The sequence below is a fragment of the Asanoa ishikariensis genome, assembly GCF_900107455.1.
Classification (GTDB): domain Bacteria; phylum Actinomycetota; class Actinomycetes; order Mycobacteriales; family Micromonosporaceae; genus Asanoa; species Asanoa ishikariensis.
On sequence record NZ_FNQB01000003.1, the window covers coordinates 1,363,607 to 1,418,519 of the forward strand.

The 54,913-nt window shown below is 70.3% G+C and carries 60 protein-coding genes and 1 pseudogene (2 of these 61 cut by a window edge); 28 read left to right on the plus strand and 33 right to left on the minus strand.

Annotated features, from left to right (window positions below; translation table 11 throughout):
• The 9 genes from BLV39_RS30145 to BLV39_RS30180 all read right to left on the minus strand — a co-directional run.
• On the minus strand, positions 1-357 hold the start of the coding sequence (locus tag BLV39_RS30145; RefSeq protein WP_090800029.1) for an HEXXH motif domain-containing protein. It extends 1,362 nt beyond the left edge of the window; only the first 357 of its 1,719 coding nucleotides appear in the window; it begins with the start codon at positions 355-357; its stop codon lies beyond the left edge, outside the window.
• 8 nt (positions 358-365) lie between these two features.
• Positions 366-1,577 (minus strand): FxsB family cyclophane-forming radical SAM/SPASM peptide maturase, encoded by a 1,212-nt coding sequence (locus BLV39_RS30150; protein ID WP_090800030.1) that lies wholly within the window; start codon positions 1,575-1,577, stop codon positions 366-368.
• A gap of 33 nt (positions 1,578-1,610) precedes the next feature.
• Positions 1,611-1,787 carry a hypothetical protein gene (locus BLV39_RS43235; protein WP_176985146.1) on the minus strand — a complete coding sequence of 59 codons (177 nt, stop codon included), beginning with the start codon at positions 1,785-1,787 and terminating at the stop codon, positions 1,611-1,613.
• A gap of 131 nt (positions 1,788-1,918) precedes the next feature.
• Positions 1,919-2,779 carry an NAD(P)-dependent oxidoreductase gene (locus BLV39_RS30155; protein WP_204082567.1) on the minus strand — a complete coding sequence of 287 codons (861 nt, stop codon included), beginning with the start codon at positions 2,777-2,779 and terminating at the stop codon, positions 1,919-1,921.
• Positions 2,776-3,459, minus strand: coding sequence for an SDR family oxidoreductase (locus BLV39_RS30160; protein WP_090800031.1), 684 nt, complete (start codon positions 3,457-3,459; stop codon positions 2,776-2,778). Before BLV39_RS30160 ends, BLV39_RS30155 begins: the two co-directional genes overlap by 4 nt.
• 1 nt (position 3,460) lies before the next feature.
• A complete protein-coding gene (locus BLV39_RS30165; protein ID WP_090800032.1) occupies positions 3,461-4,351 on the minus strand; it encodes a cupin domain-containing protein in 891 nt (296 codons plus the stop codon).
• A 12-nt stretch (positions 4,352-4,363) separates the two neighbouring features.
• Positions 4,364-5,362: an alpha-ketoacid dehydrogenase subunit beta gene (locus tag BLV39_RS30170; protein ID WP_090800033.1), complete on the minus strand. Its 999-nt coding sequence runs from the start codon at positions 5,360-5,362 to the stop codon at positions 4,364-4,366.
• Complete coding sequence (locus tag BLV39_RS30175; RefSeq protein ID WP_204082566.1) at positions 5,350-6,330, minus strand: thiamine pyrophosphate-dependent dehydrogenase E1 component subunit alpha; 981 nt, start codon at positions 6,328-6,330, stop codon at positions 5,350-5,352. Before BLV39_RS30175 ends, BLV39_RS30170 begins: the two co-directional genes overlap by 13 nt.
• Positions 6,323-7,636, minus strand: coding sequence for a M24 family metallopeptidase (locus tag BLV39_RS30180; protein ID WP_090800034.1), 1,314 nt, complete (start codon positions 7,634-7,636; stop codon positions 6,323-6,325). Before BLV39_RS30180 ends, BLV39_RS30175 begins: the two co-directional genes overlap by 8 nt.
• A gap of 157 nt (positions 7,637-7,793) precedes the next feature.
• On the opposite strand from BLV39_RS30180, the gene BLV39_RS30185 reads away from it, so the two are divergent.
• From BLV39_RS30185 to hpt, 11 genes and pseudogenes are all read left to right on the plus strand, one after another.
• The gene (locus tag BLV39_RS30185) at positions 7,794-8,504 is read left to right on the plus strand and encodes a helix-turn-helix domain-containing protein (protein ID WP_204082565.1); all 711 of its coding nucleotides are present in this window, start codon (positions 7,794-7,796) and stop codon (positions 8,502-8,504) included.
• A gap of 138 nt (positions 8,505-8,642) precedes the next feature.
• Positions 8,643-10,355 (plus strand): amidohydrolase, encoded by a 1,713-nt coding sequence (locus BLV39_RS30190; protein ID WP_090800036.1) that lies wholly within the window; start codon positions 8,643-8,645, stop codon positions 10,353-10,355.
• Between the two features lie 43 nt (positions 10,356-10,398).
• The gene (locus tag BLV39_RS30195) at positions 10,399-12,117 is read left to right on the plus strand and encodes an amidohydrolase family protein (protein ID WP_090800037.1); all 1,719 of its coding nucleotides are present in this window, start codon (positions 10,399-10,401) and stop codon (positions 12,115-12,117) included.
• Positions 12,118-12,128: 11 nt separating this feature from the next.
• Positions 12,129-13,370, plus strand: coding sequence for an amino acid ABC transporter substrate-binding protein (locus tag BLV39_RS30200; protein ID WP_143049947.1), 1,242 nt, complete (start codon positions 12,129-12,131; stop codon positions 13,368-13,370).
• A 64-nt stretch (positions 13,371-13,434) separates the two neighbouring features.
• A complete protein-coding gene (locus BLV39_RS30205) occupies positions 13,435-14,304 on the plus strand; it encodes a branched-chain amino acid ABC transporter permease (RefSeq protein WP_176985147.1) in 870 nt (289 codons plus the stop codon).
• Positions 14,301-16,202: a branched-chain amino acid ABC transporter ATP-binding protein/permease gene (locus BLV39_RS30210; protein WP_090800039.1), complete on the plus strand. Its 1,902-nt coding sequence runs from the start codon at positions 14,301-14,303 to the stop codon at positions 16,200-16,202. Before BLV39_RS30205 ends, BLV39_RS30210 begins: the two co-directional genes overlap by 4 nt.
• The gene (locus tag BLV39_RS30215) at positions 16,195-16,899 is read left to right on the plus strand and encodes an ABC transporter ATP-binding protein (protein ID WP_090800040.1); all 705 of its coding nucleotides are present in this window, start codon (positions 16,195-16,197) and stop codon (positions 16,897-16,899) included. Before BLV39_RS30210 ends, BLV39_RS30215 begins: the two co-directional genes overlap by 8 nt.
• A gap of 44 nt (positions 16,900-16,943) precedes the next feature.
• Complete coding sequence (locus tag BLV39_RS30220; protein ID WP_176985148.1) at positions 16,944-17,648, plus strand: Stf0 family sulfotransferase; 705 nt, start codon at positions 16,944-16,946, stop codon at positions 17,646-17,648.
• Between the two features lie 43 nt (positions 17,649-17,691).
• Positions 17,692-18,033, plus strand: coding sequence for an effector-associated constant component EACC1 (locus BLV39_RS30225; protein ID WP_090800042.1), 342 nt, complete (start codon positions 17,692-17,694; stop codon positions 18,031-18,033).
• A pseudogene (locus BLV39_RS44990) lies at positions 18,033-18,689 on the plus strand (caspase family protein); the annotation flags it as partial. The gene BLV39_RS30225 and the pseudogene BLV39_RS44990, both read left to right, overlap by 1 nt.
• A gap of 168 nt (positions 18,690-18,857) precedes the next feature.
• Positions 18,858-19,430, plus strand: a complete 573-nt coding sequence (gene hpt / locus BLV39_RS44995; RefSeq protein WP_308442641.1) for a hypoxanthine phosphoribosyltransferase — start codon at positions 18,858-18,860, stop codon at positions 19,428-19,430.
• Here hpt and BLV39_RS30235 read toward each other — a convergent pair.
• Together BLV39_RS30235 and BLV39_RS30240 are read right to left on the minus strand one after the other, a co-directional pair.
• On the minus strand, positions 19,340-20,557 hold the full coding sequence (locus BLV39_RS30235; RefSeq protein ID WP_090800044.1) for a hypothetical protein: 1,218 nt from the start codon (positions 20,555-20,557) through the stop codon (positions 19,340-19,342). The two genes, hpt and BLV39_RS30235, sit on opposite strands and share 91 nt — an antisense overlap.
• Before the next feature lie 60 nt (positions 20,558-20,617).
• Positions 20,618-20,944 carry an Imm51 family immunity protein gene (locus BLV39_RS30240; RefSeq protein ID WP_090800045.1) on the minus strand — a complete coding sequence of 109 codons (327 nt, stop codon included), beginning with the start codon at positions 20,942-20,944 and terminating at the stop codon, positions 20,618-20,620.
• A 113-nt stretch (positions 20,945-21,057) separates the two neighbouring features.
• Between BLV39_RS30240 and BLV39_RS30245 the strand changes: the two genes are divergently transcribed.
• A complete protein-coding gene (locus BLV39_RS30245) occupies positions 21,058-21,534 on the plus strand; it encodes an IPT/TIG domain-containing protein (protein ID WP_176985149.1) in 477 nt (158 codons plus the stop codon).
• On the opposite strand, the gene BLV39_RS30250 is transcribed toward BLV39_RS30245, so the two are convergent.
• A complete protein-coding gene (locus tag BLV39_RS30250) occupies positions 21,531-22,157 on the minus strand; it encodes a class I SAM-dependent methyltransferase (protein ID WP_090800047.1) in 627 nt (208 codons plus the stop codon). The genes BLV39_RS30245 and BLV39_RS30250 overlap by 4 nt on opposite strands.
• A gap of 94 nt (positions 22,158-22,251) precedes the next feature.
• Here BLV39_RS30250 and BLV39_RS30255 point away from each other — a divergent pair, with 94 nt between their 5' ends.
• The 3 genes from BLV39_RS30255 (at position 22,252) to BLV39_RS30265 (ending at position 25,498) form a co-directional block, all read left to right on the plus strand.
• Positions 22,252-22,875, plus strand: a complete 624-nt coding sequence (locus tag BLV39_RS30255) for a dihydrofolate reductase family protein (protein WP_090800048.1) — start codon at positions 22,252-22,254, stop codon at positions 22,873-22,875.
• Between the two features lie 96 nt (positions 22,876-22,971).
• Positions 22,972-23,646 (plus strand): hypothetical protein, encoded by a 675-nt coding sequence (locus BLV39_RS30260; RefSeq protein WP_090800049.1) that lies wholly within the window; start codon positions 22,972-22,974, stop codon positions 23,644-23,646.
• A gap of 46 nt (positions 23,647-23,692) precedes the next feature.
• Entirely contained in the window at positions 23,693-25,498 is a 1,806-nt protein-coding gene (locus tag BLV39_RS30265; RefSeq protein ID WP_090800050.1) for an alpha-amylase family glycosyl hydrolase, read from the plus strand.
• Here BLV39_RS30265 and BLV39_RS30270 read toward each other — a convergent pair.
• Positions 25,491-25,931, minus strand: coding sequence for an iron chaperone (locus tag BLV39_RS30270; RefSeq protein ID WP_090800051.1), 441 nt, complete (start codon positions 25,929-25,931; stop codon positions 25,491-25,493). The genes BLV39_RS30265 and BLV39_RS30270 overlap by 8 nt on opposite strands.
• Before the next feature lie 112 nt (positions 25,932-26,043).
• Here BLV39_RS30270 and BLV39_RS30275 point away from each other — a divergent pair, with 112 nt between their 5' ends.
• On the plus strand, positions 26,044-26,646 hold the full coding sequence (locus BLV39_RS30275) for a TetR/AcrR family transcriptional regulator (protein ID WP_239083404.1): 603 nt from the start codon (positions 26,044-26,046) through the stop codon (positions 26,644-26,646).
• 26 nt (positions 26,647-26,672) lie between these two features.
• On the plus strand, positions 26,673-27,428 hold the full coding sequence (locus tag BLV39_RS30280) for a helix-turn-helix domain-containing protein (RefSeq protein WP_090800052.1): 756 nt from the start codon (positions 26,673-26,675) through the stop codon (positions 27,426-27,428).
• Here the strand turns inward: BLV39_RS30280 and BLV39_RS30285 are convergent.
• From BLV39_RS30285 to BLV39_RS30295, 3 genes are all read right to left on the minus strand, one after another.
• Positions 27,407-27,829 carry a hypothetical protein gene (locus BLV39_RS30285; RefSeq protein WP_090800053.1) on the minus strand — a complete coding sequence of 141 codons (423 nt, stop codon included), beginning with the start codon at positions 27,827-27,829 and terminating at the stop codon, positions 27,407-27,409. The genes BLV39_RS30280 and BLV39_RS30285 overlap by 22 nt on opposite strands.
• Positions 27,830-27,937: 108 nt before the next feature.
• Positions 27,938-28,954 carry a glycoside hydrolase family 11 protein gene (locus BLV39_RS30290; RefSeq protein ID WP_090800054.1) on the minus strand — a complete coding sequence of 339 codons (1,017 nt, stop codon included), beginning with the start codon at positions 28,952-28,954 and terminating at the stop codon, positions 27,938-27,940.
• Between the two features lie 329 nt (positions 28,955-29,283).
• Positions 29,284-29,661 carry a hypothetical protein gene (locus tag BLV39_RS30295; RefSeq protein ID WP_090800055.1) on the minus strand — a complete coding sequence of 126 codons (378 nt, stop codon included), beginning with the start codon at positions 29,659-29,661 and terminating at the stop codon, positions 29,284-29,286.
• Between the two features lie 100 nt (positions 29,662-29,761).
• Here BLV39_RS30295 and BLV39_RS30300 point away from each other — a divergent pair, with 100 nt between their 5' ends.
• The 3 genes from BLV39_RS30300 to BLV39_RS30310 all read left to right on the plus strand — a co-directional run bounded on the left by BLV39_RS30300 (position 29,762) and on the right by BLV39_RS30310 (position 32,354).
• Positions 29,762-30,223, plus strand: a complete 462-nt coding sequence (locus BLV39_RS30300) for a VOC family protein (RefSeq protein WP_090800056.1) — start codon at positions 29,762-29,764, stop codon at positions 30,221-30,223.
• Between the two features lie 61 nt (positions 30,224-30,284).
• Positions 30,285-31,538 (plus strand): EAL domain-containing protein, encoded by a 1,254-nt coding sequence (locus tag BLV39_RS30305; protein WP_275414228.1) that lies wholly within the window; start codon positions 30,285-30,287, stop codon positions 31,536-31,538.
• 186 nt (positions 31,539-31,724) lie between these two features.
• The gene (locus tag BLV39_RS30310) at positions 31,725-32,354 is read left to right on the plus strand and encodes a phosphatase PAP2 family protein (protein ID WP_090800819.1); all 630 of its coding nucleotides are present in this window, start codon (positions 31,725-31,727) and stop codon (positions 32,352-32,354) included.
• 7 nt (positions 32,355-32,361) lie between these two features.
• Here the strand turns inward: BLV39_RS30310 and BLV39_RS30315 are convergent, their stop codons facing one another.
• The 3 genes from BLV39_RS30315 to BLV39_RS30325 all read right to left on the minus strand — a co-directional run bounded on the left by BLV39_RS30315 (position 32,362) and on the right by BLV39_RS30325 (position 36,132).
• Positions 32,362-33,435: a lysylphosphatidylglycerol synthase transmembrane domain-containing protein gene (locus tag BLV39_RS30315; protein ID WP_239083403.1), complete on the minus strand. Its 1,074-nt coding sequence runs from the start codon at positions 33,433-33,435 to the stop codon at positions 32,362-32,364.
• A 197-nt stretch (positions 33,436-33,632) separates the two neighbouring features.
• Complete coding sequence (locus tag BLV39_RS30320) at positions 33,633-34,619, minus strand: aldo/keto reductase (protein WP_090800058.1); 987 nt, start codon at positions 34,617-34,619, stop codon at positions 33,633-33,635.
• Between the two features lie 67 nt (positions 34,620-34,686).
• On the minus strand, positions 34,687-36,132 hold the full coding sequence (locus BLV39_RS30325) for a hypothetical protein (protein WP_090800059.1): 1,446 nt from the start codon (positions 36,130-36,132) through the stop codon (positions 34,687-34,689).
• A 218-nt stretch (positions 36,133-36,350) separates the two neighbouring features.
• Between BLV39_RS30325 and BLV39_RS30330 the strand changes: the two genes are divergently transcribed.
• Positions 36,351-36,659 (plus strand): hypothetical protein, encoded by a 309-nt coding sequence (locus BLV39_RS30330; RefSeq protein ID WP_090800060.1) that lies wholly within the window; start codon positions 36,351-36,353, stop codon positions 36,657-36,659.
• Between the two features lie 251 nt (positions 36,660-36,910).
• Positions 36,911-37,234, plus strand: a complete 324-nt coding sequence (locus BLV39_RS30335; RefSeq protein ID WP_143049948.1) for an STAS domain-containing protein — start codon at positions 36,911-36,913, stop codon at positions 37,232-37,234.
• 256 nt (positions 37,235-37,490) lie between these two features.
• Here BLV39_RS30335 and BLV39_RS30340 read toward each other — a convergent pair whose 3' ends face one another.
• The 6 genes from BLV39_RS30340 to BLV39_RS30370 form a co-directional block, all read right to left on the minus strand.
• A complete protein-coding gene (locus tag BLV39_RS30340; RefSeq protein ID WP_090800062.1) occupies positions 37,491-37,883 on the minus strand; it encodes a (R)-mandelonitrile lyase in 393 nt (130 codons plus the stop codon).
• Positions 37,884-37,977: 94 nt separating this feature from the next.
• A complete protein-coding gene (locus BLV39_RS30345) occupies positions 37,978-38,262 on the minus strand; it encodes a GlsB/YeaQ/YmgE family stress response membrane protein (protein WP_090800063.1) in 285 nt (94 codons plus the stop codon).
• 339 nt (positions 38,263-38,601) lie between these two features.
• Positions 38,602-39,900 (minus strand): ArgE/DapE family deacylase, encoded by a 1,299-nt coding sequence (locus BLV39_RS30355; RefSeq protein WP_176985151.1) that lies wholly within the window; start codon positions 39,898-39,900, stop codon positions 38,602-38,604.
• 139 nt (positions 39,901-40,039) lie between these two features.
• A complete protein-coding gene (locus BLV39_RS30360) occupies positions 40,040-40,690 on the minus strand; it encodes a DUF3618 domain-containing protein (RefSeq protein ID WP_090800064.1) in 651 nt (216 codons plus the stop codon).
• Positions 40,690-41,097: a phage holin family protein gene (locus tag BLV39_RS30365; RefSeq protein ID WP_090800065.1), complete on the minus strand. Its 408-nt coding sequence runs from the start codon at positions 41,095-41,097 to the stop codon at positions 40,690-40,692. Before BLV39_RS30365 ends, BLV39_RS30360 begins: the two co-directional genes overlap by 1 nt.
• Entirely contained in the window at positions 41,094-41,762 is a 669-nt protein-coding gene (locus tag BLV39_RS30370) for a hypothetical protein (protein ID WP_090800066.1), read from the minus strand. The genes BLV39_RS30365 and BLV39_RS30370 overlap by 4 nt, the downstream gene beginning before the upstream one ends.
• A gap of 247 nt (positions 41,763-42,009) precedes the next feature.
• On the opposite strand from BLV39_RS30370, the gene BLV39_RS30375 reads away from it, so the two are divergent.
• Complete coding sequence (locus BLV39_RS30375; RefSeq protein ID WP_143049949.1) at positions 42,010-42,213, plus strand: hypothetical protein; 204 nt, start codon at positions 42,010-42,012, stop codon at positions 42,211-42,213.
• 6 nt (positions 42,214-42,219) lie between these two features.
• On the opposite strand, the gene BLV39_RS30380 is transcribed toward BLV39_RS30375, so the two are convergent.
• Positions 42,220-42,654, minus strand: a complete 435-nt coding sequence (locus BLV39_RS30380; RefSeq protein ID WP_090800068.1) for an SRPBCC family protein — start codon at positions 42,652-42,654, stop codon at positions 42,220-42,222.
• Between the two features lie 12 nt (positions 42,655-42,666).
• Complete coding sequence (locus tag BLV39_RS30385; protein ID WP_090800069.1) at positions 42,667-43,623, minus strand: SDR family NAD(P)-dependent oxidoreductase; 957 nt, start codon at positions 43,621-43,623, stop codon at positions 42,667-42,669.
• 130 nt (positions 43,624-43,753) lie between these two features.
• On the opposite strand from BLV39_RS30385, the gene BLV39_RS30390 reads away from it, so the two are divergent.
• The gene (locus BLV39_RS30390) at positions 43,754-44,938 is read left to right on the plus strand and encodes a zinc-dependent alcohol dehydrogenase (protein WP_090800070.1); all 1,185 of its coding nucleotides are present in this window, start codon (positions 43,754-43,756) and stop codon (positions 44,936-44,938) included.
• A gap of 15 nt (positions 44,939-44,953) precedes the next feature.
• Here the strand turns inward: BLV39_RS30390 and BLV39_RS30395 are convergent, their stop codons facing one another.
• Together BLV39_RS30395 and BLV39_RS30400 are read right to left on the minus strand one after the other, a co-directional pair.
• Positions 44,954-45,448: a hemerythrin domain-containing protein gene (locus tag BLV39_RS30395; RefSeq protein ID WP_090800071.1), complete on the minus strand. Its 495-nt coding sequence runs from the start codon at positions 45,446-45,448 to the stop codon at positions 44,954-44,956.
• Between the two features lie 105 nt (positions 45,449-45,553).
• Positions 45,554-46,729, minus strand: a complete 1,176-nt coding sequence (locus tag BLV39_RS30400) for a serine hydrolase domain-containing protein (protein ID WP_090800072.1) — start codon at positions 46,727-46,729, stop codon at positions 45,554-45,556.
• Positions 46,730-46,889: 160 nt separating this feature from the next.
• Here BLV39_RS30400 and BLV39_RS30405 point away from each other — a divergent pair, with 160 nt between their 5' ends.
• Both BLV39_RS30405 and BLV39_RS30410 read left to right on the plus strand, forming a co-directional pair.
• Positions 46,890-47,681 carry a metallophosphoesterase gene (locus BLV39_RS30405; protein ID WP_090800073.1) on the plus strand — a complete coding sequence of 264 codons (792 nt, stop codon included), beginning with the start codon at positions 46,890-46,892 and terminating at the stop codon, positions 47,679-47,681.
• Positions 47,682-47,761: 80 nt separating this feature from the next.
• Complete coding sequence (locus BLV39_RS30410; protein WP_090800074.1) at positions 47,762-48,682, plus strand: UbiA family prenyltransferase; 921 nt, start codon at positions 47,762-47,764, stop codon at positions 48,680-48,682.
• Here BLV39_RS30410 and BLV39_RS30415 read toward each other — a convergent pair.
• A complete protein-coding gene (locus BLV39_RS30415; protein ID WP_090800075.1) occupies positions 48,679-48,957 on the minus strand; it encodes a hypothetical protein in 279 nt (92 codons plus the stop codon). The genes BLV39_RS30410 and BLV39_RS30415 overlap by 4 nt on opposite strands.
• Before the next feature lie 80 nt (positions 48,958-49,037).
• Complete coding sequence (locus tag BLV39_RS30420; protein WP_143049950.1) at positions 49,038-49,805, minus strand: GNAT family N-acetyltransferase; 768 nt, start codon at positions 49,803-49,805, stop codon at positions 49,038-49,040.
• A 146-nt stretch (positions 49,806-49,951) separates the two neighbouring features.
• Here BLV39_RS30420 and BLV39_RS30425 point away from each other — a divergent pair, with 146 nt between their 5' ends.
• On the plus strand, positions 49,952-51,175 hold the full coding sequence (locus BLV39_RS30425) for an EAL domain-containing protein (protein WP_090800077.1): 1,224 nt from the start codon (positions 49,952-49,954) through the stop codon (positions 51,173-51,175).
• Here the strand turns inward: BLV39_RS30425 and BLV39_RS30430 are convergent.
• A complete protein-coding gene (locus tag BLV39_RS30430) occupies positions 51,172-51,993 on the minus strand; it encodes a carbon-nitrogen hydrolase family protein (RefSeq protein WP_090800078.1) in 822 nt (273 codons plus the stop codon). The two genes, BLV39_RS30425 and BLV39_RS30430, sit on opposite strands and share 4 nt — an antisense overlap.
• A 114-nt stretch (positions 51,994-52,107) precedes the next feature.
• On the opposite strand from BLV39_RS30430, the gene BLV39_RS44855 reads away from it, so the two are divergent.
• The gene (locus BLV39_RS44855) at positions 52,108-54,057 is read left to right on the plus strand and encodes an N-acetylmuramoyl-L-alanine amidase (RefSeq protein ID WP_090800079.1); all 1,950 of its coding nucleotides are present in this window, start codon (positions 52,108-52,110) and stop codon (positions 54,055-54,057) included.
• Positions 54,058-54,116: 59 nt separating this feature from the next.
• Here BLV39_RS44855 and BLV39_RS30440 read toward each other — a convergent pair whose 3' ends face one another.
• A protein-coding gene (locus BLV39_RS30440; RefSeq protein WP_090800080.1) for a phosphotransferase enzyme family protein crosses the window boundary here: on the minus strand, positions 54,117-54,913 show its 3' portion. It continues 121 nt past the right edge of the window; the window shows 797 of its 918 coding nt (coding positions 122-918); the start codon falls outside the window, past its right edge; its stop codon occupies positions 54,117-54,119.

Below are 54,913 nucleotides of genomic sequence, written 5' to 3' on the forward strand. Positions count from 1 at the left end.
CCGGCGGCACTCGACGAGCTGGGTGGCCGCGAGCCAGCCGAGATAGGCGAGGTCGGCCCAGAGGGGCGTGGCGTCGGCGGCCGGCCGCGCCAGGCGGCGCAGACAGTGCACCAGCCATACACCGACGTTGGGATAGAGCAGCAGTTCGTCCGCAGGACCGCGCCGCAGCAGGTCGAGAGCCTCGGGCAAGGCCGACGCCGCCTTGTCGGCCGGCGCCTTCGCGTCCAACTCCGTGAGCAGGATTCGCAGCAGGATGGTGCGCTTGGCCAGCTCGCACTGCCTGAGCAGGGCGATGTTCTCGGCCGAGCCAAAGCCTGTGCCCAGGTCGGAGACGACATCAGCACCGAGGTCCGGCATGGCTCCTCCTAGGCAGGATGCGACAGGTCGCAGTTCAGTTGTGCGGTGATGTGCGCGATGAGGTGGAACAGGTCCGGGCAGTAGACGGACGGGTTGAGGAAGCCCGTGGTGTGCGCGTACCGATGTGTGTAGTTCCCGGCGCCACAGATGCGATGGGCCGGACAGTCCAGGCAGGTGTCGCACAGTGCCTTCGCGCCGATCTGCCGCACCACGATCTCGGGCGTGCGCAGCGCGCTGTCCAACGGATTCCGGCCGCTGGTCACGACCTTCGTCGCACCGGCGAACGCGGTTTTCAGGGTGTCGACCTGTTCGATCGAGCCGTCGGTCTCGATGACGGCGACCCGGACCGGCCCGAGCCCGATGGACTCCGAGGACCGGTCTCGTCCCAGCAGCATCCCCATGATGTCCTCGAACAGCCGGACCCGGGTCTCCAACTCCGGTGCGCGGTACCACCGGTCGAAGATCCGGATCAGCCAGTCCGCGTAGACCGGTGGACCGCCGGCCACCCGCCCGGGCGGGGGTTGCGTCCAGTTCCCGTGCGGGAGCAGGAAGTCGACGATCGGCGGGCGGAGTCCGACCAGCGACTCGTACGTTTCGACGGGGTCGTTGGCCAGGTCGATGGTGCACAGGAGCCCGGCGTAGAGGTGTCGGAACGGCTCGCTGGACAGTCGTTCGATGCCGGCGACGACGCTGCGGTAGCTGCCGGCACCGTCGCGGAAACGGCGATGCCGGTCGTGCGCGCCCCCGGCGCCGTCGACGCTGACCGCCACGCGGATGCCGTGTGCGGCGCAGGTGCGGGCGATGTCCTCGTCGAACAGCACCCCGTTCGTCTGCATGCCCATCCGCAGGCTGGCGACGGGACCAATGGTCTCGGTGGCGATCGTCGCGAAGCGGTCGAGTCGACGTGCGCCCACCAGCAACGGCTCGCCGCCGTGGAAGACGAAGCCGACCTCGGGTACGCGGTGGCGCCGCGCATGCTCCGCTATCTGTCGGCACGCGGTGGCGAAGGTCTGTTCCGACATGACCTTGGGTTGACTGCGCCAGCTCTGGTCGGCGGACTCGTACATATAGCAGTAGTCGCAGGCGAGGTTGCACCGGCTGTGCACCTTGACGACGAACTGGTGGAACGGCTCGGGTGACCATCCGTCCTTGGCGAGCTGGTCGACGTCGAGGTGCCCGACCGGCCACGTCGCGGGCCGGGGGGACGCTGCGAGGTCCACTTCAGTCCCTCCGGCCCGGTGGTGTGTCGACCGTCAGAGGTCGGCGTCGACGAAGGACGAGAACCCGCCGGGGCGCGCGGTCGCCTGGGGTGAGTAGCAGCGGTCGAGCGTCGCGCGCAGCGCCGGGCTCGCGCCCGCCATCAGGTCCTCGAGGTTTCCGGCGGTGGCGTCGAAGTCGAGGCCGATAGCGTCGGTGGTCGTGTTCTCCATGTGACCCTCCTTGGTTTACGGTGCCCCGAAAAGGCCCAGGTCCGGATTGGAGAACCATGGGTCGGGACATCGATCGTGGCATTCGCGCGTTGTGAAGGCGCTGTGGCCGCGTTGCCGAGGGGGTTGTGGTCTCAGTCGGTGACGCCGCTGCGCAGCAGGGCGGCCAGCGCGCTCATGTCCTGCGCCCCGTAGCCGCCGTCCACCGCGTCGGCGACCACCGCGGCGTTGGCGGCGAGCTGCGGCATGCGGGCGCCGACGCTGGTGGCCAAGGCGTCGATCAGGCGCAGGTCCTTGGCCACCAGGTCGAGCGCGAACGCCACTCCCGCGGCGTCGGGGTTGACGTAGGCGTCGCGCTTGTACGCCACGAACGGCGCCGCGACGGCGCTGGCCGCCAGGACGTCGTACGCGGCGGTCCGGTCGATGCCGGCCCGTTCGGCCAGCACCAGAGCCTCGGCCACCGCCTGGTTCAGGCCGTGGATGACCGAGTTGACGACGAGCTTCATCGTGGCGCCGGAGCCCTGCGGCCCGAGGTGCAGGACACGGCTCGCGAAGGTGGACAGGACCGGCCGGGCCTGCTCCAACGCCTCAGCGGAGCCGCCGACCAGCGCTGTCAGCGCGCCCTGCGAGACCAACGCCACGCTGCCGGAGACAGGGCTGTCCAACAGCCGACCGTCCCCCACCGCCGCCGCGAGCTCGCGGACCGTGTCCGGGTGGATCGTGCTCGTCTCCAGCACGATCGCGTCAGGTGTCAGCCCGCCCACCAGGTCCGCGTAGACGGCCCGGACGGCGTCGTCGTCGGCCAGCGAGACGACCACGAAAGCCGCGCCGGCGACCGCCTCGGCGGGCGTGGGCGCGACGACCGCGGGCAGGCCGGCGGCGCGTGACGGCGTGCGGTTGTAGACCGTGACCGGGTGGCCGGCGCCGGCCAGGCGGCCGACCATCGCGGCACCCATCCGGCCGGTGCCGATGACCGCGACCGGCGCCGCCGTCACCGCCACCCTCCGTCGACGACCAGGTCCACGCCGTTGACGCCGCCGTTCTCCAGCAGGAAGACGGAGGCGTTGACGACCTCGGTCATCGTGGCCAGCCGCCCGGTCAGGGTGTTGGCGACGACCGCGTCGAGCGACTTGCCTGTCCAGAAGGGACTGTCGCCGACGATGCCGGGGTGGATCGAGTTGACCCGGGTCGGTGCCAGCTCGCACGACAGGGTGCGGACCATGCCGAGCACGCCCGCGTTGATCGCGCTGACGGTGGTCGAGCCCGGGTAGGGCCGCACCCGTGCCATGCCGCCGTAGAGCAGGATCGAGCCGGCACCGGTGAGGCGGGTGCGCACGGCCTGCACGACCGCCGTGTAGCCGACCAGCTTCAGGGTGACCAGCCGCTGGGCGGCCTCGATGTCGTAGTCGTCGACCGTGTTGGAGTCGCGGTCGATCGCGGCGAGCACGACGTGGCTGACCGGGCCGACCGCGTCGAGGTTCGCGGCGACCGCGCGGGGGTCGGTCAGGTCCAGCGCGATGCCCGCCACCGAGGGGCCGAGCTCCGCGGCCACCTTCGCCGAGCGGGTGGCGTCGCGGCCGGTGAGCACGACGTCGCGGCCCCGGGTGGCGTAGTGCGCGGCGATCTCCTTGCCGATGCCGGCGGTGCCGCCGACGATGAGCACCGAGCCGGCCATGTCAGGATCCCTTCAGAGAGTTGAGGTAGTCCCAGTCGCGCACGAACCGGTACGAGTGCCGCCCCGGCGGCTGCGGCGCCTGGGTCTCCAGCCACCGCACCGGGCCGGCGCCGACGTTGCGGAAGCCGTGCACGCAGCCGACGCCGGCGAACGCCGCGTCACCGGCCCGCAGCAGGTACGTCCGCCCGTCGAAGACCGCCTCGGCCTCCCCTTCGAGGAACAGGTAGGTCTCCTCGAACGGGTGGTCGTGCGGCCCGGCGACGCCGGCGGGCTCGTACTGCACCATGAACATAGTGGTCAGGTCGGCGCCGAGGTCACTGTCGACCATCATCTTGACCGTGATGCCGCTGTAGACCAGCAGTGCGGTGCGCATGCTCGCCGACAGCGCCAGCAGTTCCTGGCGCTGCTTGTCGACCTCCATGTTGATCGGCTCGATGTGGCCGAACGAGCGGGTCCGGGGGTCGCGCACGTCGACCGGCACTGCCTCGCTGCGGGGCAACTCGGCAACGTCGAAGACATCATGGCCGTACGCGGCGCGGGGTTGGGTGGCCCGCATCTGCGCGAACCGCGCCGGCGGCCCGTCGTTGCGCCACGCGTGGGCGACACCGACCGGCAGCAAGCCGTAGTCGCCAGGGACGAGCCGGGTCGCGCCGTCGGCGGTCTGCAGGACGGGACTGCCTTCGAGGACATAGAAGCATTCCTCGTACGACTGCACGGCGGTGGCGACGCTGCCGCCCGGCTCCAGCGCGCAGACGCTGAACTCGGTGTGCAGCGCGCCGGGCGAGCCCTCGGCGGCGATGGTCCACCGGGTCAGCCCGGTGCTCCCCCGGGCGTCCGCGGGCGCCGCGAAGACGGCCTCGGAGGCACGCATGACCACATGCCGGTCGCTCATCCTGGGAACCTCCTAGTAGTTGACGACCGAGCGAACGGCCGCCACGACCTTGTCGGTGGTCGGGATGACCTGGTCCTCGAGTGCGTCCGCGAACGGCAGGGGCACGTTGGCCGAGGCGACCCGGCGGACCGGCGCGTCGAGCAGTTCGAAGCCCTCGTCGACGACGACGGAGACGACCGTGGCGCCCCAGCCGGCCTGGTGCGGGTTCTCCTCGACGGTGACCAGGCGTGAGGTCTTGCCGACCGAGGCGAGCACGGTGGTCAGGTCCATCGGGATCAGGCAGCGCAGGTCGATCACCTCGGCGGATATCCCGGAAGCCGCGAGCTCGTCGGCGGCGGCCAGCGCGGTGTGCACCGTGGAGGCCAGCGCGACCAGGGTCACGTCGTCGCCCTCGCGCACCACGGACGCCCGGCCTAGCTCGACGACGTGGTCGGCGGGCGGCAGCGGGCCCTTGCTCGCGAACAGTCCCTTGTGCTCGAAGAAGACCACGGGGTCGTCGCTGCGGATCGCCGAGGCCATCAGGCCGATCACGTCGGCGGGCGAGGACGGCGCGACGATCTTGAGGCCGGGGATGGTCAGCGCCCAGTTCTCGACGGCCTGGGAGTGCTGCGCGCCGAAGCCGAGCCCGCCGCCGTTGGCGGTGCGGATCACCAGCGGCACGGTGACCTGGCCGCCGGTCATGTAGCGCACCTTGGGAATCTCGTTGGCCAGGTAGTCCCAGCAGCAGGCCAGGAAGTCCGAGAACATGATCTCGGCGACCGGGCGGATGCCGGTCATCGCCGCGCCCATGGCGGCGCCGACGATCGCCTGCTCGGAGATCGGGGTGTCCCAGATCCGGGTCGGCCCGAACTCCTCGAACAGCCCGGCGGTCGTCTTGAACACGCCGCCGGCCGCCCCGATGTCCTCACCGAGGCAGACCACGCTGGCGTCGCGCCGCATCTCCCGGGCGATGCCCTCGGCGACCGCGGCCCGATACGTGATCACGTCGGTCGGCACAGTCACACCCGCCATTGCGCGCCTCCATCGGCCCATACGTCGGTGAACGCCTCGGCGACGTCGGCGTCCGGTGCCGCCTTCGCGGCCGCGATCGCCGCGGCCACCGTCGACGTGGCGCGGTCGTCGACGACGGTGATCGAGTCGGGTGCGACCCCGAGCGCCTCGAGCCGGGCCCGGGCGACGTCGATGGGGTCGTGTTTCATCCAGCGCTCGACCTCCTCGGCCGGGCGGTACGTGGCCGGGTCGGTGCGGCTGTGCCCGTAGTGCCGGTAGGTCTCCGCCTCGATCACGGTCGGGCCGTCTCCGGCCCGGGCCCGGTCGACCGCGGTGGCGACGGCCTCGCGCACGAGCACGACGTCGTTGCCGTCGACGACCTGGGCCGGCATCCGGTACGCTGGCGCGCGGTCGGCGGCCGGGTGGTCGGCCGCGGTCACCGCCCCGATCGGCGTGTACTCCATGTAGAGGTTGTTCTCGCAGACGAAGATGACCGGCAGCTTCCACACCGCGGCCAGGTTGAGCGCCTCGTGGAACGCGCCGATGTTGGTCGCGCCGTCGCCGAAGAACGCGAGCGCCACCTGCTCGGTGCCGCGCAGCCGGGCCGACCAGGCGGCGCCGACGGCCATCGGGAGATGCGCACCGACGATGGCGTACGAGCCGAGCATGTTGCCCGCCGCGTAGGTCAGGTGCATCGAGCCGCCCTTGGCCTTGCACAGCCCGGTCGCCTTCTGCATCAGCTCGGCCAGGCACGCCTCCGGTGTCGCGCCGCGGGCCAGGGCGTGGTGGTGGCCGCGGTAGGTGGCGAAGACGTAGTCGTCGGGCCGCAGCGCCGCGCTGGCACCGACGGCCACGGCCTCGTGGCCCGACGCCAGGTGCGTGGTGCCCTTGACCAGGCCGGCGAGGAACAGGTCGTACGCGGCCTTCTCCGTGCGCCGGATGACCGCCATCCGCTCGTACAGGTCTAGCAGCTCGGTTGTCTCACTCACCGCGGCCTGCCTTGGTGTTGAGGTGCGACTGGGCCTCCCGCTGCGTGTTCAGCGGCCCGCCGACCGTCCAGTAACGGCGGCCGGCCACGAGCAGCTCCTCGGCCGGGAACTTGGTGATGACCTCGCATCCGTCGGCGGTCACGACGACCTCCTCCTCGATCCGGGCGGCGCCCCAGCCGTCCTTGGCCGGCCAGTACGTCTCCAGCGCGAACACCATCCCCTCCTCGAGCACCTCGGGGTGATCGAGCGAGACGAGCCGGCTGAAGATGGGCTTCTCCCAGATGGACAGGCCGACGCCGTGCCCGTACTGCAGGGCGAAGGCGGCCTCCTCGTTGGGGAAGCCGAACTCCTCGGCCCGCGGCCACAGCGACACGATGTCGGCGGTCGTCGCACCGGGCCGCACGGCGGCGATCGCGCGGTCCATGTACTCCCGGCACCGCACGTACGCGTCGCGCATGCCGGCCGAGGCGCTGCCGACCGCGAAGCACCGGTAGTAACAGGTGCGGTAGCCGACGTGGCTGTGCAGGATGTCGAAGAACGCCGGGTCGCCGGGACGGATCAGCCGGTCGCTGTAGACGTGCGGGTGCGGCGCGCAGCGTTCACCGGAGATGGCGTTGACGCCCTCGACGAACTCGCTGCCCAGGTCGTAGAGCTTCTTGCTGACCAGCCCGACGCACTCATTCTCGCGGACGCCGGGGCGCAGGAACTCGTAGAGCTCCTCGTAGGCGGCGTCCACCATGGACGCGGCCTGCGTGAGCAGGGAGATCTCGTCGACGGTCTTGACCCGGCGGGCCTCGAGGAAGAGCTGCTGCCCGTCGACGACCTCGATGCCGGCGCGCTGGAGTGCCAGCAGCACCGGCATCTCGGCGATGTCGATGCCGACCGGCGCGTCGGACAGGCCGTGCTCGGCGAGCTCGACGGCGATCTTGCGGGCCAGCTCCTCGGCGATGCCGGCGTCGGGGTGGAAGGCGCCGCGCAGCACGGAGATTCCGGCCCGCGCGCGCTTCTCCCCGTCCAGCCAGGGGTTGTAGAGCTGGTGGTGGCGGGCCGCGGAGCCGAAGTCCCAGATGATCGGCTCGGCGCCCCGGACCAGCAGCGCGAACCGGATGAACTTGTCGATCGCCCACGTGCCGATGTGGGTGGCCGTCATGTAGCGGATGTTCGCGAAGTCGAACGCGAGGACCGCTCCGAGGCTGGACCGTTCGAGCTCGGCGTTGAGCCGGGCGAGCCGTTCGCGGCGCAGTCGGTCGAGGTCGATGCGCTGTTCCCAGTCGACGGCATTCGTGCCGTACGTGCCGATCGCCACCGCAGCACCCCTCTGCTATATTCCGGGCGTGTTAAGTAACGCTTGACGACGCTAGCGACGTGTCAGCTCAGCCGTCAAGCATCACACCACAGTGCTCGGCACGCGCGATAGTGTGGAGCGGAAAAGATCAAGGTTCGTCGAAGGGTGGGCAACAGGCGTGAGTGGACAGACGGGGATGCCTCCGATCGGCGAGCGACTGCGGCAGGCCCGGCTGGACCGCGGCATGACCGTGCGCGGCCTGGCCCGGGTCGTGGACACGTCGGCCAGCCTGATCTCGCAGATCGAGACCGGCAAGAGCAACCCCTCGGTCAGCACGCTGTACGCCATCACCGCCGCCCTGGGCATCTCGGTGGAGGACATCTTCAACGAGCCGGGCACCGTGCGCCCCGCCGCCGTGCTGGACCCGGTCGCGCCCGCGCCGGCCGCGTTCGGTGCCGCCATCGCCGCGGCCACCCTGCCCAGCGTCGACCAGACGGCCAGTTCCGCGACCACCCAGGGGCTGCGGATGCTCGCCCAGCGACGCCGGGTCGGCCCGGTCGTGAAGGCCGGCGAGCGCGAGGTGCTGCACCTGGACTCCGGGGTGACCTGGGAGCTGCTCGGCCAGCTTCCCGACACGCACGTCGACTTCCTGCGCATCACCTACGCACCCGGCGGCAGCTCGTCCGGCGCCGGCGTCCTGATGCGCCACTCGGGCACCGAGTGGGGGCACGTCCTGGCCGGTCAGCTCACCCTGACCCTGGGCTTCGACACGCACGTGCTCGACCCCGGCGACTCGGTCTCGTTCGACTGCACCACACCGCACTCGTACGCCAATCACGGCGTCGAGCCCGCCGTCGGCATCTGGTTCGTGGCCGAGCGCTTCAGCTAACCCCCGCCTGTTTCACCTTCATGAACAGGTGTGCACAGTGGTATTGCACACTGTCCACCTGAGCCGTACGCTCCTGCCTCAGTAGTGGTTCATATCGCCTCCGGGCGCATAAACCGCGAAGGGCGGTGTAGCCCCGCAATGAACAACTCTGAACCCCCTTCCTTGTCCCGGCGCGGCGTGCTCGGCGCCGGCGCCGCCGTGGCTGCCGGAAGCGCGCTCGGCCTGCCCAGCCCGGCCAGCGCGGCCTCATCCGGCTCCGCTCCGGTGTCCGTCGTCGAACGCACCACACCCCGCGGCGACCTGGTCCTCCACAACGGAAAGATCCGCACCTTCGACGACCACGGCCGCACGGTCTCCGGCGTCGCCGTCTCCGAAGGGCGCATCGTCGGCGTCGGCTCCAGCCTCGGCCAGCTCAAGAAGCTGGTGCCGGGCCGGCCCACCGTCGTCGACCTGCGCGGCCGCACGGTCGTGCCGGGCATGATCGAGCCGCACGTGCACTTCGTCAGCCTCGCCATCCGCCCCGGCTACCACGTCGTCATCGAGAACGCCGGCGACATCGCCGGGATCCAGCGGATGCTGGCCGCCCGCCGGCCCGACGTGCCCCCCGGGCAGTTCATCACCGCCATGGGCGGCTTCCACCCGAACCTGTTCGCCGAGCGTCGCCTGCCCAACCTGGCCGAGCTCGACGCCGCGGTGCCCGACCGCCCGATCCTGCTGTTCCAGGGCTTCACCGGCCCGGCCGTGACCAACTCGCTCGGCAAGGCCTACTTCGAGGCGGCCGCGGTGCCGTCGGTGGTCGGCGCGGACGGTGCGATCACCGGTGTCGCCAACGCCGAGGCCGCGCTCTACAACGTCCGGCTGACCCAGACGTTCGAGGACCGCAAGCGCAGCACGCTCGACGCGATGGCCTACTCGGCCAGCGTCGGCATCACCGCGGTGCTCGACGAGGTCGGCTTCCCGATCGTCGGCCCACCGCAACCCAACCACGCACTGTCCAACTTCGACCATTACCGCATGTACGACTCCTGGCGGGCCCTGCACGCCGAGGGAAAGACGTTCATCCGGCTGCAGACCAACTTCCTGCACAACCAGAACGACATCAACCTGCCCGAGCTGACCCAGCGGCTGGCGAATCAATACCAGCTCTTCGGCGACGACCTGCTGATGACCGGCGGGATCGGCGAGTGGGGCGCACCGGGCGACGGCAACGGTCCGGTGTGGACAAGGGCGCAGCAGCTCATCGCGGCGGCCGGCTGGCGCAACAACAACCGGGCGCTGAGCCTGGCCGCGCTCGAAGCGCAGATCGCGGGCTACGAGGCGGCCAACGCGCAGCACGACATCACCGGGCTGCGCTGGCGCATCGACCACGTCCCGGTCGTGACGACGGCGCTGCTCGACCGGCTCCAGGCGCTCGGCGGCGCGGTCAACGGCGGCACCTTCGCGTTCATGTCCGGCAGCGGCACCACTGCCGGCGCGCCGTTCCGCACGATCCTCGACCATGGCATCAAGGCCGGCATCCACCTCGACGGCGTCCACATCGCCCCGCTGAACCCGTGGTTCGGCATCTACTACGCGGTCACCGGACGCAACGCGCTGGGCGCGGTCATCAACGTCGGCCAGCAGATCACCCGGGACGAGGCGGTCCGGCTCTGGACCCGTGAGAACGCCTGGTTCCTGAACATGGAAGACAAGCTCGGCACGATCGAGACCGGCAAGCTCGGCGACCTGGTCGTGCTCGACCGCGACTACCGCACCGTCAGCGACGAAGACCTCAAGCGCATCAGGCCCATCCTCACCGCGGTGGGCGGCCGGATCGTGCACGACTCGGGCGAGCTCAAGCACCACCACTGACCCCCGACTCTCAGACATCCTTTCTGGAAGGCGGTTTCGTTCGATGAGCGAGACACACCAGCGGGGCCAGACCCGGCGCGACCTGTTGCGCTCCGGCGCGCTCGCCGCCGCCGCCGCGCCCTTCGTCGGCGCCGGCGCGGCCGACGCGCACGGGAAGGGAACGTCCCCCGCGGGCGACCTGATCCTGACCAACGGCGAGATCCACACCATGGACCGACGCGACTCGGTCGTCGAGGTCGTCGCCATCCGCGACGGCGAGGTCGTTTACACCGGCGACCGGGAAAGCGTCGCCCGCAAGGAGTTCACCGACAAGCCGCGCACAATCGACCTGCGGGGCAAGACGGCGATCCCCGGCGTCATCGACTGCCACAACCACATCGTGTTGATGGGCAACCGGCCCGGCCACCACACGCCGCTGGAGAACGCGTACTCGATCGCCGACGTCCAGGCGACGATCCGCGCCCGCGCCCGGACGGCTCCGGCCGGCACGTTCATCACCACCATCGGCGGCTTCCACTTCAACCAGTTCAAGGAGGTACGCCTCCCCACCCTGGCCGAGCTCGACGCCGCGGCGCCGCACCACCCCGTTTACATCTCGGTCGGTTTCGTCGGCCCTGGCGTGACCAACAGTCTCGGGAAGGCGTTCTTCGAGAATGTGCCCGGTCCGGACGGCCCGGTCACGGTCGGCGCGGACGGCTCGATCGCGGCGCTGACCCAGACCGGGCGGGCCACGCTCGCCCTGCGCCGGCAGCTCACCTTCGAGGACCGCAAGCGCGGCACCCGCGACGCGATGAAGTACGCGGTCGGCCTCGGCGTCACCACCCACCTCGACCAGGGTGCGTTCCAGGCGGTCGACGCGCCGTCGGACGGGTCGGCGCACGAGGACAACTTCCGGATGCACCTGCCGTTCCTGTCGGTCTACGGCGACGGCGACGGCATCGTCCGGCTGCGGATCAACTTCCTCTACATGGACGCCGACCCGGCCAGCGTCGCCCTCGGCGACCGGCTGCGAAACGCGTTCCCGTTCTTCGGCAACGACCTGGTCCGCACCGGCGGCATCGGCGAGTTCGTCGCGCCGGTGCCCAGCGACCCGATCACCAGCGGTTCGGCCGGCAACCAGCGCTGGCTCGACGCCGCCCGCAAGGTCGCCCAGGCCGGCTGGCGGGCCGAGGTGCACTCGCTGTCGGCCACCGACTTCAAGGCCGAGATCGACGGCTTCGCGCTGGTCAACCAGGAGTTCCCGATCACCGACCTGCGGTGGGTGGTCGGCCACGTGCCCTCGATCACCGAGGACTACGTCGACAAGCTCAAGGCGCTCGGCGGCGGCATCAACGTCACCGGGTTCCGCTACTTCACGGGCACGCCGACCGCGGCGGGCCCGCCGTACCGCATGCTGCTCGACAACGGCATCCCGCTCGGGATGAGCTCGGACGGCATGCAGATCGCGCCGATGAACCCCTGGGTGCACGCCTACTACGCCACCACCGGCATCAACGCCCTCGGTGTGGCGATCAACGGCAGCCAGCTCATGACCCGGCGCGAGGTGGTCGAGCACTACACCAGCGCCAACGGGTGGTTCCTGGGCGGCGTCGACGAGGACCGGCTCGGCGTGCTCGCGCCGGGTCGCCTGGGCGACGTCGCGGTGCTCAACCGCGACTACTTCGACCGGCGGGCCGTTGGCGACGCCGATCTCAAGAAGATCAATTCCGTGCTGACCGTGCTCGGCGGCGTCGTCGTACACGACACCGGCGTCGTGCGATAAGGAGGCTAACCGTGCTGAGGCGCGTGCTCGGTGTGCTCGCGGCGACCGTTATGGTCGCCGCGGGCGCGGCATGCAGTAGCAAACAGGAGTCCAGCGGCGGCGGCACCGACCAGAGCCCCATCGTGGTCGGTTCGACGCTGTCGCTGACCGGTGCCTTCGCGGCCACCGGACTCATCCACAAGGTCGCCGGCGAGCAGTACGTCGAACGGCTCAACGCCGCCGGTGGCCTGCTCGGCCGCAAGGTCGAGTGGACCGTGCTCGACGACCAGTCCGACACCGCCAAGGTCGGGCCGCTCTACGAGCAGCTCATCGCGCAGAACAAGGTCGACCTGATCATGGGTCCGTACGCCACGCCGAACATCCTCGCCGCGATGGCGGTGGCCGAGCGGCACGGCTACGTCCTGCCGCAGCACACGGCGGTGCTGGCGCCCCAGCTCTCGTACCCCTGCCAGTTCCCCGCCTGGTCGATCGGCCCGACGCCGAACCAGTTCATCCCCAACCTGCTCTTCGACGCGGTGGCGACGCTGCCCACGCCGCCCAAGAAGATCGCGGTGCTGACCAGCCAGAGCGGGTCGGCGGCGTTCGTCACCGACGGCCTCGGCGACGACAAGACCGGCGTGCTCTCCATCGCCAAGGAGCGCGGCCTCGACGTGGTCGTCGACCGGCATTACCCGCCGACCACCTCGGACTGGGCGGGCATGGCCGCCGAGGTCCGCGACGCGAAGCCGGACCTGGTGATCAGCAACAGCCTCGGCGTCGACACCGTCAACGCGCTCAACGCGATGAAGCAGCTCGGCTACACGCCGCCGAAGGTGTTCAGCCTCTTCCCCGCGCCCGGGCCGCTGCTGGGTCTCGGTGCGGCCAGCGAGGGCGCCCTGTCGGTGTCCATCTTCGAGCCGAACAAGCCGCTGGTCGACAAGGTCGGGGGCGACGCGCAGGCGATCGTCGACGAGTTCAAGACCAAGGCCACCACGGCGAAGGTCGCGTTCCCGGTCTTCGAGACGCAGGCCGCCGCGAGCTGGAACGCGTGGGACATCCTCGCCTCCGGCGTCAAGGCCGCCGGCTCCGTCGACAACAAAGCCATCTGCGACGGCCTGCACAGCAAGGGCGCCGACACCACGTTCAGCGGGCACCTGAGCTTCGACCCGAAGGTCAACAACTTCTGGCCGACGACACTGGGCATCAAGCAGATCCAGAATGGTGAATGGGTCATGGTCTGGCCCCAGGACCGGGCCGCGGCACCCATCAAGTAACAACCGTCGCGTTGCCCGTGCCCTTTCCGGTACGGGCAACGCCTCATACCCAAGGAGCGTGCTCATGACCGCCGTCCAGGCGGCGCTCAGCGGGGCCTTGATCGGCGGGCTCTACGCCTTGATGGCGGCCGGCCTGTCGGTCACGTGGGGCACCCTGCGAGTCATCAACCTGGCGCATTTCGGGCTGATCCTGGTCGGCGCCTACCTCTCGTACCAACTGACGTCCGCGTGGGGCATCGACCCGATGCTCACCCTGCTGGTCTCGGCGCCGGTGCTGTTCGTGGTCGGCGCCGCCCTCCAGTGGGCCTACGACCGGTTCAACATCGTCGAGTTCAACTCGCTGCTGGTCAGCTTCGGCCTCCTGATGATCATCATCGAGGTGTCGACCCAGGTGTGGACGGCCGACTTCCGGCACATCGACGCCGGCGCCAACCCGTACGGGACCAGCGCCCTGCACCTCGGCCCCATCGCGTTGCCGGTGTCGCGGCTGGTCGCCCTCGGCTTCGCGCTGCTGCTGATCGGCGGCGGCCACCTGGTGCTGGAGCGCACCTTCGCCGGCCGCGGGCTGCGCGCCTTCGCGCAGGACCGCACGGTCGCCGCGTCGTTCGGCATCGACCACCGCCGGCTCGGCCTGGTCGTGGGCGGGCTCGCCGGGGTCAGCGCCGCCGTCGCGGGCATGGTGTTCGCACTCGGCAACACCATCGCGCCGGCCCACGCGTACGAGTGGTTCGGCACGGTCTTCGCCGTGGTCATCCTCGGCGGCATCGGCAACCTGCTGGGCTCGCTGTTCGCCGGCCTGGGCGTCGGCGCGTTCTCGGCGCTCGTGGCGGTGCTCTGGGACCCGAGCTACGAGCCGTTCGTGCTGTTCCTGGCCATCATCCTCGCGCTGGTCCTCCGGCCGCAGGGGCTGTTCACCCGCAGAGGTCTAGCATGAGCGTCCGAAAAGGACTGAGCGCCCTGGTCGGCGTGAGCCTGCTGCTCGCCGTCCTCGCCCATTTCAACACCTCGCTCGGCGTCGCGCCGTACCTGCTGGTGCTCGCGACCTCCGTGCTGTTCTGGGTGATCCAGGCGACGAGCTGGAACCTCCTGTCCGGCTACGCCGGCTACTTCAGCTTCGGGCAGGCGGCGTACGTCGGTGTCGGCGCGTACGCGGTGGCGGTGCTGACCGGCCGGCACGGGGTCAGCTACCCCGTGTCGATCGTCGTCGGCGGACTGCTCGGCGCGCTGCTCGCGCTCATCACCGGAGCGATCGCGTTCCGGCTCGGTTCGCTGCGCGGCGAGATCTTCGCGCTGCTGACGCTGGCCGTGCCGTTCATCCTGGCCGCGTTCGTGCGGATCAACCGCGACATCGACGGCGGCCTGGGCACGACGCTGCCGCTGCCGGCGTTCCCGGACTGGATCGGCGACTTCCAGCACCTGATCTTCCTGCTCATGCTCGCGGTAGCGACCCTGGCCGTCGGGACGGCGCTCGCGGTGCAGGGCTCCCGGCTCGGCCGCGGCCTGAGCGCGATCCACGACAACGAGGACGCCGCCGAGGTGCTCGGCGTGCCGACGTTCCGCTACAAGATGATCGCCATCGTGCTCAGCGGCGCGCTCGGCGGCCTCGGCGGCGCGCTGCTCGCCGTGCGCAACGGCGCCGTGCAGCCAGAGCTCGTGTTCACCCTGACCGTGCCGCTGTTCGTCATCGTGATGGCGGTGCTCGGCGGCCGCCGGCACTGGGCGGGCCCGGTGGTCGGCGCGGCGTTCGTCACCGTGCTGCAGGACGAGCTCGCGGCGCTGAAGCTCGACCAGTGGGGCAACATCATCCTCGGCGGCGTGCTGGTGGTCTTCGTGGTCGCCGCACCGGACGGGCTTTTCGGCCGCCTCCGGGCCCGGCCCTGGCTGACGGTCGGCGTTTTCGTGCCAGTTTTGGCCGGACTGGTCCTCAGTGGGCAGTACACCGAGCTCGACGCGCTGCTTTATGCCATGGTCGCCGCTATCGTCGTAGCGGTGGTCTACGACCGGCTGCGGCCGGTCGCAGCGCCGCACCGCACCACACCGGCCGGTGCTGAGCCGGCCGGCCGGACCGCGCCGTCGCCGTTGTCGGCTCCCCAGCCGGATTCCGGTCGCGACCTGGTCGCGGTCGCCGGTGTAATCCGTGACTTCGGCGGCGTGCGCGCCCTCGACGACGTCTCCTTGTCGGTGGGGCAGGGTGAGATCGTGGGTCTGGTCGGGCCCAACGGATCCGGCAAGACCACGCTGGTCAACCTGCTCTCCGGTGCGTTGCCACCGAGTGCGGGCACGATCGCGATCGACGGACGGGCCACGGTCGGCCTCGCCCCGCACAAGGTGGCGCACACCGGCGTCGCGCGCACGTACCAGATCCCCAAGCCCTTCGCCTCGATGACGGTGCTGGACAACGTCGCCATGGCCGTCATGTTCGGCCGCACCGGCGCCTCCCTCCCCCAGGCCCGGCTGGCGGCGGCGGACCACCTCGCCACCGTCCGACTAGGACATCTGGGCGACCAGTTGCCAGCGGCCCTGAACCTGCACCAGCGCCAGCTCCTGGAGATGGCCCGGGCGATCGCCGCGGAACCGGTCGTGCTGCTGCTCGACGAGGCACTCGCCGGCCTGAACCCGGCCGAGATCGACGACGCGGTGGCGGTGATCCGGCGCATCCACGAAGGCGGCATCTCCATCATCATCGTGGAGCACCTGCTGCGCGTGCTCAACCAGCTCGCCACCCGGATCGTCGTCCTCGACCGGGGTGTCCTCATCGCCGACGGCGAGCCGGCCGCCGTGCTCAACGACCCGGCGGTCGTCCGCGCCTACCTGGGGAGACAGCGTGCTTGAGGTCCGTGGACTGGACGCCCGCTACGGCGACGCGCAGGCGCTCTGGGACGTCGCCCTGGACGTCGGCGCGGCGGAGACCGTCTGCATCGTCGGCCCGAACGGCGCCGGCAAGACCACGCTGGTGCAGACCATCGCCGGCCTGCACCGCGCCGCCGCCGGCACCATCACCGTCGAGGGCGTCGACGTCGCCGCGCTGCCCGGCCACCGGGTCTGCGACCACGGCGTCGCGACGGTCCCCGAGGGCCGGCGGGTGTTCGGCCACATGAGCGTGCGCGACAACCTGCTGCTGGGCGCGTACCGCCGCCCGGCCCGCGCCGTGCACCGCGAGACGGAGGCGCGGGTCTACGAGCTGTTCCCCCGGCTCAAGGAACGTGCCACCCAGCAGGCCGGCAGCCTGTCCGGGGGCGAGCAGCAGATGCTGGCCCTCGGACGCGCGCTGATGGCGCTGCCCCGGCTGCTGCTGTTGGACGAGCCGTCGCTGGGCCTGGCCCCGGTGATCGTCGACGAGGTCTTCGACGCGATCGCGGCCGTCAACGCGACGGGCGTCAGCGTGCTGCTGGTGGAACAGGACGTGGAGCGGGCATTGTCGGCGGCCAGCCGGGGCTATCTGCTGATCGAGGGCCGGATCGTCGCTTCGGGTACGACGACAGAACTACGGGAGAGCGCGGACGTACGCGAGCGGGTGCTGGGCATGTGAAAACCTGCTGCGATGGTGGCGGCCCGACTGGTTGACTGCGGGTCGTGGACGCCTACCTGATCTGCGGGACACCCCGGACTGGCAGCACGCTGCTGTGCGGGCTGCTGCGAGACACCGGCGTCGCCGGTCGACCGGAGTCCTACTTCCGGGTGCCGGGCGAGGAACTCTGGGCGGACCGCTGGCACCTGCCCCGCGAAGGTTTCGACTACCGCGACTATGTGCGGGCGGCGATCGCGGAAGGAAGCACCCCCAACGGCGTCTTCGCCGCCCGGGTGATGTGGGGAACGCTGGACGAGCTGGTCGCCAAGCTCGGCGGCGGGTCGTCCGACCTTGACCTCTTGACCGGAGCCTTCGGCCGCCTCCGCTTCGTCCATTGCTGGCGTGAGGACACGGTCGCGCAGGCCGTGTCCTGGGCGCGCGCCGAACAGACCCAGTTCTGGCAGCACGACGACGTCGCGTTGCCAGGTCGCGAGCCCAGCTTCGACTTCGCGCAGATCCACGACCTCGTCCAGACCATCGAGAAACACAACAAGGCCTGGCGACACTGGTTCACGACGTACGACGTGCGACCGCACTCCGTGCGCTATGAGGACCTCACCACCGACATCGACGGTGTCACCAGCGGCATCCTCGACTTCCTGGGGCTGGATCTCCCGGCCGGGCACGCTTTCGTCCCCCGTCACCGCCGACAGGCCGACCAGATCAACCACGACTGGTACCGCCGCTACCACGCCCTCGCCGGTCACTGATTGCTTGTGGCTTCGCCCATTCCGGTCGATTAATCTTGGCGCGATGTCGACGCTGACGATCGAATGCGCGGAACCGGATTCCGCATCCCTGTACGAGTGGCTGCGCAACGAGGACGCCCTCCGCGGAGCGGTGGTGCGGCAGGCGGAGCCGGCACGGCCCGAGACGTTGGGCGCGCTGTCGACGATCCTGGTCGACGTGCTGGCGCCGGGTGCGGTCGCGGCCCTGGCCGGCTCGCTCTCCGTATGGTTCACGCAGCGCCGCTCGGACGTCAAGATCACTATTAGGTCGCGGCGTGGCACGATCTCGCTAGACGCGAAACGCGTGCCGGATGCAGAGCGGCTGCTGCGGTCCGTGGTCGAGGCCGTCGAACCCGACGAGCCCTGATGGTCCGGCTGCCGGATCCTGACCGCTCCACCGCGGTGCTCATCGGCGCAGGCCGTTACGTTTCCGACGAGCTGGCTGACGTCGCGTCGATCACCAACAACCTCACCGAGCTTCAGCGTCTGCTGACGCACCCCGAGCGGGGTAGCTTCCGCCCTGAACGCTGCATGGTGGTGGCCGATCCGCAGGACTCCCGGGAACTGTACCGGCTGCTGCACCGCGCGGCCGCGGATGCTACGGACACCCTGCTCGTCTACTACGCCGGTCACGGGCGGACCGGGCCACGGTTGAACGAGCTGTACCTGTGCACCGGCGAGACCGAGCCCGACCTGCTGTCGATCACCGCGCTGGCGTACGAGCATCTTCGCGGAATCCTGCTCGACTCGCCGGCGGCGAACAAGGTGGTGATCCTCGACTGCTGCTTCAGCGGGCGGGCAATCGCCGACCTGGCGGCACCCGGCGTGGCGGTGGTCAGCCAAGCGGCGGTGTACGGCGGTTACGTGCTGGCAGCCACGCCCGCCAACGCGGTGGCGCTCGCACCGGCGAACGAGCCGTACACGGCCTTCACCGCCGAGCTGATCGACGTGCTGGCCTCCGGCGTCGGCGCCTCGCCGTACGTCACCCTCGCCGACCTGTACCACCAGACCCGGCATCGGTTGACGAGCAAGGGACGCCCGTTGCCGCACCAGCGCGGCAGCAACTCGGTGGGCCAGCTCGCGCTGGCCCACAACCCCGCCGTAACTGCGGTGGTCGACGCACCGTCGCTCATCGCCGCCACTCCGCCCACCCGCCCGGCGTACCTCCTCGAGGCCGACATCGCGTACGTGATGATCACCGAGGACCAGATCCGGGCCCAGGTCGCCGAGCTCGCCGCCTTGATCAACGCCGACTACGACCGCTCGGACTGGGGTCTGCACATCGTCGGGATGCTCAAGGGCGGCGCGCGGTTGGCGGCCGACCTGGCGCGCGAGCTCACGATCGACGTGCACATCGACTACATGCAGATCGAGGCGCTGGGGCAGGCCGACGACGCGAGCGCCCGGATTCGGATCCTCAAGGACCTCGATCGGGACATCGCGGGCACCCACGTCCTGGTCGTCGACAACCTGGTGGACACCGGCTTCTCGATGTCGTGGCTGCTCAAATACCTGGAGTCCCGGGGCGCAGCCTCGGTCGAGGTCTGCGTGCTGCTGCGCAAGCCCGAGCGCGCAAGGGTTGCGGTGCCGATCAAGTACGTCGGTTTCGACATCCCCGACGAGCGGATCGTCGGGTACGCGCTGGACTACGCGGACCGCTACTGGAACCTGCCCTACATCGGCGTCCTCAAGCCTGCGGTGTGGAGCAGAGACCCGAACGCGGCCCCGAACACCGCGCACGGGACGCCGACGACGGGACCGTAGACGAGCTGCCAGAACACGGCGTCGTCCAGGATGACGCCGACCGGGCCGGCGAGGTGGTCGAAGCCCACGCCGCCGCCGTTCGTGTAGATCCGCAGGGACTCGCTGACTGATACCGCATATGCCAGCGGCAGGTAGGTGATCGCGGTCCAGAGGCCGGCCCGCAGGCCTGACCGGAACGATCCGTCGGCCGCTGCGGCAAGGGCCGCGGGCAGGAAGAAGAGCGCGGCCGGTCCAAGGAAGATGGACATCGCGATCACGGCCGTGACCGGGTCCTGCACCTTCTGGCCGATGACCGGGTCGGTGGCGACACGGGCGGCGAACAGCGTCGCGACGACGTATCCCAGCGCGGTGACGGCGCCGAGGTGCGGTGCGAGCCGGTCTGACCGTGCACCGGCCACCGCGGCCCACAGACAGGCGGCCAGCAGGGCGGCAAGGAGCACGGCGCGGGCCGGCGGCAGGTGCGCGGCCACGGACGGCTCGCGGACCAGGAGGACCACGGTCGCGGTGATCGCCGCGACCACGCCTGCGACGACCAGGGCGGCCGGAACCGGCACGGGGAACCGCACCTGGCGGGCGCGGGCCACCGTCAGCACCGCCCAGGCACAGATCAACGCGACGAGAGTCGCGGCGAACACGCGCAGGCTGGGCGCCGCAGCGCGCGCCGCGGTGATCGGTGCCGCCACCGCCAGCGCGGCGGCGAGCACCAGCGCCGGCGCGCCGCCGAGCGGTGGCAGGCGCAGCGCCGCACCGGCACAGCTCAGTGCGAACCGCCACCGGGCCGGACGGCCCCGCACCTCGGCCAGCTCGGCCGTCATCGCCGCACCCCAGTCGCGGCGGTGGTCCGGCAGCGTCGCCACCACGACCGCCAGCATCCGTCCTGGTGGGTCCAGCGCGGGCAGCCGAACGCCGGATCGCCAGAAGTGCAGCAACAGCAGGGCCGCCGCCACGTAGACCGCTGTCGGGACGGCGAGCAGCACGGCGAACTCTCTGTTGACTTTCGCGGCGGTCTCGCCGGCCGGGTCGTACGCCGGCGGGTCGAAGGTGATGATGGCGAGGTAGGCCACTGTCCACCCGACCACCACGACCGCGGCGGTGACGACCTGCAACCTGCGTCGGGTCCAGGCCATGCACTAACTCTATATAGTCAGAGTTAAGCCGTCAACGTACTCAATGGACGACGTAGCCGGCTAGTCGTCAAACTCGAACCCAGCGGCTTCGGCCTCTGCGACGAGCGTGCGCATCCGGTCGGCGTCTGTTGCCACTGCTGCCATCCGGTTCGCCAGGTCCTCGAGCGCGGCGCGGTCCGTTCCGAGGGCGACGAACGTATCGCCTTCCGGGTCGTACTCGAACCGCCCGTCTAGGTCGGGGGCGAGTCGCCGCGCCACGCCTTCCCAAAAGTATCCGTTCGGCTCGTGGCCAAGCTCTTCGATCACGCTGTCGACCGGCGTGGTTCCGGCGGCCAAAATCAGCGCGTAGCCCCCCGAGGGCTGCTCGATCAGTTCCAGCGGATGCATTCGCGCATGCTGTCACGCGGATCGAGCCGAGGGGAACCACGAGCGGGAGACGATTTGCCCCGTTACCAGCGGTTTCGGATTTCGTTGGCCCCAGCATGGGAGCTATTCGGCGCGTGTCGTCGACGGTGTTGCTGGTGCTCACGCTCATGAGCTTCGGTTCCGCGGCGGCCGGCGGCCCACCCGGCCCCAAGCCCACGCCCACCGACGTGCCCGCACCGATCGTGGGCATCAACTCGGTGAGTCCGCTGAGCGGGCCGACGCAGGGCGGCTTCACGATCACGGTCACCGGCGTCGGGTTCGCACCGGGCCAGACCTCCGTGCGGCTCTGCGAGATCGACATCCCGCCGGCCCAGGTCCAGGTCAACGGCGCCGGAAACGTGCTCACCTTCACCGCTCCCCCGTGCGCGGCCGGGCAGACGCAACTCGTCGTCTCCACACCCACGGGATCGGCCTCGACGGTGTACGACTACGAGTCCGAGGACACCCTGCCGGTCACCGGCGGCCGGGGTTGGATCGCCGGAGCGGCTTTGAGCGTCGCGGGCCTGCTCGTGCTCCTCCTGACCCGCCGCAGGTCACCGCGCCGCGCCTAGCCCGGTCGCCGCAGCGTCAGCGACTGGAACCGGTGGCCCCCGTCGAGCTCGACGGGGTGGAAGTCGACGACGTCAAAGTCGGCGGCGAACTCGACCAACTGCTCGTCGGTGCGCCACGAGAAGAACCGCGGCGGCACGTAGTCGTCGCCCTCGATCGGGCCTTCAGCGCTCTCGTTGCCGCCGTACACGCCGATGAACATCAGCCCGCCCGGCCGCAGGACGGCCCGGGCCGACGCGAGGACCGCGGGCAGGTCCCGGTTGGGCACGTGCAGCAGACAGTTCAGCGCGAACACCGCGTCGAACGAGCCGGCCGGAAAGTCCAACCGCAGGAAGTCCATGGCGTACGCCTCGATGCCCTTGGCCCGGCAGTGCTCGACCATCGCCGGCGAGAGGTCGGCCGCCACGACGGCCAAGCCTTCGTCCTGGAAGTAGGCGCTGTCCTGCCCGGTGCCGGCGCCGATCTCCAGCAGCCGCGCGCCCGGCGCCAGCCGATCCCGGAACGCCTGCCGCTCCGCCAGCTTCCACAGCTCCTTGTCCAGCCCGTCACGCCAGGCCGCACGCGCGTCGTACGCCGCACGCAGCGGGCCGAGCACCTCGTCGTACCGAACAGTCATGCCGATCATTATCGACGACAGGGTGTCGGATCGGGGCGGTCGCGTTCGTAGCAGGGGTGAGGCCGCCCGCGACGGGCGGCGCCGAGGCTAAGGAACCACGATCGTGAAGCTGACGACCATGACCCAGGTGACCATCGACGGCGTGATGCAGGGAAACGGCGGCGCGTCGGACGAGGACCGCCGCAACGGCTTCGAGCGCGGCGGATGGGCGCTGGGTAGGGGCGACCACGAGACCCACGCGTTCATCAACCAGACCTACGAGCGGGCCGACGCGTTCCTGTTCGGCCGTCGGACCTACGAGCTGTTCGCCAGTTCGTGGGGAACTTTGACGGAACAGGACGTCCCTGGGTGGGAGCCCGTCATGCGGGCGCTGAACACCCGACCGAAGTACGTCGCCTCGACCACCCTGACCGATCCGGCGTGGTCGGGCACCACCGTCCTGCCCGACGACCTCGCCACCGCCGTCGCGGACCTGAAGGCCAAGCCGGGCGGTGAACTGCAGGTGCACGGCAGCGGCACGCTGATCCGCGCTCTTCTGGAGCACGACCTGGTCGACGAGTTGACCCTGATCGTCGTTCCGGTGGTTCTCGGCCAGGGCGCGCGGTTGTTCCCGGACTCCGGCCCGGATCTCGCGCTGGACCTGGTCGAGTCGCGCGTCGACTCGAAGGGCGTGACGATCCAGGTCTTCCGGCCGGCCGGGCGCCCGCAGTACGCACCTGCCCGGTGACACACGGGCCGGGCCAGTCCGGCCCGGCCCGCACGCGTGCTTGGACCGAGACAATGCGACATACGCTGAGGACCTCGAACGCGCGAGGAGACGTCGATGCGTGGTCTGGTCGCTCGGCTGTGGAGCCCGACCGGGCTCGTCCTGGTCCTGCTGTGCTTCCTGATGCCGTTTCTCGCGGTGCGGTGCGAGCTGCGCGAACCGGATGGCCCTGAAGTCGGCGCCATCGTCTACACGTTCTCCGGCGCCGACCTCGTGTCCGGCGCCCGGGGTGACCTGACCTGGCGGTCCGTCGATGAGCTCGACCCGGCGGCGACGCACACGCTCGAGCAGGACGACTACGTTGGCCGAGAGATGGCGCCGCCGACGATTGCGATCGACCGCCAGCCCCTTGCGATCCTCACGCTGGTGCTCGTGACGGTCGCCCTCGCCGGCGCCCTGGTCCGCCGGGCGAACTGGCGATCGCTGGTGGTGGGCGGTGGCGCCGCGTACGCCGCGGTGGCCCTGGTCGCGACCGGGCTCCAGGCCCATCGCGAGGTGATGGCGCGGGTGGCTGAACTACGCGCCGATTACGGCGTCGAACTCTCGAGGCTTACCGACAGCGACGGCGGCCCAGGCCTCGTCGTGCGCGTTGAATGGGGATTCCTGGTCGCGCTCGGCCTGCTGCTCCTGGTCGCGGTCGGCAACCTTGCCTACGGGCGGCGACGGGAGGCGGGCGACGGCGAGGACGCCGCCGACGGCGCTGCTGACAAGGTCCCGACCAGCCCTACCTGAGGCCGGCGGGTTCCCTTGGCGCCGGTGCGGCTCTACGGTGGCGGGGATGGACGTCACGGAGCGCATCGGCTGTTGGCTCGTCCCGGCGGGCGCGTTCTTCCGCGTCTGGGCGCCGCACGCCGCGCAGGTGCGGGTGGTCGTGCAGACCGGAGAGCGGTGGGACAGCGACGAGGCGGGCACTGTCTCCGCGCTGACGCGTACCGGCGGATATTGGAGTGTGACGGTCCCCGGAGTTCGGCCCGGCGACCTCTATAGGTTCCGCGTCACGACGGCCGACGGCGAGGTCCTGGACCGGCTGGACCCGGCGGCCCGCGACGTGCTCAGCTCCGAGCTCACGAGAGACGACCCGGACAGCCACAACGCCTCGATCGTCTCGACCGGGCACGACTTCCAGTGGGCGCCGTTCGAGACGCCCCGGTTCGAGGACTTCGTCATCTACCAGTTGCACGTCGGCACGTTCGCCGGACGCGGAGACGACCGCCCCACCGGGTGGGCCACCTTCGCGGACGCGTCGCGCAAGTTCGGCTACCTGCGCGACCTAGGGTTCACCGCCGTACAGCCGCTACCGGTCCAGGAATACGCGATGGACCGCTCGTGGGGCTACAACCCGGCCAGCTTCTTCGCGCCCGAGTCGTCCTACGGCTCCCCCGCCGACCTGCGGCGCTTCGTCGACACGGCACACCGGTCCGGGCTCGCGGTGATCTTCGACGTCGTCTACAACCACTTCGGACACAGCGACAACGTCCTGTGGGAGTACGACGGCTACCGCGACCACGGCGGCATCTACGTCGAGGGCGGCCAACAGACGCCGTGGGGTCCCGGGCCGGCGTGGTGGAAGGAGGAGGTGCAGGACTTCTTCTACCAGAACGCCCGCATGTACCTGGAGGAGTACCGGGCGGACGGACTGCGGTTCGACGCGACGACCCAGATCAACGGCCAGCACCTGCGCCACGTCGTCGGCCGCCTGCGCGCCGAGTTCCCCGACAGGTACCTGATCGCCGAGCACCTGCCGGACGATCCGTGGATCGTCGACGAAGGACACTTCGCCGCGACCTGGTGCGCCGACGCCCACCACGAGGCACAGCGGGCCCTGGCCGGTCAGGACCCGCTGCGGAGAATCAAGGACATTCTGGGCTGGGACGGGTACGACCATCCGTGGAACCTGGTCAAGTACCTGCTCGGCTCCCACGACGACATCGGCGACCAGCAGGAGGGCGACGCCGAGGACGGCCTCACCAACTGGGACCGCCAGCACCGCTACCTGGTCGACCAGCTCGGCGGCCGCGGCGACTGGACGGCCCGCGCGAAGTGCCGGCTGGCGTGGGCGTTGAACGTGACCATGCCCGGCACCCCGATGCTGTTCATGGGTTCGGAATGCCTACAGGCCGCGCCGCAGGTGGCCTGGGGCTACTGGCACGACGGGGTTGACGGTCGCGGCGACCACCGCTTCGACTGGACCGTCGCCGGTGACGAGCTCGGCATCCAGATGCGCCGCCTCGTGGGCGCGGCCAACCGGGTCCGGCTCTCTGACGCCGCTTTGCGCGCGGACTCGCTGGACATCACCCACGAGGACCATGACAACCAGGTGCTCGGCTTCGTACGCCAGGCCGGTGACGACGTCGTCCTGGTGGTCGTCAACCTCAGCGACCGGACCTTCGGCGACCACGGGTACGGGGTCGGCACCGGGGGTCGTGACGGTCGCTGGACCCAGGTGCTGTGCACCCAGGACGCGGACTTCGGCGGCTGGGACGGCGCCGGCAACGCCTTCCACGAACCGTGGACGCAGCCGGACGGCCGGGTGTACGTCAACGTTCCTCAGTGGAGCGTCGTGGTGCTGCGCCGTATCAACTGACGGCCTGCCGCACGAGTGCGCCGATCCGCGCCTCCACCTCCGGGGTCACCTCGGTCAGGGCGAACCCGGCCGCCCACATCGCGCCCTCGTCGAGGTGCGCGTGGTCGCTGAAGCCGAGCGTCGCGTAGCGCGCCTTGAACTTGTCCGCCGGCTGGAAGTGGCAGACCAGCTTGCCGTTCAACGTGTACGCGGGCATCCCGTACCAGAGCTTCGGCGCGATCGCCGGGACCGTGGCGGTGATGACGGCGTGGACGCGTTCGGCCATCACCCGGTCCGAGTCGCCCATCTCGGCGATCTTCGCGAGCACGTCCCGCGCCGCCTCCGCCGCCTTCTCCGCGGCCGATCCCGCGCGGGCCGCCTTCTTGAGATCGCTGGCGTGGTCCTTCATCGCGGCTAGCTCGTCGGCCGTGAATCCCTGGTGTGTGGTGGTCATCGTCTCCCCTTGACTGACGGCATCATCGGCACGGTGCGTGCCGATGAGCGGAATGCTGCACGACCTCGCCAGCCTTGTCAACGGCACGCCGCGTGCCGATAAGATGGCCGTCATGCCTCCCGCACCGCGACGCCGAGGCGCCGCCCGCACCGAAGAGCTGCTTCAGGCCACCCTCGACCTCGCGGCGGAGGTCGGCTACGCGGGCCTGAGCATCGAGGCGATCGGCCGCCGGGCCGGCGTCGGGAAACACACCATCTACCGGCGCTGGCCATCCATGGCGGCGCTGCTGCTCGACGCGCTCAGCAGTGTGTGGACCAGCGACCTGGACTACAACGACACCGGAGACGTCCGCGCGGATCTGCGCGAACAGTTCCTGCTCTCGAGCCACGTCCTGTCCAGCCCGCCGATCGGCCCGGCCTACCGCGCCCTCATCGCCGAGGCCCAGGGCGATCCGTCGCTGCGGGCGGCCATCCACGAACGGTTCCTGGCCACCGTCGAGCAGAGCACCCTCAACCGGATCACCCAGGCCCAGCGCGCCGGCGAGCTGACCCCCGACGTGAATCTGGAGTTCGCCGCCGAGGTGCTGTGCGGCACGCTCTACTACCGCCATCTGCTCACGACCCGCCCGGTCGGCGAGAGCGCGGTCGACGGCCTCCTGGACATGTTCATGGCCGCGTACGGACAGCCACAATTCCCCGCGGGGAATGGCCGGTAGCTGCTCGCCCGCGCTACACAGGGCCCGTGGACTTCCCTCGGGCGCTACGCGAACGCCGCACCGGTCGTCGGCTCAGCCAGCTCGATCTGGCGCTGCGGGCGGGCACGACCCAGCGCCATCTCAGCTTCATCGAGTCCGGCCGGTCCGTCGCCGGCCGGAACATGGTCGTACGCCTGGCCGAGTCGCTCGAGCTGCCGTTGCGCGAGCGCAACGAGCTTCTGCTCGCAGCCGGATACGCGCCCGCCTATCCGGAGAACGCACTCGACGATCCGGTGCTGGCCCCGGTACGCACGGCGATCGACCACATCCTGCGCGGACATCTGCCGTATCCGGCCCTGGTGGTGGACCGCGACGGCAACCTGATCGCCGCGAACGACGCGTTCAGCGTGATCACCGAGGGCGCCGCCGCCGAGCTGCTCGGGCCGGGCAGGAACATGTACCGGCTCGCGCTGCACCCCGAGGGCGTCGCACCCCGCATCCGAAACCTGGCCGAGTGGGCCCGCCACATCCTGGCCCGGCTCGGCCACCAGGAAGACCTGCGTGCGGAGCTCGCGGCGTACGTACCCGCACTGGAGCCGGCGGACGGGCACCTAGGCTTCGCGGTGCCGCTGCACCTCGGGTCCGCAGTTGGCGAGCTGCACCTGATGACGACCGTGACGACGTTCGCCACCGCAGTGGACGTGACGCTGGCCGAGCTGAAGCTCGAGGCGTTCCTGCCGGTGGACTCGGCGACGGCCGAGGCGCTGCACGCGGCGAACGGTCAGGCTCCGGGGAACATGTAGTCGGCGATGATCCGGCCGTCGTCGTCGAGCACGAGGACCTCGTCGCCGCCGCCGGCCACCTCGCCCGTGTCGACGGCGACCGTGTCCCAGCCGAACTTCACCACGCCACGAAGGCGTACGGCGTCGGCGCGCGACCGGAAGGTGAAGCCCGCCTTCTCGACGAACCGCTCGTAGCTGCGCGCCACCCGCGTCTCGATGGCGTCGTAGCCGCGGGCCTCGAGGACCAAGTGGTCGAAGCCGAGCGATGCGGCGAGCTCACGGACCTCGGCCGGCGGGTGGAGGACGTGGACGCCGCCCTCGGCCCAGAGCCGCTCGATGGCGGCGCGACGTTCGGCGGCGTCCGGCTCGGTCCACTGTGCGATGTAGCGGTCGGCCAGATCCTGTGGGCTGATGTCGATCATCCCCAAATCCTCCGTACGACGCCGCCGGCCGGCAATTCCCTGCGGGGAATGGACCGCGTGGCGCGGCAGCGCTGGCTGCCGCGCCACAGGGCGGTCGTTTCAGTCGGGTCACCCGGTTCGGCAGGTGACCGTCGGCCACGTCCAGTTGCCGTTGGCCATGACCGTGATCCCGAAGTTGTTGCCGTTGCCGTTCGGTCTGGCGGTGACCGTGCCGCTCGTGCCGCTGACCGAGGCGTTCCAGCTGTTCTGCAGGCTCTGGCCGCCGTTGAGGCCGAGGCTCACGACCCAGCTGCTGGTGCCACTGACGGCGACGTTCAGGTTGAACCGGTCGCCCCACTGCTGCCCGGCCGACAGGGTCGCGGTGCAGTTGCCTCCGCCGCCGGGCGGCGGGGTGGTCGGGTTGCCGCCGCCACCGCTGCCTTCCCGGACGGTGATGTCGGAGCTTCCGCTGCTCTGGTAGCCCTCGGTCGCCATGATCTGGTAGCTGTGGTTGCTGCCGAGGTTCAGGCCGGAGCGGGCCCAGGCGTCGAAGTGGTTGGCCGTGGTGATGGTGCCGCCGGTGCGCTTCTGCTGGCGAACGCTCCAGAACTGGTAGAACGTGGCGGTGCCGTCGATCGACGGCTGGTTGACCCGCTGGCTGCGGTAGATGTCGTAGGTGCCGCCGTCGGTGGTGACCGAGCCCATCCGCTGGGCGCCGCTGCTCGGGTTGTAGGTGCCGAAGTTCTCGACGACGTAGTACTCGATGAGCGGGTTGCGCGTCCATCCGTACAGGGCGAGGTAGCTGTTGCCGTTCGGGCTGTAGCTGCCCGAGTAGGTGATCGTCCGCCGGTTGCCGGTGGCCCAGCCCTTGCCACCGACCCAGTTGTTGGTGCCGCTGCCCCAACTGCTGGAATACCGGCCGTCGGCGCGCAGCGTCATGCTGGCGTTGCCACTGTCTTTCCAGAACGAGAAGTAGTACCCGTTGTGCGTGCCGGTGGTGTTCGAGCTGACGGTGCGGTCGGCCTCGGCGTAGGCGCTGGGTGCCATCACCCCGACGCCGACGCCGACGGCGAGCGCCGCGGCGCACGTTGCGCCGAGCAGCATCCGCAGGCCGCGTCTCCTCGGTTTGGTGGACGTGTCGTTCATGTCTTGGCTTCCTCCTCGTGACGCTGGCGGGAGACCAGCAGCGGGTACGACCAGGCGGGCCGTCGTCGGCCGGGCGACGACCGGAGGGCGATCGACGGTCATTGAACTCCGTCGATGGCGACGCTAAGATTTCCGGGACCCAACTGTCAACAAGTTTCGGAAACGTTCCGGAAACCTGGCGCGAGCGGTGGAGCCCGGAGGTACACCTGGCCAGCAGGCCCATCACGCTGATCTGGAGCCTGCTGACCGCATCGGCAGCTCGGCAGAGATCCGGCCGGGCGTCGGCAGAAGTTCCGGAGTCCTTCCGGACCACGATCAGGCTGACCCGGTCAGACCCAGATGCCGATCGCGAAGAAGGCCGCGACGAGGGCGGTGCCGGCGGTGTCCCAGTTGCTCGGCCGGTGGGTGGCGGCGAGGTACCCCTGCGGCTTCAGCCGTTCGTAGTAGAAGAACGCCGACCGGACCCGGCTCTTGTTGAGCCCGTAGTTGCCCAGGACGAAGAGGCCGACGGTGATGAGCACGTTGAGCAACGGTGCGACTGCGGCCTTGGTGCTCGCGCCGCCGGTGGCGTACACGATGACGACGGCGACCAACAGCGGGATGAATCCATAGAGGACAATCACCCACGCGCTGGCCCGCACGAGCAGCGGCGCCATGGACGTCACCAGATAGCCCGCCAGATCACGCAGCGGTCGGCTCCGGCTCATCGCCGTACCGTAGCGATTCCTCTCCCGTCCCATCGACCACCCCAACCACCAAACTCCGAACTGGTCGTTTGTGCGCGGCCGAAATGGAAATCCGGCGCGCATGACAGATTCCGCCCAGTTCCCGGCGCCGGCCGAGGGGATTCTGGCCACACTGTTCATCACCGTGCGCAGCGTGGCGCGGTCCCGCGACTTCTACTCGCGCGTGCTGGGCGGCACGGTCGTCGTCGAAGAGAACCCCTGCATCGTCAAGCTGTCGAACACCTGGCTGCTCATGAATCCCGGCGGCCCACCGACACCCGACAAGCCGGGCATCACCGTGGTCGACTACGAGCCCGGCGACACGACATCGATCTTCCTGAACCTGCGGGTCGCCGACATCCACGCCTGTTACGAGCAGTGGAAGGCGAAGGGCGCGCAGTTCGTGACACCGCCGATCGACCGGGTCGCCGAGATCCGCTGCTACCTGCGTGACCCGGACGGCTACCTCATCGAGGTCGGCCAGTCCACCGGACTGCTGCACGGCGAGCACGCCGCGAAGCGCCCGGAGGACCTCCCCGGCTGAGCATCACCGCCGCTGGCCTGCTGCCACGGGCGGGAAGAACTATTGTTGACTTGTGGCAAATGTGTCACCAGGCGAAGTTGAGCGGCGCGACAACGAGTTTGTCCGGATCCTTCGAGAGCGCCGGCTCGAAAGCGTGTTCCAGCCGATCGTGCACCTGGCCAGCCGCACGACGATCGGCTTCGAGGCGCTGGTCCGCGGGCCTGCCGGCTCGCCGTTCACCGATGCCCACACATTGCTGCGCTACGCGTACCGCAGCGGTCTTGTGGTCGAGTTCGACTGGGTGGCCCGCGCGGCGGCGTGCCGGGCAGCGATGGCCGCGCAGCTCGCGCAGGACCAGCTCCTGTTCCTCAATATCGAGCCGCTGGCGTTCGGCACCGACTGCCCGCCCGATCTGTGGACCGACATCGAGACGGCGTTCGCGCGTTTCCAGGTGGTGCTCGAGGTGACGGAGCGGTCGCTGGACCGCGACCCCCGATCGCTGCTGGAGGGAATCGACCACCAGCGACCCGACGTGGCCGGGATCGCCATCGACGACCTCGGTGGAAACGGCGCGACGCTGTCGATGCTTCCGGTCCTGGCGGCCGACGTGATCAAGCTCGACCAGTCGGTCATCCAGTCCGGACCGACGCCCGCGGTCATGCAGATCATGGACATCGCGTACGAGGAAGCGGAGCGCACGGGCGCGACGATCCTCGCCGAAGGGGTGGAGACGCCGGCGCACGCCGCGTTCGCCCAGTCCGCCGGCGCCACCCTCGCGCAGGGCCTCTATCTGGGACCGCCCGCACCGCTGCCGACGGCTTTCCGGGCGGCGGAGGTGCCGCTGAGCGTCAACTCGGAGCCGATCGCCCGCCTCGCCACGCCGTTCGACGCGCTCGAGGGCCGGGAGACGAGCCGCGCGGACCTGACGTACCTCACCGCGCTCAGCAACCACCTCACCGACCGGGCGGCGGAACTGGTCGCCCCGGCGCTGTCGCTGGTGTTGCTGCCCGACCCGCACCTGCTGACCCGAGCCGACCGCATCCGGCTGGCCCTGCTGGCCCAGCGCGGCGTCGTCACCGGCGTGCTCGGACCGGGACTGCCGGACCCGCCCGCGACAGGGGTACGCGGAGCCCGCCGCCACGACCCCGCGCTCGACGGCCACTGGGCCACGCTGACCCTGAGCCCCGGCACGGCGTCGGCGCTGCTGGCGCGGACCGTGCCGGGCAGCGTCGGCGAGTTCGAGTTCGGAGTGACCCACGACCGCCGCCGGGTGGTCGCCGCGGCCCGATCGTTGCTGCGCCGGCTCGGCGCGGGATCAGCGATGGTGGACGGGTAGGTCGATCAGGGCCACTGCCACGCCGCCGCCAACGCGGCCGGGTCGTCGTCCGGGCGGACCAAGAGCACGCCGTCTTCAAGGTCGTCGTCACTGGCGAGGACGCGCCCAGTCCGAGCCTGATATCACCACATTCGACCCTCCCTAAATGGTACGAACAGGGCAGAGCTTTCTACCTAGGGGGTGGGCATGCTCGATTCGTACCTCGCGGCTGCCGGTGACTGGTATCGCGACGTCGTGCAGTTCGCCGACGGCACTCCGAAGCCGGTTCAGGAGTTCATGGCGCACTTCACGGAGCTCGGAATCGTGGTGCTGGCGGTGGTGTGGGCGCTGGTTTTCTGGCGGGCGCGCCGGGCACCGGACCGCACGATGGCCGCCGCCCTGATCGGCGCGATCGGGGTCGTCGTCTCGTACGGGATCAGCGAGTCCACGAAGACCTTCCTGGACGCCGAACGCCCCTGTCGCACCTTCCCCGACCTGCGGATCATCGCGCACAGGTGCCCACCGACAGGCGACTGGTCGTTTCCCAGCAACCACGCCACCCTCGCCGGCGCGTTCGTGGCCGCGATCTTCGCGGTGTCCTGGCGGCTAGGTCTGCTGGCGCTGCCGATCGGTCTCCTGGTCGGCTTCTCCCGGGTCTTCGTCGGCGTGCACTACCCACACGACGTGGCGGCCGGGTTCCTGATCGGCGTCGTGGTCACCGCCGCCATGGTGGCCTTCCTGGTGCGCCCGACCACCGGGTTGATCGTGTCGATGCGGGAACAGCCGCTGCTGAGCAGACTGCTCAGCGCTGCACCGCGGCAGGTCGTGACCCGCTGACGCGAGATCAGCTATCGGTCGGGCGTACGCCCGGATCGCCTGGTGATCGCACGAGGAGCCATCCGGCGAGGCCGCCGACGGGGACGATGAGCCAGCACGAGAGCACGCGGTAGATCAGAACGGCGGCGGCCGCGCTGCCCGCTCCCGCGCCGGCGGCGGTCAGGCCCGCGGCCAACGCGAGCTCGACGACACCGATGCCGCCCGGGGTCAGTGGCACCTGGCGTACCACCTGGACGCTGAGATAGACGGCGGTCAGCGTCGCCGGCCCGCCCGGAAGCTGGAACGCCTGCGCGACGGCCAGGAAGCACAGCAGGTCCGTGACCCACTTGGCGACGGACCACAGGAGCGCGACGGTCCAGGTCGTCGCGGTCACCGCGGCGGCCGCCCGCCACGCCGACCGCAGCCAGTTCAGCAGGATCAGCGCGTAACGGCGTGCGGTGCCTGTGCGCTCCTGCACCGCCGTCGGCGCTGAGCCCCAGCGGCGGCGGCCGATGCTGATCGCGGCCGCCAGGACGGCGACCAGGGCCGCGACGACGATCAACGGCCGCCAGCTGAACGACTCCCCGGCCCCGCCCCACCCGGCGACACCGGCGTACACGGCGACGATCCCGCCGATCGAAGCCAGCCCAGAGATGACCATCACGGCGGCGGCCACCTCCGGCGCCGCACCGGCCCGCTGGTAGCGGCGCACCGCGAACGCCGCCGAGACCGCCGGCCCTGCGGGCAAGCTGATCGACATCGCGGTGCTGGCCAGGACGATCGCGAGGGTGTGGCGGCGGCTCAGTCGCGCGCCCAGCGCGTACAGCAGGCCGTGCTGTTGCAAGGTGAATGCGCTGAGTGAGGCGGCCTGCAGCACCGCGGCGACGAGGATCCAGCGCGGGTCAACCGTGGCGATGGCATGGCGGGTGTCGGCGAAGGTGGGAAGGCGTCCGTGCAGGCCCACCACAGCGAGGCCGGCCACCACACCGACAGCGACGAGCACCCGGACCCAGCGCATCCACCGCGAACGGGCAGGGCGCCGCGGTCTCTCCTCGGCCAGGGCGACCGGCGCGCCTCGTTGATCGTGGTCAGCGTCGGTCACGGTAGGCATCCTGCCAGCGACGTCCACGCCGCCGTTCGGTGTCTGCCGTCACGGGTGACCAGGGACTCATCCATCGGGTACGAGCAGGCCGGCGCAACGGACTGTCACCGGGTCGCCACTGAATCCGCCGGCTTCGCGTCAGCGTGTGGGCCTCACCGTCCGGCTGGTCGTCGTGAACGGCGCATCGGCTCAAGCCGTCAGAGTCTGGTCATCTTCTGCATCGCGTCGTCGTAGCGGGCACCGGCCACACCGAGCCGCGTCGCGGCACCATCGAGCGCTTCGGTGTCGGCGGCGGACAGCTCGAGCCGGGTCGCACCGATGTTCTCGTCGAGGCGTTCCAGCCGTCGGGTGCCGGGGATCGGCACGAGTGACGGTCGGCGGCCGAGCAGCCACGCGAGGGCAACCTGCGCCGGCGTCGCGCCCTGCGTCTCGGCCACCCGTCTGACCAGGTCGACGAGAGCTTCGTTGGCGGCCCGGTTCTCCGCGGTGAAGCGAGGGATCGTGGTCCGGATGTCATCCGGTGCGAACTCGGTCGTGGTGCCGACCGCGCCGGTGAGGAACCCTCTGCCCAACGGGCTGAACGGCACCAGGCCGATGCCCAACTCGTCGAGCGTCGGCAGGATCTCGGACTCGATGCCGCGGGTCCACAGCGAGTACTCGCTCTGCAACGCGGTGACGGGGTGGACGGCGTGGGCACGCCGGATGGTGCCGGCGCCCGCCTCGGACAGCCCGAAATGGGCGACCTTCCCCTCCGCCGCCAGCTCGGCGACTGTTCCGGCGACGTCTTCGATAGGCACGGCGGGATCAACCCGGTGCTGATAGAACAGATCGATCCGCTCGGTACGTAGCCGCCGCAGCGAGGCCTCTGCGACCCGGCGGATCTGCTCGGGCCGGCTGTTCACCCCGATGCCTTGGCCGCCCTGGATGTCCCACCCGAACTTGGTGGCGATGACGACCTGGTCGCGCACCGGTTCGAGAGCCTCGCCCAGAAGTTCCTCGTTGAGATACGGACCGTAGACCTCGGCGGTGTCGAACAGGGTGACAGCGCGCTCGACCGCGCCGCGCAGGACGCCGATCATGTCCTTTCGACCGCCGGGATTCGGGCCGTAGCCCTCGCTCATGCCCATGCAGCCAAGGCCGAGCGCGGAAACCTCCAGACCCTGCCCGAGCGTACGAGTATGCATGCTGTCTCCCCTTGACCGTTCGGCATTGTGGACGGTCAAGGGGACGCTACCTCGCCGACCAGGTGTGTTACTCGACGTGGAATCGGTATTCGGTCGGGTCGGAGACGATGGTGCCGACGTGTTCGCGGACCCGCAGCGTGACCCAGCCGGTCGTGGGCGGAGTCCACGTGATCGTGGCGGTCTCGCCCTCGACGGTCTGCACAGCGTTGTCGTCGAAGGAGTATTCGTAGCCCGTCACGCCCTCGTGCGCGGGTGCGAACGTGAACTCGCCAGGGCCGCTACCGGTGCCGGACGACGGGTATTGCGGTGAGGACACCAGCGGAGCGTGCGAGGTGAGGTCCCACCCGAACTCGACCGTCGACGACTCGGTGCCGTCGGTGGAACGGCTGCGTGCCTGCACCAGCAGGTAGGGCCAGTCACGCGGGGTGTAGCGGACGGTGGCCGTGCCATCGGGGCCGGCCGTGGCGACCTGCTCAGTGGCGCCGAAGTCCGTCGACCAGACGTATTCGGTCACGCCCGGGGCACCGGGGTGGAAGACCAGCGTGACCTCCTGGCCCACGAGCGGCGGCGCGCTGCCGTCCGTCGGGAAATCGGGCGAGGTGACGGTCGGGGTGGTGGGCGGGTAGACGACATAGACGACCACCGACGCCTCGGCGGTGGGCGTGCGTGCGGCGGTGTGGCCGACCACCGAAATGGTGTTCCGGCCCGGCGCGGTGGGCGTGACGACGAAGGTCGCGGTGCCGTCGGCCGCGGCGGCGATCGTCGTCGCCGGCTCGTCGTTCAGGCGGTAGTCGTACGAGACGAGGCCGCCCAGCTTGCCGGGGGCGACGGTGAAGGTGTGCGGCTCGCCCGGCCCCGCATCGGGGCTCAGGTCGGTCAGCCGCGGCTCGGTGTTGCGGACAGTCATGGCGTACGTCGTCGGGGCCGAGCGGTTGCCGGTGCGGTCGATCGCCTGGACCGTGACGATGTTCAGGCCGTAGAAGCTCGGAGTGAACTCGACGGTGACCTTGCCCGCTCTGCCGGGCGGCACGTCGCGCGGGCCGGTGCCCGGCGCGGACCACCCGAAGGCCACCACATCGGTGTCGCCGCCGGCGATCGCGAAGGTGAACCGGCCCGGAATGCCAGGGCCGCCCGCCTCGCCGGTCGCGGGGTAGTCGGTCGAGGTCACCGTGGGCGGGTGCGGCGTGGTGGTGTCGACGGTGAACGTGCACTCGGGCGACCAGCGCGACGTGGCGCCGGCCCGGTCGGTGGCCCGCACCTCGAACCGGTAACGCACGCCGTTGGTCAGGGCCGGGCCCGGATATGACCGGACGAGGCCGCCACTGGTCAGCGGCGTCGCCGACCACTCGACCCGCTGGTCGCGCTGACCGACGGGCCACAGCGCGAAGGTCGCGGTGACCTGTTCCCCGCTGACGACGCCGAAGTCGGGGTCGCCCAGCACCGCAGAGAACTCCGGCGCGGTGGTGCCGATGAAGATGCCCTTGTCACCACAGGCGACACCGGTGACGGACAAGCTCGAAGGGACTGCGGGTTTGTGATTGCCGGGCGCGGCCTGCGCCGCCCCGGCCGGTATGAGAAGTGCACCCACAGCGGCCGCGGCGACCACGACAAGACGGAACAACTGTCCTCCTGAAACATCTTCGGGCGCCGATCATAGGTCGCGGCTACGACAAAACTGGGGGCGCCAAACTGAGGGCAGCAAGGGGTGACCTTCGTTGATACGGTGCCGTGATGGCGCGACGGAGGCGTGAGGTCTCGGACGAGGAACGCCGGCGGGCGGGTGACGACTCTCGCGTCGAGGTTCAGCAGCTTCAGCGGGTGGCACGGCGCAATTTCCGCTGGGTTGTCGCCGTCGGATGCATGTTCTTCGGCTTGCTCGGACTGTGGGAGATCCTCGACAGCAGCGCGAACCTGGCCGCGAATGTCCTCATGCTCGTCGGTGGCCTGACTGCGGCGGCGACCTTCTTCGTCCGGAGTTGGCTTCTGTTCTGGGCGGCGGTCGTCGTCACTCTGGCCGGTCTGGTGTGGATTCTCCTCTGAGCTTCCAGGTCGAGCCGGAAGCGCTGGTCGGGTACGCGCGTCAGGTCGAGCGGGCAGCCGAGGGCGCCACGCGGATCCGCGCCTACCCGAACGGCTGCGTCGACGCGCCCAAGGCGGGTGGTGAGGTCTTAACGTCGCCAAGGAGGGCGTACGTCCCGGCCACACCGCGCCCTCCGTCGTTTGAGGAGCGGCGGTCCGGGTAGCAAGAATCTGTTCTGCTATACGGCAACGGACTTGGGTGGGGAGGGAAAGTGGCCAACGCAATGGTAAGCCGGCGCCTCCTCGACGACGGCACGGTCGTGTTGGAACTGCGGGGCGAGCTCGACGTGGCGGTCAACGACGCGTTGCGGGACGTGCTGGAGCAGACGATACGGATAGAGCGGCCACCTTTGTTGGTGGTCGACATGCGGCATGTGACCTTTGTCGACTCGACCGGCATGGGAGCGCTCGTGGCCGGACTCAACGCAGCGCGGGAACATCAGGTGCGGTTCGGCGTCCACGCGGTGGCGCCGTTTGTCGAGAAGCAGCTGCGCATCGCCGGCCTCTACGAGGCGCTGGTGTTGCCGCAGGGGTGACACCGTCGCACGATATGTGGCCCCGATCAGTCACGATCGGGGCCATATGGGAACGCACGATGTCGGTCAGCGCACCCGGTCACGTCAAAGGATCACGTTCAACAGCACGGTGAGGACGATGGAGGCGATGACGGAGATCGCGATCATCACCAGGCAGCCGATTCCGCCGCCGAGCGGGCGGATCTCCGCGTTTCCGATTCTCATTCCTGCCTCATACCCGTCGGCGGCCAGGCGAAAAGTCGGTCGTCGGCGTTGGCTATCCGTTGTACTGCTCGTCGGTGACCTTTTCGAGCCATTCGACTCCCTGGCCGTCGCGGACACCGGTCAGCGCGAGGTGGGTCATCGCCTCAGTCGGTGAGGCGCCGTGCCAGTGCTTGACGCCCGGCGGGCACCAGACCACGTCACCGGTCCGGAGCTCTTCGACGGGGCCGTCCCATTGCTGGGTGCGGCCGAGGCCTTCGACCACGACCAGGCGCTGTCCGGCGGGGTGGAGGTGCCACGCCGAGCGGGCGCCCGGTTGAAAGGTGACGTACGCGCCGGTGTACGCCGCGTCGTTCTCCGCGTCGAACAGCGGCTGCACCCGCACGTCGCCGGTGAACGTTTCCGCGGGTCCCTTGCTGGCTGGCCGCGTACCACTGCGTGTGATCATTTTCCCTCTTCCGCTGGTCGCAGAAGCACGCTATCGAAGGTACGTCCAGACACAACGGTGCCCCGGCCGACGGCCGGGGCACCGATGGGACTGATTAGCGGGTGACGCTGCGTCGACCGCGGCCGGCAAAGCCCACGGCCAGCGCGACACCGACAGCCGCGAGCACGATCTGCAGAAGCAGCTCACGCCAGTCGATCCAGCCATCCGTATCAGCGAAGCCACCGGCCCGCGCGATCGCGGAACCGATGAGCGCGGCCACAACACCGATGACCAGCGTCAGCCACAACGGGATGTTCTGACGGCCGGGCACGACGAGTCGACCCAACGCGCCAATGATCAAACCGACGATCAACGCAGTGATGATTCCACCTGGGGTCATGGCCGTTGTCCTCCTCGTAAGTCTAAATCGCACGGTGACGGTGGCTTAGTTCCCGACGGTCCGATCAGCCAAACCGCGACAGTTCCGCCGCACACGACTTCGACCTGGTGATCTCCGCCGAGGATGCCGGGATCGACGAGGCCGCCGGTCGGCTGCGCCGCGACAGCGGGGCGACCGTCGACCTGAACGTGCGATCGACGGCGCACCTCGCCAAAGCGGGTCGTGCCCGACATGGTCGACCGCGGCGCTGGCCGGGTCCTGTTCACCTCGTCGATCGCGTCCGCCATGCCCGGCTCCTTCCAGGCGGTCTACAACGCGTCCCAGGTCGCGGGGAGGCGGTCAAACGGCGCTCGTCGACCCTGCCTGATCGGTGCCGACCGTGCGCAGGGTGGTGAGCACCAGAGCCCGGGTGACGGTCGCGATGTCGCTTACGCGGACCTGTTCCCGTGGGCCGTGCGCGAGGCGCACGTCGCCCGGGCCGTACTGCAGTGTGGGGATTCCCTCCCCTGAGTACAGGCGCAGGTCGCTGCCGTAGGGGGCGCCTCGCTCCGCCGGCCGCGGGCCGTTGGTGACGTCCGCGTGCGCCGCGCCGACGACGGCGGCGAGGGGATGCCCGGCCGGCAGTCGTCCGCTCGCGAACTGACCGCCGGGCCACGTAACCGTGGCCGGGTGGGAACGCAGCCACGGGTCGTCGGCACAGGCCTGCGCGATGCACTCCTCCAGTTCGGTGCGGGCCTGGGCCGGATCCTCGCCCAGCCGCACGCCCAGTCGTCCCTCGGCGACCAGCAGGTCGGGCACGCTGCTGGCCCAGTCGCCGGCGCGCAGCGTTCCCACCGACAGCGGGTACGCGATGGGGTACCCGGCCATGAGCGGATCAGGGTCAGTGTTGCGGCGCGTCTCCAGTCGGGCGAGAGCGTGGTGGATGGGCAGGTAGGCGTCGATCGCGCTCGTTCCCACGTACCGGGTGCTGCCGTGGGTGGCCTGGCCGGGCACGTCGATGCGAAAGGTCAGGGCGCCGGCGTTGGCGGTCATGATCGCACCGCTGGTCGGTTCCGTGATGATGCAGGCGTCGCCGGTGTGGCCCCGTTTCAGAGTGCCGAAGGCGCCCAGCCCGCCGTCCTCCTCGCTGACCACGAAGTGCACGGCCACGCGGCCGCGCAGCCTCGCGCCCGCCTGACGTATCGCGGCCAGGGCGCCGAGGATCGCCACGACCCCGGCCTTCATGTCGCACGCTCCGCGGGCCTGCACCGCGTCTCCGGTCGTACGCGGCCGGAACGGGTCACCCGCCCACTTCGCCGGGTCGCCGGGTGGGACGACGTCGACATGCCCCTGCAGGATCAGCGTCGGACCGTCGCCCCGGTCCCGGGTGCCGCCCACCAGACCCCACGCCTCGGTGCGCGGGGCTTCCAGGCCCGGGAAGTCGGCATGCGCCCGCAGCTCGCCCAGGTCCATGGACCACAGGTCGACGTCGAGCCCCATCGCCTCGAGCTGCCGGGCCAGGACGTGCTGGAGCTCGGACTCCGCGGCGCTCCCCGTCACGCTCGGCACCGCGAGCAGGTCCAGCAGGGTCCGGGCGACGGCCGCGTCGTCCACCGCGGCCACCGCGGACGCCTCCACGTCGCTCACGTTCGTCGCCATCGAAAGCACCCCCGCCGAGCGACACCAGGACAGGCCGGAGACTATGTCGCGCCGAGCTCGCGAACAACCTGACCGCGAACGGGCATGGTGCAGCCCGTCCGCGACCGGTGAACCACCGGCCGAGGACGGGCCGCGGACCCTACCTTCGGACCGAGTCCCGCGCCTCGCTGGCGCGAGTGGTCACGTCGTCGGCGGCGGAGCGGCCCTCCTCCTTGACGGTGGCGGTCGCCTCCCGCGCCGTGGAGCGAACGGAGTCGACCGCGTCCCGGGCCGGGCCTTCGAGGTTGTCCTTGGCCTCGTAGGCGAGATCCTTGGCCTCCGCCTTGAGGGTGTCGGCGTGCTCGGAGACCTTTTCCTTCACCATGCCGGCCGCCCGCTGCTCCTTCTCGCTCGCGGGCAGCAACGAGGACACCAGCCAGCCGAGGCCGAACGCGACCAGACCCGCGGCCAAGGGGTTGCCTTCGGTCTTGCGCCGGATCGCCGCCGGAGCCTCCTGCACGGCGTCGGCAACGGACGAGGTCGCCGAGGACGCGCCGTCGGAGACCGTCGACGCGAGCGAGGACGCCTTGTCCCCGACGGTCGAGGCAGCGTTGCCTCCGCGCTCGACGGCGTCGTGCGCGGTGCCCATCACGGTGTCACGGACGTTGCGGACGGCGTCACCGACGCGTCGTTTCCGGTCGTTGACCATGCGTCGTGGGCTCGCCTTGTACGCCAGGGCGTCCACGTCGTCGCTGAGGTTGGATCGAGTCTGCTCGATCTCGTGCCGGATCTGGTCCGGATCGGTGGTCATCAGAAGGCTCCTGTGTCGGGCTTGAGGGCGGGAGGAATGTCTTTGACGGTCTGGGTGGTCTGGGGCAGGCCGCGCACGGCGCGTAGCTGGCCCCGCGCGACCACGAACAGGACGGCGGCAGCGACGGCCCAGATGACCGCGACGATCAGCGCGGCCCAGCCCTGGTCCATGAGGTTCGACAGCCCCCACCAGAGCGCGAAGGACAGGAACAGCAGGACCATGTGGCCTGCGATACCGGCGCCGGCGAACATGCCCGCCGCCTTGCCGGCCTTCTTCCCCTCCTCGCGGATCTCGGCCTTGGCGAGCTCGACCTCCTGACGCACCAACGTGGACAGGTCGCGGGTGACCTCACCCATGAGCGAGCCGAACGACCGGTCGGTGGAGTCGCTGGACTGGATCGCCGTCATGGCCGTGTCCCGGCGCCCCAGGGACCGCCCACGGTCGGGACTGCCGCGCCCGTGGCGTCGGTGGACGCGCCGTAGACCGTGCCCTCCGTCGGGCTCGGACCCGAGGTGAAGGCCCCGGGCGCCACGCCGTTGCCGGACGAGTGCGAGGGCGCGCCGTCGTCATGGGTGTCGGCGACAACGCCACGGGTCAACCGTCCGGCCAGCACGCCGAGGATCGCGGCGCCGGCCAGGAACGTGCCGGGGTGCCGGCGCGCGTACTGCTTGACCTCGGCGATGACCTGACCGGGCTCGCGCGCCTCGATCCAGTCCGCGACGGAGCCGATTCGTGCCGAGGCCTGGTGTGCGACCTCGCTGGCCGGCCCGGACTGGCCGCCCTGCTGGGCCATCGAACGGAGCTCGTCGCCGAGCGAACGTATGCCGGCGGCTGCCCGACGCTGCTGTGCGCTGGTCTGGTCGCGCAGGTGGCCGCGGGTCGTGCCGTAAAGGTCGCGCGCCTGTCGCGCTGTCTCCTGCGCGACCTGCTTGCCTTGTTCCTTGGCGGTCTGTCCGACATCGCCGCCGGCGGCGACGGCCGTGCGACCGAGATCCTTGGCTTCGGTCTTCGCTTTCTCAGTGGTCGACTCGTGGCCGTCGGACTGCGGCCAGGAGGTGGCGGTGTCCGTCATGGAGGGACCCTTCCGATGTGGAGCACCCGGGGAGGGGGTGCCGATGACGCAGCGATACCCCTCGTTCGGTCGCCCATGCAGGTCACCGCAAAGTTAATTGCCTGCCAACAATCAGTTTGGCGATCTACGAATTGGGAGAGGCGCGGACCTGTGTTTCACCAGCGCAAACGCGGGAATTAGGTATAACGCCGCAATTCGCCCATAAGAAGCGCGATTGCACCACCCTGAAGACGGACAGGTGAACGTGATGACCGAGAAGCCCGGTAAGCACCTTGAGGAAGAGCCGCAGGAGAAGCGCGGAGCGAAGGGCTCCCGAGACGAAGGGTCGGGTAAGCCGTCCGCGGGCCAGGCCGAAAGGCCAAGCGGTTCGGCAGACAAGAAGTCGGATACGTCGGTGCTGCCGCAGGATCCCCAGGATCCCGACTCACCCAACCTGCAGTCCGGCGGGTAGCTCGACTCAGCGGGAACGCTCGACGACGTCACGCAGGCGGCGCAGCGACTCGAGGTTGCGACGACCGAGCATCAGGTCGTTGACGCGGTTGCGCAGAGCGACGAGCGGTCCGTCGGTGAACTGCTCCTCGATCACGACCTGCGTGTGCTCCCCCGACCCGTTCAGCGTGATGTGCACCGTCGCCTCGCCGAACGGCCACAGCCTGGGTCGCATCACCAGTCGGGTGGGTGGCTCACAGACCAGCGACACCGTGCTGTCGTGCAGGGACAACGGCCACGGGCCGGCCTTGTGATGGATACGGCTGCCAGGTGCCGGCCAGCCCGCGTCGACGTCTCGGATGTGCGCGGTGCCGACGACCCAGTCGCTGTAGGTCCAGCCGTCGGAGAGGACGGCGAAGACGTCCTCCGGCGTCGCGGCGATCAGATGCTCGGTGCGGGCCATGGCTACTCTCATTCATCGTCGCGGGGTGAGAATTCGCCGGCCCGCGGCCGCGCCTGCCACCGCGACCGCCGCGACCGCCAAAGGCCTGAGCCAATGCCGGCCCCACGATGCGGTGATGCTGGCCTGGTCCGGGAGCGACGCGAAGACGTTGCCGGTATTGGCCGCGACCGGCTCGCGGGACAGGCCGCCCCGGCGCATGAGCGGACCGACCAGCGCGTCGTACACGGCAGGCATCGTCGTGAAACCGATCCGGATCAACGGATTGGCCAAGCCGACCGAGACGGCGCGCCGCGGGCTGTCCGCGACCTTGACGATGGCGGCCGCGACCTTCTCGGGGCGGTCGACCGGCGGCGGTGGCCGGCCGACCCGGCCGGTGTAGTTGGCGGCGGTGCGGTAGATCGGCGTATCGACACCACCGGGGTCGACCATGCACACGTGGATCGCCGGTGCGTCGCGGGTCTCCTGCCGCAACACCCGCGCCAGCCCACGCAGACCCCATTTGCTGGTGACGTAGGCGCTCATGTACGGCGCGGCGGTCAAGCCGAGCAGGGAGCCGGCGAGCACCAGCACGCCCGCGCTCTGCGCCCGGAAACGGGCCAGGGCAACGCGCGCCACCGCGGCCGCGCCGAGCAGATCTGTCCGCACGACGGTCTCGAAGACCTCCACGGGCAGGTCCTCGAAGCGTCCGTACGCCATGACGGCCGCCGTGTGCACCCAAACGTCGATGCGCCCGAACGAGGCGACGGCCGCCTCGGCCACGGCGTGCACCGCTGCGACGTCGTTGACATCGACCGGCTCGACCAGTACCCGGGCGCCGAGCGCCCCGCATTCCTCGGCGACGACCCGCAACGCGGACGAGGACCGGCCAGCCAGCACGAGACGATCACCTCGCCGGGCGAACGCCAGCGCAGCGGCGCGCCCGATGCCGCTCGACGCGCCCGTCACCACGATGACGCGGGCCGTGTCCACGAGTACCCCCTACCCAGGGTCGCAGATGTTACGCAAATCGACGCAAGCCCAGGCCAAATGGGTTAGATCGACAGTCTGCGGGCACCCAGCTAGGGGCGACAGGTCGCGCCCGATGACGAGGAGGCGCGCCATGAAAGCGGTGACTTGGCAGGGCACGGAGAAGGTCTCGGTCGAGACCACTGACGACCCACGGATCCAGGAGCCGACCGATGCGATCGTACGGATGACGTCCACCGCCATCTGCGGCTCGGACCTGCACCTGTACGACGTCCTCGGCATGTATCTGGATCCGGGCGACATCCTCGGACACGAGCCGATGGGCATCGTCGAGGAGGTCGGCCCGGAGGTCACCCACATCGCGCCCGGCGACCGCGTGGTAGTGCCTTTCAACATCTCGTGCGGGCACTGCTGGATGTGTCGCCACGGCCTCTTCGCCCAGTGCGAGACGACCCAGGTCCGAGACCAGGGCAAGGGGGCGGCGCTGTTCGGCTACACCAAGCTGTACGGCCACGTGCCCGGCGCCCAGGCGGAGTTGCTGCGGGTGCCGCAGGCCCAGTTCGGGCCGATCAAGGTGCCGGAGGGGCATCCTGACGAGCGGTTCCTGTTCCTCTCCGACGTGCTCACCACGTCGTGGCAGGCGTTTCGGTACGCCGATGTGGAGTCTGGCGGCACGTGCGCTGTCATCGGCCTAGGACCGATCGGCCAACTGACCGCCCGTGTCGCGAAATTCCTCGGCGCCGAGCGTGTCTTCGCCGTGGACAACGTCCCCGAGCGGCTCGAGATGGCCCGTCGCCACGGCATCGAGGTGATCGACACCCGCGACGTCGACGACGTACCCGAAGCGATCATGAACCTGACCGACGGCCGCGGCGTCGACGGCGTGGTCGACGCGGTTGGCATGGAGGCGCACGGGTCGCCGCTGCAGCATGTCGCCCAACGGGCGGCCGGCAAGCTGCCCGACAGCGTGGCCCGCCGCGCCGTGGAGAAGTTCGGCGTCGACCGGATGGCGGCGCTGAACACCGCGTTCGGCAGCGTCCGCCGGGGCGGCACGATCTCGATCATCGGCGTGTACGGCGGTCAGGCCAACCCGTTCCCCATGATGGACCTGTTCGACAAGGGTGTGACGATCCGGATGGGCCAGGCGCACGTCAAGCGCTGGGTCGACGAGATCATGCCGGCCCTGACCGGCGACGGTGACCCGCTGGGCACCGAGGACCTCACCACGCATTCGCTGCCGCTTGCCGAAGCACCCCACGGATACGAGATCTTCAAAGAGAAGCAGGACGGCTGCATCAAGGTGGTGCTCAAGCCCTGAACGTCGAGCCCTCCGTCAGGCCGTGAGGGCGTCGATCGCCTTCTTCAACGCGCCCGGCTGGCTCGGCTTGCGCGGTGCCTTCTCCTTGAGCTCCAGCATCCGTGCGCCGATCTCCTGGAGCTTCGCGCGCCCGAGGCCGTCGCGGACCTTCGGGAACCACTCCTGCTCCTCTTCCTCGATGTGGTGCGTCACGTTCTCGATCAGCACCGTCGTCTTGGCCTCGAAGCGTTCGTCGTCCGGCGACATCGACGAAAGCTCGATGCAGAGCACGTCGGCGACGTGATGCTCCTCGTACGACTCCAGCACGTCGTCCTCGAGGTCCGGCAGGAGCTTGCGGGTCTCCGGATACAGGCACTCGTTCTCGATGTACGTGTGCACGGTCAGCTCTTCGATGATCTTCTCGACCACAACACCGCGGCGCTTGGGTGTGTCGGCGTCCTCGAACGCCTTGAACAGCTTCTTGATCTCCTTGTGGTCCTGCTTGAGCAGCACGAGGGCATCGGTCGACATCGGTTCCTCCGGGGTTCGCGGTTCAGCTTGATCGCGGGCCACTCGTCGCCGTCGCGAGTGCCTTCGGCGAAGCCATACCCGGGGTCGACCTCCGCAAACGGCCCGTTACACGCCCGGGGGGTTGTTCGGGACGAGCAGGGTCGCGATCTCTTTGCCCAGCGAGAGCGCGTTGTCGGTGTTCGCGTTGGACTTCGGCCCGAGCGTCACGTACGCGATGACCAAGGTCTGGGTCTTCGTGTCGTAGTAGGCCACTCCGTCGTAGCCCGCGTACGCCGGGTTCATGAAGAACCAGTCGCCGTCGTGCGCGACGCCGTAGGCGAAGAACTTCTCCTTCGTCAGCGAGGCGAGCCCGGCGGTCGACGGGGCCATCATGGCCTCGTGCTGCTCCGGCGTCAGGAGCTGACCGTCCGCGAGCGCACGGATCCAGGTGGCGACGTCGGCGACCGTGGTGGTCGCATTTCCACTGTGGAGGAACGCCGTCGGGTTCCAGAAGGTGGAGTCCTCGAAGACGCCGCGCTCGTTGGTGTACGCGTGCAGATAGGGCTCACTGATCTGCGACGTCAGCACGACCTTGCTGTCGCGCATTCCCAGCGGGTCGAAAATGCGCTCCTGCAACAACTCGCCGAGCGGCTCGCCGGTCGCGTTCTGCAACACCTCGCCCAACAGGACCAGATCGCTGTGCGCGTACGCGAAACTCGTCCCGGCCGCGAACAGCGGCGGGCGCTCGTTGGCGAGCGCCTCCAACTGCTCGGCCGTGAATCCCGTGAACGGGTTGGCGTAGAACTGCTTCAGGAAGTTGGGGTTCGTCACGTAGTCCGAGACGCCGGAGGTGCTGCTGGCGAGCATCCGCGGCGTGATCTGGTCCGCGCGGGGGAAGTCGGGCAGCCACTTCGCGATCGGTTCGTCCTGGTCGAGAACGCCTTCACCGTCGAGCTGCAACAGCACGGTGGAGAGCATCGGCTCCATCGGCTGGCCGATTCGCACGAGCATGTCGGCGGTCGCCGGCAGTCCGATCGGGGAGTCGCCGATCGCACCGCCGGCGATCTGCTCGTCGCCGCGCCACACCCCGTACACGGCGCCGGTGAGATCTCGCTCCTTCATCTTTTGTTCGACGATATCGGCGATCTTCTGGCTGTCCGGGTCGCCGGCCTCCGTCGTGGGCGCGCCGTCGCTGGCGCTGACCGTCGAGGTCAGGTTGTTGCTGGCGGCAACGACACCGAAAGCGAGGACGGCGGCGGCGATCGTGGCCGGCCAGCGGCGCAGCCCGTGCGAAACCCTCATGGACAGCCGCCCTCGTCGAAGAAACGGAAGATCCTGGTTTCGTGAAGGTACCTCGCGTCTAGTGACAATGATCCGGTTTTGGAGGGATTTGGCGGCCCGACGATTGATCGATCCGCACAGCCCAACGTCTCTGGCCCTGGTCGATGGCTACGGTCACCGGATGGCATGTGGACCTTTGTTCGTTCTCGCCGACATCCATGGACACCGGGACGAACTGGCCGGTGCGCTGCGTGCGGCCGGGTTGGTCGACGGCGCCGGTCGGTGGGCCGGCGGCGATGCCCGGCTGTGGCTGCTGGGCGACTACGTCGACCGCGGCCCCGACGGGATCGGCGTCATCGACGACCTGCGCGCCCTCGCGCCGGCTGCGGCGGCCGCGGGCGGACAGGTGCGAGCGCTGCTGGGCAACCACGAGGCGCAGATACTCGCGGCCCATCGGTTCGGTGCCGCGCCCGTGCCGGGCTGGGAAGAGCCTGGCGGCTTTCGGGGCGGCTGGGCGCGGTTCGGTGGTAAGGAGACGGACCTGCGCCGCCTGACCCCTGACCACATCGACTGGATCATGCGGCTGCCCGCTGTCGGCCTGGTCGACGGGCATCTGCTGGTGCACTCGGACACGCTCGGCTACCTGGAGTTCGGCTCGACCATCGAGCAGATCAACGCGGCCGTCGCTGCGGCATCGCGAAGCACGGACCTGGCGAGCTGGCTCACGTTCTGCGGCCGGATGAGTGGCCGTGGCGCATTTCGCGACGCCGAGCCGTCCCGTCCGGACGACGCCGTCTCGCGGATGCTGCGCGCGCTCGGCGGCGACGTGCTCGTGCACGGGCACAGCACGCTCACGAAGCATTTCGGGGTCCAGATGGTCACGGAAGGCCTGCGGTACGCCGACGGCCGGGTGCTCGCCATCGACGGCGGCGTCTACGAGGGCGGCCGCCTGCTGCTCACGCGGTTGACCTGACACGTTCTCCCCCACGCGGGGGATCGGGATGGCTCGCGGAGGTGAGTTCGGCTTCCTCCCGCCCGCTTAGCGTCGATCACATGTCCATCGCTGTTGAGGTGCCAACTCGAAACACTCCACACAGGAGTACGGCGGGCAGGTGGCCCGTCCTGCGGCTGACGCGGCCGTGGTTCTGGCCCCTGAGCTGGGCGGGCGCCCTCTTCGGCGCGGTCGTCGCCACGGGCGATTGGTTGCCCGCCCGCGGAAGTGTCCCGGCGACCGCCGCGGCCGTCCTCGTCCTCGGCCCGCTGGTGTGGGCCTGGGTGTTCGCCCTCAACGACCTGCACGATCTGCCCAGCGACCGACGCAACCCCCGCAAGGCCACTGCCCCACTCGTCACCGGCCAGCTCACCCCGGCCGACCTGCGCCGCTGCGCCCGCTGGTCCGCCATCGCCGCAGTCGCGGCGGCGACCGTAGCGGGACCCACGTTCCTCGCCGGCACCGCAGCCGTCCTGCTCCTGGGCTGGCTGTACAGCGTGCCCCCGGTCCGGCTCAAGACCCGCCCCGGTGTGGACGTGGCCGTCAACGCCGTCGTCGTGGGGGTGCTCGGCCCGCTGGCTGGATGGTCGCTACACCGCCCGGTCCTGGACTACCCGCCGGTCCTGGTCGCCCTGGGTCTGCTCCTGGCCGCCGCGTTGTACCTGCCCACCACCGTCATCGACCACGTCGCCGATCGCGAGGCCGGCTACACGACCACGGCCGTGCGGTGGAGCGCGTCGACGTGCTACCGCGCGGGCCTCACGTCATGGGCCGCGGCGAACGCCCTCTGGCTGACGTGCTGCCACCTCGACGTGTTCGTCGAACGCGACTCGTGGCTGGTCCAGACCATCGCGGCGCCATTGCTGGTCGCGGTGTACGCCGTGCTGACCCGGCGGCCGTCGATACCACGGCTCGCGGTGGTCGCGACCGCGTTCGCAGTCCCGGCGACGGACTTCCTCCTCGCCTACAGCAGCACGGGCTAGTCCCGGAACTTGCTCCAGTCGCGGAACTCGCGCTCCGGGGGTTGCCCACGGCGTGCGGCGCTGATCGACAGCGCGATCAAGCAGACAAGCAGGCTCAGGAACAGCGCGGGCACACCGAGAGCACCGAACAGCAGGCGGGCACCGTCCGCCTCCGAGAAGATCTGGGCGCCTTCCGGCGGATGGTCGGGCATCGCATAGGTGGCCCCGCAACAGAACACCACCACCGCGGCATGGCCGGCCACGAGCCAGAGCGCCTCCTTCCCCGTGCGGTTCATGATGGCAAGGCTATGGAGACGTGCGCGTCGGCGCGTGAGTGCGCGTGCTCAGCACTACCCAGCTCGGCCCACAACGAACATCAGCCCGCGGCGAAGGTGGTCCAGGTTTCGCCGACCTGGAAGCCCGCGCGCTCGAACAGCGCCACGGTGTCGTCGCCGGAGTGCAGGAACGCGGTCCGTGCGCCCGACGCCCGTCCGTCGCGGAGCATCGCGCCGGTCAACGCCTGGGCGTGGCCCCGCCGACGGTGTGCGGGGTCGGTCGCGATGTTGGCCAGGTAGAGGTAGTCGCCGGTGCGCACGGCCAACCCGACGGTCCGCGGCGCGCCGTCCTCCTCCAGGACGTACGCGTCGAGCTCCGGCCGGTCCAATGTCGTGGCGTTGTAGAGGCCCGTGATGATCTGTGGTGGCGCACCGAAGGCCGCACCGAGCACGTTGGCGAACGTCTCGTACTCCGCACCCGGCAGCTTGCGCACCCGCGCGTTCCCCGACCCGGGGTCCGCGGTCAGCGGCAGCACCATCATGACCGACTGGGTCTGCCCGATCAGACCGTGACCGGCGGCAACGGCGGCGACCTCATCGCTTGCCGAGCCGCGCAGCCGGATGGTCCAGGGCAACTGCCCCGCGGTGTACGAGGCCGTCCGCTCAGCGAGTGCGGCGATCTCCCGGGCGTCGGGTTCGCGGCTCAGGCCGAGGACGGCGTTCAGCAGCGGAATCGGCGCACCGGTGAACAGGAGGGCGGTTCCGTGTGGGGCCGTCTCGAAACGGCCGTTCGGGGCCGCGTCGGCGATCAACTCGGCACCCTCGCGGAACGCGTTCGCGGCCGCGTCCAGCGTCTGGTCAGCAATCATGACCACAGGATGCGGGCGACGCCGCAGAGGTTCGGTCGTTTCGCGGTTTGTAAGCCGGCTCACCCCTCAGGCGGTCACAGTCACCTCGATTCCCACTTCCGTACCAGCCGGTTTGCCGGGTGCCGGATTGGAAATAGCAACTGATCATGGGCGATGACCTGCGGTTTGCCGGTGACGTCGGTATCGAGGCGATCCTCGCCCGGCGCCTGGTCGAGCCGGTCTTCCAACCGGTCGTCTCGCTGGTCGACGAGCGGCCCGTCGGTTTCGAGGCGCTGGCCAGGGGTCCGGAAGGGCCTTTCCACGAGGCGCCGGCGTTGTTCGCGGCCGCGGCCCGGGCCGGCCTGTCCTCTGAGCTGGACTGGTTGTGCGCGGCGCAGGCCGGCCGCGCCTACCGCGAAGCCGCCGTGCCGGACCTGGCGCTGTTCGTCAACCTGAACCCCGACACCCTCGCCACCGACCCGCCGGACGAGCTCGTCGCGGCCTACCACGAGCTCACCGAGGAACACGACGTGGTCCTCGAGATCACCGAGCAGTCCGTGATGCGGCAGCCGGCCGCGCTGATGGAGGCGGTCCTGGACGCCCGGAGCCGCACGGCACGGATCGCGCTCGACGACATCGGGGCCGAGCCCGGGAGTCTGGCCGCGATGCCGCTGATCAATCCGGACATCATCAAGCTCGACCGGTCGATCATCCAGGCGCGTACGAACTCGTGGGCCGTCTCCCAGGTCGTCAACGCGGTGCTGGACGAGGCGCACCGCCGCGACGCGCAGATCCTCGCCGAAGGGATCGAGCGCCCCGAACACGTCGCCGTCGCGCGGTCGATGGGCGCCACCCTGGGCCAGGGGTACCTCTTCGGTCGTCCCGGGCCGATTCCCGACCGCGTCCGCCGCTCGGAGCAGCAGCTCGCGCGCGTGACGCCCCGGACCGTCACCCACAGCACCCCGTTCGACGTGCTCGCCCCGACCGCCGATGTGCACGCGACCTCGGACGACATGTTCGCGGCGATGGTCAGCCACATCGAGAACCAGGCCACCCAGACCACGAGCCCGGCGATCCTCGCGATCAACGTCGGCGACGGCGGCTACGAGGACGAGGCCCGCATCCGCCACACCTACCTGACCAACCGGGGCATCGACGTCTTCGTCCTCGGCACCGACACACCGCGAAACCTCGGCAACCGGATCCGTGGGATCGCCCTGTCCGACGACGACCCGCTGATCGGCGAGCGCACCGTCCTGTTCGTCGGCAGCCGCTACGGCAGCGCCGCCTTCGCCCGCCGAACGGACGGCACACTGCACGCCGGCACCTGCTACAACCCCGAACGCGTCATCGAAGCGGTGCTCACCCTGGTCAACCGCCTGGCGAGCTAGACGGACAGCGTGCGCCGTTCGCGTTCGGGCCGCCCGATGCCCTCCTCGGTGAGGACCGGGTGGTCGGCCCGGGCCAGCGCCAGCACCTCCGGGTCGAGGCGGCCGATCGCCACCGCCGGTTCGGCGGCGCCCGCGTCGGTGAGCAGGGTGCCGTCCGGGTTCCAGATCGCGCTGCCGCCACAGCCGACCAGCGGCCCGCTGCGGCCGCTATGGTTGGCCAGCACGGCGTAGCAGGTGTTGTCCTGCGCCCGGGCCGGAAGCTGGGTGGCGCGCCGGTGTGCGCTGCGGCCCGGGTTGAACATCGCGCCGACGAGGTACGCGTGGCAGCCGTCGAGTGCGGCGGCCCGGGCGTGCTCCGGGAAACCCGTGTCGGCGCAGATGCCCAGGCCGAGGCGCCAGCCGTCGACCTCCAGCGTGCAGCCGTGCGCGCCGGCCGTGGCACCCGCGACCCGTTCGGTGGCGGTCGGCCGCTGCTTGTCGTAGCGGCCCACGACACTGCCGGACCGGTCGAACACCAGGGCCGAGATGTACGCCTGACCGGACGCCACCACCGGTGCGCCGATCACGACCGCCGTGCCGGTCTCGGCGCACGCCTTGGCCAGCGGTTCGAGGCGGTCGTCGTCGGGCTCCACCGCGTGCGAGCGGAGCACGGCCAGCTCGTACCCGGTCAGGAAGAGCTCCGGGAGGACGAGCACGGCGGCGCCGGCGGCCTGGCGGACGAGCGCGGCCGCGGTGGCCACGTTGGCGGCCACGTCGAGGGACACGCAGGTGGCCTGGCCGGCGGCGACGGTCAGCGGTTCAGGGGGCAGTGGATGCACGAACGCAGCCTAGCGATGAAACTTACTTACAAAACGCGCGTACGGCGTGGCGCCTATTGACGCGGTCTTCATCGATGGAGCAAGGTGGCCCGAGGCAATCCCCGGAGGCGCGACATGCGACGAACCCTCAGTTACCTGTCCGCGGCGACCCTCACGCTCGCCGGACTCACCCTCACCACTCCGGCGCAGGCAAGCGCCCCGCCGGCCGACCGCCAGCAGGTCTACGCCGCCGCGGCGGACGAGTTCGGCGTACCCGAAAGCGTCCTGCTCGGTGTGTCCTATCTGGAGTCCCGCTGGAACCGCAACGCCGGCAGGCCAAGCACCAGCGGCGGCTTCGGCCCGATGCACCTCACCGACGCCGCCGCCGTCAAGGCGCTCCCCCATACGCACGACGGCGCGTCCGACGACCCACGCGGCGACGAGAGCCGCCCGCTGCCGGCCCCCACGGCTCAGGCCGACGACCCGGCACCGGCGGCCGAGGCACTCCAGACCCTCGACGCGGCGGCCGCGCTGACCGGCGCCGAGAAGGAGGCGCTGCGCACCGACCCGGCGGCCAACATCCGCGGCGGTGCCGCACTGCTCGCCGACTACCAGCGGGCGCTCGGCGCGCCGGCCGGTGCGAGCAGTGACCCGGCCGCCTGGTACGGCGCCGTGGCCCGCTACTCGGGCGCCGAGACCACGGAGGCGGCGACGGCGTTCGCTGACGAGGTCTACGCGACCATCCGGGACGGTGCCGCGCGCACCACGGACGACGGCCAGGCCGTCACGCTCGCGGGGCGGTCGGTGGCGCCCCAGCGAGCCCAGGCGGACCGCCTCGGCCTGCGTCGGACCGAGCGGCCCGACGGGCTGGAGTGCCCGGTGACCGTGGCCTGCGAGTGGATCCCGGCACCCTACGAGCAGACCGGGCCGGCCGCCGGGAACTACGGCAACCACGACCTGTCCGAGCGGCCGAAGCGGCAGAAGATCGAGTACATCGTCATCCACGACACCGAGGGCTCCTACGCCACCACGCTCAACCTGGTGCAGGACCCGACGTACGTGAGCTGGCACTACACGCTGCGGTCGGTCGACGGCCAGATCGCCCAGCACGTCAAGACCAAGGACGTCGCCTGGCACGCCGGCAACTGGGACGTCAACGCCCGCTCGGTCGGGCTCGAGCACGAGGGCTTCGCCGCCGACGGAAGCTGGTACACCGAGGCGCTCTACCGCTCCTCGGCCAAGCTGGTCCGCTACCTGGCCAAGCGCTTCGACGTGCCGCTGAACCGGCAGCATATCCTCGGCCACGACACCGTGCCCGGCACCACCGCGGCGACGGTCCGCGGCATGCACTGGGACCCGGGCCCGTACTGGGACTGGTCGCACTACTTCGATCTGCTCGGCGCGCCGCTGTGGTCGACCGGCACCTCGCTCACGGGGCTGGTGCAGATCGACCCGGACTACGCCACCAACCAGCCCGCGTTCACCGGCTGCGTCACGGCCGGTGTGCCGTGCACACCGCACGGCTCGTCCGCGATCGTGCTCCGCACCGCCCCGTCGGCCGACGCCCCGCTGCTCACCGACCTCGGGCTGCACCCGGACGGGTCACCGTCCACGATGCACATCTCCGACCACGGTGCGCGCGCCTCGGCGGGCCAGACCTTCGCGCTGGCCGGCCGCCAGGGTGACTGGACGGCGATCTGGTACCTCGGCCAGCAGGGCTGGTTCCTCAACCCACGCTCGGCGCCGACCGCCAACTGGCAGCTCGGCCTGGTCGCGGTGCCGAAGCAGGGCAAGGCGACGATCCCGGTGTACGGGCGGGCCTACCCGGAGGCGGCGGCGTACCCGGCCGGCGTCCCGGTCCAGGCGATCTCGCCGTTGCAGTACACGCTGTCGGCCGGGCAGCGCTACGCGGTCGGCGCGGTGCTCCCGGGCCAGTACTACCGGGCGACCACGTTCGCCGCCACCTCACCGGGTGACTGGACGGTGATCCAGGGCGACAAGACGTACGTCGAGATCCAGTTCGGTCAGCGGGTGGCGTTCGTCGACAAGGCCGACGTCAACCTGCGGCTCTCGATCGGCGGCTGACCGCCCGCCACAGCCAGTCGCGGCCGTCCGGGACATCGGGGTCCCGGGCGGCCGCGGCTTCAGCTCAGGAGGGCGTCGACTGCGGCCGGGGTCAACGGCCGCGCGAGCATGGCGGCCAGACGCGCCTCCGACCGCGACCGGTTCTCTCTTGACTCGGCTTCGTCGAGCGCCCGCCGGCCGTAGAACTGGAGCAGGTGACCCTGCACGACGATCGCCATCGAGAAGTCCGCGGGCTCCAGCACGGCGCCGCCATAGGCCGCCGCCGCCTCCGCCGCACCCTCCCCCAGGTCCCAGAGCAGCCCCGCCAGCTCCCGCTCCGGCTGCGCCGGGCCGCTGTTCTCCCAGTCGAGCACGACCAGTGGGCCGTCGGCGGTGCGTCGCACGTTCTCACCGTGGAAGTCGCGGTGGCAGGTGGTCACCCGGGCCGGGTCGGGCGGACGGACCAGCGCGTCGAGGGCGACCAGGTCCGCCAGGTGCACGGACAGCGCGGCTTCCCACGGTGCGCCGGCGGCCGAGGCGGCCAGCTCGTGCCAGGCGGCCTCGCCCAGCGGATCGGCGAACCACGAGACGACCGGGCCGCGCGCCGGGTGCGCGACGGTGTGGAGCCGAGCCAGCATCGCGCCGAGCTCGGCGGGCGTCGGCTCGCCGGCGGACAGGTCGAGGTCGACCCATTCGTAAACCCGCAGCACCGCGCCGGGACCACTCACCGTCACGCGGCCGTCGAGGGTGTGCACCGGTCGGGGCAACGGCACCCCGGCCGCCGCGGCGGCGAGCTGGTAGGCAACGTCGGCCTCCGCGTCTTCCTCGGCCACCGGGACCAGCGCTTCCTTGACCGCCCACGAACCCCGGGCGGTGT

Bases quoted from the DNA above. Each gene is read 5' to 3' on its own strand.
- BLV39_RS43235 (WP_176985146.1), bottom strand. From the start codon at position 1,787: ATGGAGAACACGACCACCGACGCTATCGGCCTCGACTTCGACGCCACC.
- BLV39_RS30160 (WP_090800031.1), bottom strand. From the start codon at position 3,459: ATGGCCGGCTCGGTGCTCATCGTCGGCGGCACCGCCGGCATCGGCAAG.
- BLV39_RS30165 (WP_090800032.1), bottom strand. From the start codon at position 4,351: ATGAGCGACCGGCATGTGGTCATGCGTGCCTCCGAGGCCGTCTTCGCG.
- BLV39_RS30170 (WP_090800033.1), bottom strand. From the start codon at position 5,362: ATGGCGGGTGTGACTGTGCCGACCGACGTGATCACGTATCGGGCCGCG.
- BLV39_RS30190 (WP_090800036.1), top strand. From the start codon at position 8,643: ATGAACAACTCTGAACCCCCTTCCTTGTCCCGGCGCGGCGTGCTCGGC.
- BLV39_RS30195 (WP_090800037.1), top strand. From the start codon at position 10,399: ATGAGCGAGACACACCAGCGGGGCCAGACCCGGCGCGACCTGTTGCGC.
- BLV39_RS30205 (WP_176985147.1), top strand. From the start codon at position 13,435: ATGACCGCCGTCCAGGCGGCGCTCAGCGGGGCCTTGATCGGCGGGCTC.
- BLV39_RS30210 (WP_090800039.1), top strand. From the start codon at position 14,301: ATGAGCGTCCGAAAAGGACTGAGCGCCCTGGTCGGCGTGAGCCTGCTG.
- BLV39_RS30225 (WP_090800042.1), top strand. From the start codon at position 17,692: ATGTCGACGCTGACGATCGAATGCGCGGAACCGGATTCCGCATCCCTG.
- hpt (WP_308442641.1), top strand. From the start codon at position 18,858: ATGATCACCGAGGACCAGATCCGGGCCCAGGTCGCCGAGCTCGCCGCC.
- BLV39_RS30235 (WP_090800044.1), bottom strand. From the start codon at position 20,557: ATGGCCTGGACCCGACGCAGGTTGCAGGTCGTCACCGCCGCGGTCGTG.
- BLV39_RS30240 (WP_090800045.1), bottom strand. From the start codon at position 20,944: ATGCATCCGCTGGAACTGATCGAGCAGCCCTCGGGGGGCTACGCGCTG.
- BLV39_RS30250 (WP_090800047.1), bottom strand. From the start codon at position 22,157: ATGATCGGCATGACTGTTCGGTACGACGAGGTGCTCGGCCCGCTGCGT.
- BLV39_RS30260 (WP_090800049.1), top strand. From the start codon at position 22,972: ATGCGTGGTCTGGTCGCTCGGCTGTGGAGCCCGACCGGGCTCGTCCTG.
- BLV39_RS30265 (WP_090800050.1), top strand. From the start codon at position 23,693: ATGGACGTCACGGAGCGCATCGGCTGTTGGCTCGTCCCGGCGGGCGCG.
- BLV39_RS30270 (WP_090800051.1), bottom strand. From the start codon at position 25,931: ATGACCACCACACACCAGGGATTCACGGCCGACGAGCTAGCCGCGATG.
- BLV39_RS30275 (WP_239083404.1), top strand. From the start codon at position 26,044: ATGCCTCCCGCACCGCGACGCCGAGGCGCCGCCCGCACCGAAGAGCTG.
- BLV39_RS30285 (WP_090800053.1), bottom strand. From the start codon at position 27,829: ATGATCGACATCAGCCCACAGGATCTGGCCGACCGCTACATCGCACAG.
- BLV39_RS30290 (WP_090800054.1), bottom strand. From the start codon at position 28,954: ATGAACGACACGTCCACCAAACCGAGGAGACGCGGCCTGCGGATGCTG.
- BLV39_RS30295 (WP_090800055.1), bottom strand. From the start codon at position 29,661: ATGAGCCGGAGCCGACCGCTGCGTGATCTGGCGGGCTATCTGGTGACG.
- BLV39_RS30300 (WP_090800056.1), top strand. From the start codon at position 29,762: ATGACAGATTCCGCCCAGTTCCCGGCGCCGGCCGAGGGGATTCTGGCC.
- BLV39_RS30310 (WP_090800819.1), top strand. From the start codon at position 31,725: ATGCTCGATTCGTACCTCGCGGCTGCCGGTGACTGGTATCGCGACGTC.
- BLV39_RS30320 (WP_090800058.1), bottom strand. From the start codon at position 34,619: ATGCATACTCGTACGCTCGGGCAGGGTCTGGAGGTTTCCGCGCTCGGC.
- BLV39_RS30330 (WP_090800060.1), top strand. From the start codon at position 36,351: ATGGCGCGACGGAGGCGTGAGGTCTCGGACGAGGAACGCCGGCGGGCG.
- BLV39_RS30340 (WP_090800062.1), bottom strand. From the start codon at position 37,883: ATGATCACACGCAGTGGTACGCGGCCAGCCAGCAAGGGACCCGCGGAA.
- BLV39_RS30345 (WP_090800063.1), bottom strand. From the start codon at position 38,262: ATGACCCCAGGTGGAATCATCACTGCGTTGATCGTCGGTTTGATCATT.
- BLV39_RS30355 (WP_176985151.1), bottom strand. From the start codon at position 39,900: ATGGCGACGAACGTGAGCGACGTGGAGGCGTCCGCGGTGGCCGCGGTG.
- BLV39_RS30360 (WP_090800064.1), bottom strand. From the start codon at position 40,690: ATGACCACCGATCCGGACCAGATCCGGCACGAGATCGAGCAGACTCGA.
- BLV39_RS30365 (WP_090800065.1), bottom strand. From the start codon at position 41,097: ATGACGGCGATCCAGTCCAGCGACTCCACCGACCGGTCGTTCGGCTCG.
- BLV39_RS30370 (WP_090800066.1), bottom strand. From the start codon at position 41,762: ATGACGGACACCGCCACCTCCTGGCCGCAGTCCGACGGCCACGAGTCG.
- BLV39_RS30375 (WP_143049949.1), top strand. From the start codon at position 42,010: ATGACCGAGAAGCCCGGTAAGCACCTTGAGGAAGAGCCGCAGGAGAAG.
- BLV39_RS30380 (WP_090800068.1), bottom strand. From the start codon at position 42,654: ATGGCCCGCACCGAGCATCTGATCGCCGCGACGCCGGAGGACGTCTTC.
- BLV39_RS30390 (WP_090800070.1), top strand. From the start codon at position 43,754: ATGAAAGCGGTGACTTGGCAGGGCACGGAGAAGGTCTCGGTCGAGACC.
- BLV39_RS30395 (WP_090800071.1), bottom strand. From the start codon at position 45,448: ATGTCGACCGATGCCCTCGTGCTGCTCAAGCAGGACCACAAGGAGATC.
- BLV39_RS30400 (WP_090800072.1), bottom strand. From the start codon at position 46,729: ATGAGGGTTTCGCACGGGCTGCGCCGCTGGCCGGCCACGATCGCCGCC.
- BLV39_RS30405 (WP_090800073.1), top strand. From the start codon at position 46,890: ATGGCATGTGGACCTTTGTTCGTTCTCGCCGACATCCATGGACACCGG.
- BLV39_RS30410 (WP_090800074.1), top strand. From the start codon at position 47,762: ATGTCCATCGCTGTTGAGGTGCCAACTCGAAACACTCCACACAGGAGT.
- BLV39_RS30415 (WP_090800075.1), bottom strand. From the start codon at position 48,957: ATGAACCGCACGGGGAAGGAGGCGCTCTGGCTCGTGGCCGGCCATGCC.
- BLV39_RS30420 (WP_143049950.1), bottom strand. From the start codon at position 49,805: ATGATTGCTGACCAGACGCTGGACGCGGCCGCGAACGCGTTCCGCGAG.
- BLV39_RS30425 (WP_090800077.1), top strand. From the start codon at position 49,952: ATGGGCGATGACCTGCGGTTTGCCGGTGACGTCGGTATCGAGGCGATC.
- BLV39_RS44855 (WP_090800079.1), top strand. From the start codon at position 52,108: ATGCGACGAACCCTCAGTTACCTGTCCGCGGCGACCCTCACGCTCGCC.